The organism is Aedoeadaptatus acetigenes (genome assembly GCF_025566985.1).
GTDB lineage: Bacteria > Bacillota > Clostridia > Tissierellales > Peptoniphilaceae > Aedoeadaptatus > Aedoeadaptatus acetigenes.
The window spans coordinates 48,758-105,899 of the sequence record NZ_JAOQJD010000001.1; the positions used below are offsets into that span (position 1 = coordinate 48,758).

The 57,142-nt window shown below is 52.2% G+C and carries 59 protein-coding genes (1 of these 59 only partly in view); 4 read left to right on the forward strand and 55 right to left on the reverse strand.

Annotation, left to right across the window (positions count from 1 at the left end):
* Positions 1-197: 197 nt before the first annotated feature.
* The 35 genes from rplT to hflX form a co-directional block, all read right to left on the reverse strand.
* Positions 198-548 (reverse strand): 50S ribosomal protein L20, encoded by a 351-nt coding sequence (gene rplT / locus OCV31_RS00280; protein ID WP_108830775.1) that lies wholly within the window; start codon positions 546-548, stop codon positions 198-200.
* Between the two features lie 15 nt (positions 549-563).
* Positions 564-755 (reverse strand): 50S ribosomal protein L35, encoded by a 192-nt coding sequence (rpmI, locus tag OCV31_RS00285; RefSeq protein WP_108830776.1) that lies wholly within the window; start codon positions 753-755, stop codon positions 564-566.
* Positions 756-765: 10 nt separating this feature from the next.
* On the reverse strand, positions 766-1,347 hold the full coding sequence (gene infC, locus OCV31_RS00290) for a translation initiation factor IF-3 (protein ID WP_108830777.1): 582 nt from the start codon (positions 1,345-1,347) through the stop codon (positions 766-768).
* Between the two features lie 79 nt (positions 1,348-1,426).
* Positions 1,427-2,056, reverse strand: a complete 630-nt coding sequence (gene udk, locus OCV31_RS00295) for a uridine kinase (protein WP_148471500.1) — start codon at positions 2,054-2,056, stop codon at positions 1,427-1,429.
* Entirely contained in the window at positions 2,053-3,276 is a 1,224-nt protein-coding gene (locus OCV31_RS00300; RefSeq protein WP_148471502.1) for a peptidase U32 family protein, read from the reverse strand. The genes udk and OCV31_RS00300 overlap by 4 nt, the downstream gene beginning before the upstream one ends.
* Positions 3,269-3,913 (reverse strand): O-methyltransferase, encoded by a 645-nt coding sequence (locus OCV31_RS00305; RefSeq protein WP_148471504.1) that lies wholly within the window; start codon positions 3,911-3,913, stop codon positions 3,269-3,271. Before OCV31_RS00305 ends, OCV31_RS00300 begins: the two co-directional genes overlap by 8 nt.
* A gap of 26 nt (positions 3,914-3,939) precedes the next feature.
* On the reverse strand, positions 3,940-5,610 hold the full coding sequence (locus OCV31_RS00310; RefSeq protein WP_148471506.1) for a ribonuclease J: 1,671 nt from the start codon (positions 5,608-5,610) through the stop codon (positions 3,940-3,942).
* Positions 5,600-6,055 carry a Fur family transcriptional regulator gene (locus OCV31_RS00315; RefSeq protein WP_108830782.1) on the reverse strand — a complete coding sequence of 152 codons (456 nt, stop codon included), beginning with the start codon at positions 6,053-6,055 and terminating at the stop codon, positions 5,600-5,602. Before OCV31_RS00315 ends, OCV31_RS00310 begins: the two co-directional genes overlap by 11 nt.
* A 65-nt stretch (positions 6,056-6,120) precedes the next feature.
* Positions 6,121-6,537 (reverse strand): Holliday junction resolvase RuvX, encoded by a 417-nt coding sequence (gene ruvX, locus OCV31_RS00320; protein WP_108830783.1) that lies wholly within the window; start codon positions 6,535-6,537, stop codon positions 6,121-6,123.
* Position 6,538: 1 nt separating this feature from the next.
* The gene (locus OCV31_RS00325) at positions 6,539-7,480 is read right to left on the reverse strand and encodes an aldo/keto reductase (RefSeq protein WP_148471509.1); all 942 of its coding nucleotides are present in this window, start codon (positions 7,478-7,480) and stop codon (positions 6,539-6,541) included.
* Between the two features lie 44 nt (positions 7,481-7,524).
* Complete coding sequence (locus OCV31_RS00330) at positions 7,525-7,782, reverse strand: IreB family regulatory phosphoprotein (protein ID WP_148471511.1); 258 nt, start codon at positions 7,780-7,782, stop codon at positions 7,525-7,527.
* Positions 7,783-7,830: 48 nt separating this feature from the next.
* The gene (gene alaS / locus OCV31_RS00335; RefSeq protein WP_267303706.1) at positions 7,831-10,470 is read right to left on the reverse strand and encodes an alanine--tRNA ligase; all 2,640 of its coding nucleotides are present in this window, start codon (positions 10,468-10,470) and stop codon (positions 7,831-7,833) included.
* A gap of 122 nt (positions 10,471-10,592) precedes the next feature.
* Positions 10,593-11,831: an AI-2E family transporter gene (locus tag OCV31_RS00340; RefSeq protein WP_148471515.1), complete on the reverse strand. Its 1,239-nt coding sequence runs from the start codon at positions 11,829-11,831 to the stop codon at positions 10,593-10,595.
* Positions 11,832-11,834: 3 nt separating this feature from the next.
* Positions 11,835-12,233, reverse strand: a complete 399-nt coding sequence (locus OCV31_RS00345; RefSeq protein ID WP_148471517.1) for an RrF2 family transcriptional regulator — start codon at positions 12,231-12,233, stop codon at positions 11,835-11,837.
* Between the two features lie 68 nt (positions 12,234-12,301).
* A complete protein-coding gene (gene leuS / locus OCV31_RS00350; RefSeq protein ID WP_148471519.1) occupies positions 12,302-14,710 on the reverse strand; it encodes a leucine--tRNA ligase in 2,409 nt (802 codons plus the stop codon).
* A gap of 13 nt (positions 14,711-14,723) precedes the next feature.
* On the reverse strand, positions 14,724-16,112 hold the full coding sequence (asnS, locus tag OCV31_RS00355) for an asparagine--tRNA ligase (RefSeq protein ID WP_148471521.1): 1,389 nt from the start codon (positions 16,110-16,112) through the stop codon (positions 14,724-14,726).
* Positions 16,093-17,418, reverse strand: a complete 1,326-nt coding sequence (locus OCV31_RS00360) for a replication-associated recombination protein A (RefSeq protein ID WP_148471523.1) — start codon at positions 17,416-17,418, stop codon at positions 16,093-16,095. The genes asnS and OCV31_RS00360 overlap by 20 nt, the downstream gene beginning before the upstream one ends.
* Before the next feature lie 5 nt (positions 17,419-17,423).
* Entirely contained in the window at positions 17,424-17,885 is a 462-nt protein-coding gene (gene nrdR / locus OCV31_RS00365) for a transcriptional regulator NrdR (RefSeq protein WP_148471525.1), read from the reverse strand.
* A gap of 54 nt (positions 17,886-17,939) precedes the next feature.
* On the reverse strand, positions 17,940-19,031 hold the full coding sequence (ftsZ, locus tag OCV31_RS00370) for a cell division protein FtsZ (protein ID WP_148471527.1): 1,092 nt from the start codon (positions 19,029-19,031) through the stop codon (positions 17,940-17,942).
* 107 nt (positions 19,032-19,138) lie between these two features.
* Positions 19,139-20,077, reverse strand: a complete 939-nt coding sequence (locus OCV31_RS00375) for a cell division protein FtsQ/DivIB (RefSeq protein WP_148471529.1) — start codon at positions 20,075-20,077, stop codon at positions 19,139-19,141.
* A complete protein-coding gene (gene murG, locus OCV31_RS00380) occupies positions 20,074-21,171 on the reverse strand; it encodes an undecaprenyldiphospho-muramoylpentapeptide beta-N-acetylglucosaminyltransferase (protein WP_148471531.1) in 1,098 nt (365 codons plus the stop codon). Before murG ends, OCV31_RS00375 begins: the two co-directional genes overlap by 4 nt.
* Positions 21,168-22,265 carry an FtsW/RodA/SpoVE family cell cycle protein gene (locus OCV31_RS00385; protein WP_148471533.1) on the reverse strand — a complete coding sequence of 366 codons (1,098 nt, stop codon included), beginning with the start codon at positions 22,263-22,265 and terminating at the stop codon, positions 21,168-21,170. The genes murG and OCV31_RS00385 overlap by 4 nt, the downstream gene beginning before the upstream one ends.
* 7 nt (positions 22,266-22,272) lie before the next feature.
* Positions 22,273-23,583, reverse strand: coding sequence for a UDP-N-acetylmuramoyl-L-alanine--D-glutamate ligase (murD, locus tag OCV31_RS00390; protein ID WP_148471535.1), 1,311 nt, complete (start codon positions 23,581-23,583; stop codon positions 22,273-22,275).
* A 9-nt stretch (positions 23,584-23,592) separates the two neighbouring features.
* Entirely contained in the window at positions 23,593-24,552 is a 960-nt protein-coding gene (gene mraY, locus OCV31_RS00395) for a phospho-N-acetylmuramoyl-pentapeptide-transferase (protein WP_148471537.1), read from the reverse strand.
* 14 nt (positions 24,553-24,566) lie between these two features.
* The gene (locus OCV31_RS00400; RefSeq protein WP_148471539.1) at positions 24,567-26,777 is read right to left on the reverse strand and encodes a PASTA domain-containing penicillin-binding protein; all 2,211 of its coding nucleotides are present in this window, start codon (positions 26,775-26,777) and stop codon (positions 24,567-24,569) included.
* A 100-nt stretch (positions 26,778-26,877) separates the two neighbouring features.
* The gene (locus OCV31_RS00405) at positions 26,878-27,285 is read right to left on the reverse strand and encodes a hypothetical protein (protein ID WP_148471541.1); all 408 of its coding nucleotides are present in this window, start codon (positions 27,283-27,285) and stop codon (positions 26,878-26,880) included.
* Positions 27,286-27,298: 13 nt separating this feature from the next.
* Positions 27,299-28,231, reverse strand: a complete 933-nt coding sequence (gene rsmH, locus OCV31_RS00410) for a 16S rRNA (cytosine(1402)-N(4))-methyltransferase RsmH (RefSeq protein ID WP_148471543.1) — start codon at positions 28,229-28,231, stop codon at positions 27,299-27,301.
* Positions 28,232-28,239: 8 nt separating this feature from the next.
* Entirely contained in the window at positions 28,240-28,671 is a 432-nt protein-coding gene (mraZ, locus tag OCV31_RS00415; RefSeq protein ID WP_108830935.1) for a division/cell wall cluster transcriptional repressor MraZ, read from the reverse strand.
* 123 nt (positions 28,672-28,794) lie between these two features.
* Complete coding sequence (lgt, locus tag OCV31_RS00420; protein WP_148471545.1) at positions 28,795-29,574, reverse strand: prolipoprotein diacylglyceryl transferase; 780 nt, start codon at positions 29,572-29,574, stop codon at positions 28,795-28,797.
* Position 29,575: 1 nt separating this feature from the next.
* On the reverse strand, positions 29,576-30,217 hold the full coding sequence (gene deoC / locus OCV31_RS00425; protein WP_148471547.1) for a deoxyribose-phosphate aldolase: 642 nt from the start codon (positions 30,215-30,217) through the stop codon (positions 29,576-29,578).
* Positions 30,204-30,845: a TIGR01906 family membrane protein gene (locus OCV31_RS00430; RefSeq protein ID WP_148471549.1), complete on the reverse strand. Its 642-nt coding sequence runs from the start codon at positions 30,843-30,845 to the stop codon at positions 30,204-30,206. Before OCV31_RS00430 ends, deoC begins: the two co-directional genes overlap by 14 nt.
* Positions 30,842-31,585 carry a YebC/PmpR family DNA-binding transcriptional regulator gene (locus OCV31_RS00435; protein WP_148471551.1) on the reverse strand — a complete coding sequence of 248 codons (744 nt, stop codon included), beginning with the start codon at positions 31,583-31,585 and terminating at the stop codon, positions 30,842-30,844. Before OCV31_RS00435 ends, OCV31_RS00430 begins: the two co-directional genes overlap by 4 nt.
* Before the next feature lie 46 nt (positions 31,586-31,631).
* Positions 31,632-32,336, reverse strand: a complete 705-nt coding sequence (gene nadE, locus OCV31_RS00440) for an NAD(+) synthase (protein WP_267303707.1) — start codon at positions 32,334-32,336, stop codon at positions 31,632-31,634.
* On the reverse strand, positions 32,320-33,012 hold the full coding sequence (locus OCV31_RS00445) for a YigZ family protein (protein ID WP_148471555.1): 693 nt from the start codon (positions 33,010-33,012) through the stop codon (positions 32,320-32,322). Before OCV31_RS00445 ends, nadE begins: the two co-directional genes overlap by 17 nt.
* The gene (gene hflX, locus OCV31_RS00450) at positions 33,005-34,270 is read right to left on the reverse strand and encodes a GTPase HflX (protein WP_148471557.1); all 1,266 of its coding nucleotides are present in this window, start codon (positions 34,268-34,270) and stop codon (positions 33,005-33,007) included. Before hflX ends, OCV31_RS00445 begins: the two co-directional genes overlap by 8 nt.
* Before the next feature lie 94 nt (positions 34,271-34,364).
* Here hflX and OCV31_RS00455 point away from each other — a divergent pair, with 94 nt between their 5' ends.
* Positions 34,365-37,154, forward strand: a complete 2,790-nt coding sequence (locus OCV31_RS00455; RefSeq protein ID WP_267303708.1) for a transglycosylase domain-containing protein — start codon at positions 34,365-34,367, stop codon at positions 37,152-37,154.
* Between the two features lie 57 nt (positions 37,155-37,211).
* Positions 37,212-37,358: a hypothetical protein gene (locus tag OCV31_RS00460; protein WP_267303709.1), complete on the forward strand. Its 147-nt coding sequence runs from the start codon at positions 37,212-37,214 to the stop codon at positions 37,356-37,358.
* A 45-nt stretch (positions 37,359-37,403) separates the two neighbouring features.
* Here the strand turns inward: OCV31_RS00460 and OCV31_RS00465 are convergent, their stop codons facing one another.
* Positions 37,404-38,225 (reverse strand): bifunctional 5,10-methylenetetrahydrofolate dehydrogenase/5,10-methenyltetrahydrofolate cyclohydrolase, encoded by an 822-nt coding sequence (locus OCV31_RS00465; protein ID WP_148471561.1) that lies wholly within the window; start codon positions 38,223-38,225, stop codon positions 37,404-37,406.
* A 53-nt stretch (positions 38,226-38,278) separates the two neighbouring features.
* Positions 38,279-39,313, reverse strand: coding sequence for a C40 family peptidase (locus tag OCV31_RS00470; protein WP_267303710.1), 1,035 nt, complete (start codon positions 39,311-39,313; stop codon positions 38,279-38,281).
* 310 nt (positions 39,314-39,623) lie between these two features.
* Here OCV31_RS00470 and mgtE point away from each other — a divergent pair, with 310 nt between their 5' ends.
* Positions 39,624-40,982 (forward strand): magnesium transporter, encoded by a 1,359-nt coding sequence (gene mgtE / locus OCV31_RS00475; RefSeq protein ID WP_148471565.1) that lies wholly within the window; start codon positions 39,624-39,626, stop codon positions 40,980-40,982.
* 74 nt (positions 40,983-41,056) lie between these two features.
* On the opposite strand, the gene OCV31_RS00480 is transcribed toward mgtE, so the two are convergent.
* The 18 genes from OCV31_RS00480 to cbiB form a co-directional block, all read right to left on the reverse strand.
* Entirely contained in the window at positions 41,057-42,034 is a 978-nt protein-coding gene (locus OCV31_RS00480; RefSeq protein WP_267303711.1) for an S-layer homology domain-containing protein, read from the reverse strand.
* A 98-nt stretch (positions 42,035-42,132) separates the two neighbouring features.
* Positions 42,133-42,654 carry a histidine phosphatase family protein gene (locus tag OCV31_RS00485; RefSeq protein WP_148471569.1) on the reverse strand — a complete coding sequence of 174 codons (522 nt, stop codon included), beginning with the start codon at positions 42,652-42,654 and terminating at the stop codon, positions 42,133-42,135.
* Positions 42,651-43,379: an adenosylcobinamide-GDP ribazoletransferase gene (gene cobS / locus OCV31_RS00490; RefSeq protein ID WP_148471571.1), complete on the reverse strand. Its 729-nt coding sequence runs from the start codon at positions 43,377-43,379 to the stop codon at positions 42,651-42,653. Before cobS ends, OCV31_RS00485 begins: the two co-directional genes overlap by 4 nt.
* Positions 43,376-43,906, reverse strand: coding sequence for a bifunctional adenosylcobinamide kinase/adenosylcobinamide-phosphate guanylyltransferase (gene cobU, locus OCV31_RS00495; protein ID WP_148471573.1), 531 nt, complete (start codon positions 43,904-43,906; stop codon positions 43,376-43,378). The genes cobS and cobU overlap by 4 nt, the downstream gene beginning before the upstream one ends.
* Entirely contained in the window at positions 43,903-44,973 is a 1,071-nt protein-coding gene (gene cobT, locus OCV31_RS00500; protein ID WP_148471575.1) for a nicotinate-nucleotide--dimethylbenzimidazole phosphoribosyltransferase, read from the reverse strand. The genes cobU and cobT overlap by 4 nt, the downstream gene beginning before the upstream one ends.
* Entirely contained in the window at positions 44,963-45,223 is a 261-nt protein-coding gene (locus OCV31_RS00505) for a cysteine-rich small domain-containing protein (protein WP_108830817.1), read from the reverse strand. The genes cobT and OCV31_RS00505 overlap by 11 nt, the downstream gene beginning before the upstream one ends.
* On the reverse strand, positions 45,192-45,950 hold the full coding sequence (cobK, locus tag OCV31_RS00510; RefSeq protein ID WP_148471577.1) for a precorrin-6A reductase: 759 nt from the start codon (positions 45,948-45,950) through the stop codon (positions 45,192-45,194). Before cobK ends, OCV31_RS00505 begins: the two co-directional genes overlap by 32 nt.
* On the reverse strand, positions 45,947-46,675 hold the full coding sequence (gene cobJ, locus OCV31_RS00515) for a precorrin-3B C(17)-methyltransferase (RefSeq protein WP_148471579.1): 729 nt from the start codon (positions 46,673-46,675) through the stop codon (positions 45,947-45,949). Before cobJ ends, cobK begins: the two co-directional genes overlap by 4 nt.
* Positions 46,672-47,649 (reverse strand): cobalt-precorrin 5A hydrolase, encoded by a 978-nt coding sequence (locus OCV31_RS00520; protein WP_148471581.1) that lies wholly within the window; start codon positions 47,647-47,649, stop codon positions 46,672-46,674. Before OCV31_RS00520 ends, cobJ begins: the two co-directional genes overlap by 4 nt.
* Complete coding sequence (gene cobM / locus OCV31_RS00525; protein WP_148471584.1) at positions 47,646-48,398, reverse strand: precorrin-4 C(11)-methyltransferase; 753 nt, start codon at positions 48,396-48,398, stop codon at positions 47,646-47,648. The genes OCV31_RS00520 and cobM overlap by 4 nt, the downstream gene beginning before the upstream one ends.
* Positions 48,395-48,931 carry a precorrin-6Y C5,15-methyltransferase (decarboxylating) subunit CbiT gene (gene cbiT, locus OCV31_RS00530; protein ID WP_267303723.1) on the reverse strand — a complete coding sequence of 179 codons (537 nt, stop codon included), beginning with the start codon at positions 48,929-48,931 and terminating at the stop codon, positions 48,395-48,397. Before cbiT ends, cobM begins: the two co-directional genes overlap by 4 nt.
* Positions 48,924-49,523 carry a precorrin-6y C5,15-methyltransferase (decarboxylating) subunit CbiE gene (gene cbiE / locus OCV31_RS00535; RefSeq protein ID WP_148471588.1) on the reverse strand — a complete coding sequence of 200 codons (600 nt, stop codon included), beginning with the start codon at positions 49,521-49,523 and terminating at the stop codon, positions 48,924-48,926. The genes cbiT and cbiE overlap by 8 nt, the downstream gene beginning before the upstream one ends.
* 8 nt (positions 49,524-49,531) lie before the next feature.
* Complete coding sequence (gene cbiD / locus OCV31_RS00540; RefSeq protein ID WP_148471590.1) at positions 49,532-50,578, reverse strand: cobalt-precorrin-5B (C(1))-methyltransferase CbiD; 1,047 nt, start codon at positions 50,576-50,578, stop codon at positions 49,532-49,534.
* The gene (locus OCV31_RS00545; RefSeq protein ID WP_148471592.1) at positions 50,575-51,195 is read right to left on the reverse strand and encodes a precorrin-8X methylmutase; all 621 of its coding nucleotides are present in this window, start codon (positions 51,193-51,195) and stop codon (positions 50,575-50,577) included. The genes cbiD and OCV31_RS00545 overlap by 4 nt, the downstream gene beginning before the upstream one ends.
* A complete protein-coding gene (locus OCV31_RS00550; protein ID WP_267303712.1) occupies positions 51,188-52,240 on the reverse strand; it encodes a pyridoxal phosphate-dependent aminotransferase in 1,053 nt (350 codons plus the stop codon). The genes OCV31_RS00545 and OCV31_RS00550 overlap by 8 nt, the downstream gene beginning before the upstream one ends.
* Positions 52,186-52,887 (reverse strand): precorrin-2 C(20)-methyltransferase, encoded by a 702-nt coding sequence (locus OCV31_RS00555; RefSeq protein ID WP_148471596.1) that lies wholly within the window; start codon positions 52,885-52,887, stop codon positions 52,186-52,188. Before OCV31_RS00555 ends, OCV31_RS00550 begins: the two co-directional genes overlap by 55 nt.
* Positions 52,875-53,630: a sirohydrochlorin cobaltochelatase gene (locus OCV31_RS00560; RefSeq protein WP_148471598.1), complete on the reverse strand. Its 756-nt coding sequence runs from the start codon at positions 53,628-53,630 to the stop codon at positions 52,875-52,877. The genes OCV31_RS00555 and OCV31_RS00560 overlap by 13 nt, the downstream gene beginning before the upstream one ends.
* An 8-nt stretch (positions 53,631-53,638) precedes the next feature.
* The gene (gene cbiB, locus OCV31_RS00565; RefSeq protein ID WP_148471600.1) at positions 53,639-54,556 is read right to left on the reverse strand and encodes an adenosylcobinamide-phosphate synthase CbiB; all 918 of its coding nucleotides are present in this window, start codon (positions 54,554-54,556) and stop codon (positions 53,639-53,641) included.
* 143 nt (positions 54,557-54,699) lie between these two features.
* Between cbiB and OCV31_RS00570 the strand changes: the two genes are divergently transcribed.
* On the forward strand, positions 54,700-57,142 hold the 5' portion of the coding sequence (locus OCV31_RS00570) for a pyruvate carboxylase (protein ID WP_148471602.1). 998 nt of this gene lie beyond the right edge of the window; the window shows 2,443 of its 3,441 coding nt (coding positions 1-2,443); the start codon lies at positions 54,700-54,702; its stop codon lies off the right edge, out of view.

Genomic DNA, 57,142 nt, shown 5'->3' on the forward strand with positions numbered 1-57,142 from the left:
CCTGCCGATGTGTGATTCGCCGACGCTTGAGGAAGCATTAAAAGCAATGTTCCGATTGAAATTAAAACCAAAAAGGAAATTGCCAGGACAAAGGGCGGGTTATGGGAAATTTTTTTCTGAAGACGATTTGGTAATTTCACGCTCTGCTCCTAAAATAAAATACACCCCACAGGGAGTATCCCCATGGGGTGTAGCGCTTATTCTCCCTTAGCTACTTGAACGAGTTGTGCAAATGCATCCGGGTCGTGAATTGCCAATTCGGAAAGAACCTTGCGGTTAATGTCTACATTGGCCTTTTTTAATCCACTGATAAAGCGGCTGTAGCTCATGCCGTTCAAACGTGCGGCGGCATTGATTCTCGTAATCCAAAGTTTACGGAAATCTCTCTTCCTTTGCTTTCTGCCAGCAAAGGAATAGCTCATGGAGCGCATAACCGCTTGGTTTGCTACGCGGTATAATTTCGATTTTGCTCCGAAGTAGCCCTTTGCTTGTTTTAATACTTTTTTATGACGACGCTTTGCGTTGACGCCTCTTTTTACTCTAGCCATGTCTTACCTCCCCGATTACGGAATCATGTTGTCGATGCGGCGAGCATCGGACTTTGAAACCAACGATCCTTTACGCAGATTCCGCGTTCTCTTTGCTGTCTTTTTGCCCGTTAAGTGGCCTTTGTAAGCTTTGAATCTTCTTAATTTGCCGGTTCCCGTTCTGGTGAAACGCTTGGCGGAACCTCTATGCGTTTTCATTTTACCCATCGTATTCCTCCTACTTATTCTCCGATTTCGAGCGGAAAAACATAACCATGTTTCTGCCTTCCATCTTCGGTTTTTTGTCTACTTCCCCGTATTCCGAGACAAGTTCCGTAAATTCATCCAAGACTTCGCGGCCGATTTCGGTGTGACCCATTTCTCTTCCGCGGAAGCGGACGGCGACCTTTAAGCGGTTTCCGTCTTTCAAGAAATCCTTGGCTTTATTGGCCTTCGTGTTTAAATCATGGGTCTCGATTTTCGGCGTCAAGCGGAGCTCTTTTACCGTAATCGTCTTTTGTTTCTTCTTCGCTTCCTTTTCCTTCTTCATCATATCGTAGCGATACTTTCCGTAGTCAAGAACGCGACAGACCGGCGGCTTCGCCTTCGGCGCAATATTGACGAGATCCAATTTAAATTCGTCAGCAATAGCTCTTGCTTTTTCAATGGATACAATACCTAACTGTTCGCCTTCGGGATCAATTAAGCGCACTTCTTTCGCGCGAATTTCTCCATTGATTTGAATTTCTTTAATGACTAAACACCTCCATAGGCAACAAAAAAAGCGGGCACACAAAGACCCGCCATAAAACTGGAACATAACCTTAAAACGTAGTCGTAAGGTGAGAAGCGGACTTCTTCTTCATGCTCGAATAGTGTATCAAATCCCCGGGCGCGTGTCAAGCTTTTTCTATTTCGGCCAGGATATGATTCAGTTTCGTTTGAATTAAATCCACCGCCACTTTGTTGTGGCCCCCTTCCGGAACGATAATGTCGGCGTAGCGCTTCGACGGCTCTACAAATTGCAAATGGGCCGGCCGCACCGTGGCCATGTACTGATCGATGACCGAATCCAAGCTGCGTGCCCGCTCCTTCATGTCCCGCTTGATTCGGCGAAGGATGCGCACGTCGCTGTCCGTGTCCACGAAAATCTTCATGTCCAAGAGATCCAAGACCCGAGGCTCGGAGAAAAGCAAGATCCCTTCGATTAAGATGATGTCCTTAGGCTCCAGGCGGATCGTCTCTTTTTTGCGATTGTGCACGGAAAAATCGTACTCCGGCATATCCACGCTTTTGCCCGACTTTAAAGCCATGAGATGCTCGATAAACAGATCGTTGTCAAAGGCAAAGGGGTGGTCGTAATTGGTCTTCACCCGCTCTTCGGGAGACAAATGGCTTTGATCCTTGTAGTAATTGTCCTGACGAATCACCGTGCAGCGGGCGCCGCCGGTGTTTTTCAACAACTGCTCGGTGACGGTGCTCTTGCCGCTTCCCGATCCACCGCAAATGCCGATTAAGATTGGTTTCAATCCTGCACCTTCTTTCGAATCATATCCTTCGCTTCCACCGCTTGAGGCACGGTTGCGGTAAATACCTGCCGGGCTTTATTGGCCACCTCGATGGGCGCGCCTTCCTCATCCGCCATGTCGTCGATGGTCCATGTGAAGAAATCTTTCCCCGGTCCGAAGATTTCCACTTCGTCGCCGCGGAAAATTCGATTTCGCTGCTCGATGGTGGCTCGCTTCGTTTGGGGATCGTAGTCCAATACGACGCCGACGAAGTCGTAATCTTTGATGTAGGTCACGGAATCGCTGATGCCCTCGGGTCCCTTGGCTTCGGAATAGTAAAAGCCCGTGGTGAAGTCCCTGTGGGATACTTTTTTTATCTCTTCGAGCCAGCGGGGATCGTAGCGGTAGTTTTTCGGATCGGCGTAATAGGCGTCGATGGCCATGCGGTAGGCACGAATCACCGTGGCCAGGTAATAGGCACTTTTCACCCGTCCTTCGATCTTAAGGGACCGAATCCCCGCCTCAATTAATTCGTCGATGTGCTCGATCATGCAGAGGTCCTTAGAGTTTAAAATAAAACTTCCCTCTTCCGTGGATTCGACGGGGAAGTACTCGCCCGGGCGATTCTCTTCCACGAGATGGTACTTGTAGCGACAGGGCTGAGCGCAGTCCCCTTGATTGGCGTCGCGCCCCGTCATGTAATTGCTCATAAGGCAGCGGCCGCTGTAACTCATGCACATGGCGCCGTGAACGAAGGTTTCGATTTCTACGCCCTCTACGTCTTTTTCAATGGCGCGGATCTCGTCCAAGGTGAGTTCCCTGGCGAGCACCACCCGCTCGGCGCCCAAGTCCCGCCAAAAGCGCACGGTTTCGCTATTGGTCAAACTCCCCTGGGTGCTCATGTGAATGGGCAGTTTCGACGCCTTTTTCACCCGCATAAAGATGCCCGGATCGGCGACGATCACCGCGTCCACTCCCGCTTCTTCCAATTCGCAGAGGTAGTCGTCCAGCCCGTCGAAATCCTTGTCGTGGGGAATAATATTTAAGGTCACATGGACTTTTCTTCCCCGAGCATGGGCATATTCGACGCCTTCTTTAATTTTTTCAACGGAAAAGTTTTTCGACGCCTTTCTCAGGCCGAAGGCTTCTCCCCCTAAGTAGACCGCATCGGCTCCGTAGTCGATGGCGGTTTTTAATTTTTCCAAATCCCCTGCCGGTGCCAAAAGTTCTATCTTATCCATCCAATCTCCTTATTAACAACAATCCGTCGCCGACGGGCAACACCGTGGCCGATAAATTATCCGCACGGAGCACCCGGTACAAGAGGCGTTTCAGTCTTTTCACGATGGTGATTTTACGGCGCTTAAATAATTTCTTTGACGCGAGCATGCCGTGAAAGAGCACATTGTCCATGAGGATGACGCCTCCGGGGGCCAGTCGGCGCAAACTTTCTCTCAGATAGATCTCGTATTGCCCCTTGGCCGCATCGATAAATATAAAATCGTAGCTGCCCTCGTCCTTTTGAATAAATTCCGCGGCGTCTGCGACGACGAGGTGAATCCTGTCTTCCAAATGTTGATTTTGAAAATGGGTGCGGGCGTTAACGGCCCGGTCGGGATCCAGTTCCACCGTGGTAATTTCCGCATCGGGCAACGCCCGCGCCATCATGGAGGCGGAATAGCCCACCGCCGTCCCCAGTTCCAAAATGCTTTTCGCCCCCAGAAGCGGCAGAAAGAAATTCAAAAAATTTTCCACCTGCGCGTCGATAATGGGCACGCCCTCGGCTTCGGCGAAGGCGCGCAAATCCTTCAAATAACCGGCGGGCTCGGGAAAAAGCTGCGCCAAATAGTCTTCGATAAACGGTTCTGTTACATGCATGAGAAAAAAGCCGGTTAAACCGGCTATTATACATCCATAATGATGGGCAGGATCATGGGATTTCTTCGCGTCTTCTTGAAGATGAAGTTTCTTAAATCGTCGCGAATTTGCGATTTAATCGAAGACCAATCCTTGATGTTTTGACGCTTGCAATTTTCCACGGATTTCGTCACCATGTCACGCACTTCGTTCATCAAATCCGTGGATTCGCGAACGTAAACGAAGCCTCTGGAAATAATGTCCGGACCGGAAACCATTTGGCCGGTTTTTTTGTTCATGGCAATAATGGCGATGATCAAGCCGTCTTCGGCAAGGTGCTTTCTGTCCCGAAGCACGATGTTTCCCACATCGCCGATGCCCAAGCCGTCGATTAACACTTGTCCCGCTTCCACATCTTTTACGCGACGGGCCTCGGTCTTGGTCATTTCCAGGCAGTTGCCGTTGTCCATCATGAAAATATTGTTCTTGGGAACGCCCATCTTTTGCGCCACTTCCGCGTGTTTCAATAAGTGCTTAACTTCCCCGTGAATCGGGATAAAGAATTTGGGCTTTAAGAGATTCAAGAGAAGCTTGTGCTCTTCTTGATAGGCGTGGCCGGAAACGTGGATTTCCGATAAGGATTCGTAGATGACGCGGACGCCCTTGTCTAAAAGGCGATTGATGACCGTGTTCACCGCGCTTTCGTTTCCGGGAATCGGATGGGCGGAGAGAATAATCACGTCGTCTTTGGTGAGCTGAATGCGCTTGTGCTCGCCGGTGGAAATCCGGGTCATGGCGCTCATGGGCTCGCCTTGGCTCCCCGTGGTAATTAAAACCAATTGGCGGGGATTGTATTTGTTCATGTCCTTAATGTCCACGATGGTGTTGGGCTTTACTTTTAAATAGCCTAAATTTTCCGCAATGCCCATGACATTCAACATGCTTCGGCCGCTTAATACCACTTTCCGATTGTAGCGTTCCGCCGCCGTAATGATCTGTTGGATCCGGTACACATTGGAGGCGAAAGTGGCGATAATAATTCGGTTGTTGCGCATGAGGGCGAAGAGACGGTCGAAGGTGGCGCCGACCTTGCGCTCGCTCATGGAAAAGCCTTCCCGAAGCACATTGGTGGATTCGCTGAACAGGGCCAGGACGCCGCGGTTTCCGATTTCGGCCAAGCGATTTAAGTCGATGGGATCGCCGGATATCGGCGTAAAGTCCACTTTAAAGTCCCCGGAGTGAACCAACACACCCAGAGGCGTGGTAATGGCCAAAGCAGCCGCATCGGGAATGGAGTGGTTCACTTGCACCCATTCCACTTCAAAGAACTTGCCGATTTTTACCGGCTGCTTGTAGCTCACGTTCACCATTTTCGTGGAGCGCAGGAGGCGGTGTTCCTTTAATTTGTTTTCCAACAGGGCCAAGGTCAATTTGGTTCCGTACACGGGCACATTGATCTGTTTCAACACATAGGGCACGGCGCCGATATGGTCTTCGTGGCCGTGGGTAATGACGATGCCCTTGATTTTTTGCTTGTTCTTAATTAAATACTGAATGTCCGGGATGACGATGTCGATGCCCGGCATATCGTCTTCGGGAAAGGTCATGCCGCAATCGACGACGATAATCTCGTCCTTGTATTCGATGACGGTCATGTTCTTTCCCACTTCGCGCATCCCGCCTAAGGGAATGATGCGAAGCTTCTCTTTATACTTCATTGGCCTCTCCTTCTTTTTTGCGACTGCACTTGTCACAAATGCCGTAGAATTTTAAATTATGATCGGTAATGTGAAAGTGCACGGTTTTTTCTATTTCTTCTTCTAAATCGTCCAGTAAATCCACATTGACTTCCGTAATTTCGTGGCAGACATTACAGACCAAGTGGTGGTGCTTATGCTTTTCGTCTTCGAGGCGACGTTCGTAGCGCGTCGTGCCGTCTTCGAAGGTAAGTGCCGTTAAAAAGCCGATGGATTCCAAGAGGCTCACGGCGCGATAAACGGTGGCGATACCGATTTCGGGCATTTTCTTGCCGGCGTAATGAAACACTTCTTCTGTCGTCATGTGTTCGCCTTCTCTTTCGGCAAAAACTTCCATAACTACCTGACGCTGTTTGGTAAACTTATAGCCTTTTTCTTGCAAAAACTCTTTAAATGTATTGTCCATGGGATACCACCTATATTCGTTACTATCGCTGATCGCCTAAAACACGACAAATAAAGGCCCTTCGCCTAAAGAGGCAATTGATCCAAGTAGGTTTGAAGGATCAATACGGCCGCCAATTTGTCCACGTGTTTTTTTCTGTTTTCTCTTCGAACGCCACCTTGCATAAGTACCGCTTCGGCACTAGATGTGGTCAGTCGTTCGTCCACATAAATAATTTCCATGCCCAACGCCTCCTTCAAGTAGTCGGCGTAATTCATGGTCCTTTTCGCCTGAAAGCCCAAAGTGTTGTTCATGTTTTTCGGCAACCCGACGATCAGCTTTTCAACGTCGTACTTGTCGATCAGCGCCTTGAGCGCCGCTGCATCTTCCGCCTTCGATGCCCGAATAATCGTCGTCACCCCTTGGGCCGTGATGCCCAAAGGATCGGAGACGCTGACACCGATGGTCTTGTTTCCAATATCCAATCCTAACAATCGTTTCATTTTAAATCACTTTAATGCAAAATTCGGGGCAGACTGTGGCGCAGTAACCGCACAAAATGCACTTGTCGTTCACCACGGCACGGCCGTCTTCTACGTGAATGGCATCTTGTTTGCAGCGCCTTTCGCAACTGCCGCAACCGATACAGTAATCGCCGATAATCAGCTTCCGCTTCTTTTTCGATACATCCTCCAGGGCACGCTCGTTTTCTTCGCCACGCAAAAAAAGATCCGCGTTGTAGTCAATTTCTTCCTTGGACTGCATGCCGATTGCGGTCGAGTCGATGCAGTCGATGGATGAAATCCACTTTAAAGACGCTCTGTTTTCGGCGATTAAGTGGCCGCCGCCCAGGGCTTTCATGGAATAGATGCCGATGCCCTTTTTGTGTCTCTGTTCGATGGCATTGAGCATTTCCTCCGGCGTGCCGTCTTGAATCCCCACGCCTCGTCGATTGATGATGGGATGGATCACCTCGATCTCGGGGAAAAGAGCCGTGGCATTAACGCAACCGATAAAATGGGTGGAAATGCCGATGGCGCGAATGTATCCCGCCTCTTTTAATTCCACCAGGCGGTTCAATGCGCCCTTGTGCCCCTTTAGAGTCAGGAGGGATTCCTGTTCGTGCAACATGAAAATGTCGATGTAGTCCGTGTCCAATTCCTTCAGCGCTTTTTTTACGCTTGCATCGGCCGTCTTTTCGTCGTAGCAGTAGGCCTTGGATGTAATCACCCATTCCTCACGCCCGAGTTCTTTAATCGCCCCGTGAATGTAGGCGTAATTATCGTAGATTTCCGCCGTATCTATAAAGTTGATACCCTTTTCGTGGGCATAAACCAATAGTTCCGTGCCTTTTTTTAAGGGCAAATTCGCCTGAAATCTCGAAAATGTCAACGAGCCGTAGCACAGTGGCGACACTTCGATCCCCGTTTTTCCTAAAACTGCCATAAATCGCTCCTAAAAACAGAATAGAGATGAGCCCAAGCCCATCTCTAATCTTCCTTTAAATAGAATGTCAGTAACTCTGACAGAAGTTCGTCACGTTCAATGGATTGAATGATACTGCGCGCGTCTAAGTGGCTGGTTATATAGGTGGGATCTCCGGATAGTATATAGCCAATAATTTGATCGATCGGATCGTATCCCTTGTCTTCTAACGCATGAAAAACAGTGGTAATTCCCTTGCGGATTTTCTCGCTGTCGCCATTGGTTTTTTCGAAGATATGCGTTTCAAACTGATTATTGTCCATATAATCTCCTCCATAGGAGCATTATACCACAAATTCCACCGGCCGACATTAGTTTCCTATGGCATTTACAATATCTTTTACTCGGGCCATGGCCTCTTCCACTTTACCGGCATCTTTCGCACCGGCCGTAGCCATGTCCGGACGACCGCCACCGCCGCCGCCGGCAAATTTCGCTACTTCGCGCACGATGTCGCCGGCTTTAAAACCTTTTTCGATGAGGTTTTTCGGCGAAGCGCAGACGAAGTTGACTTTGCCGCCTGAAACAGTGGATAAGACGATCAGGGCATTTTCTTTGTCGCGAAGTTTTTCTGCCATGTTCCTGAGATCTTCCACGGCGACGTCGGTAAAGTGGCCGCGAATGACATGGATGCCCGCGATGGATTCCACATCGCCCACTTCTTCGGCCATTTTGCTCTTGGCCATATCGGCGTGGAGTTTCGACAGTTCTTTTTCCAGACCTTTTTCCTTATCCAGGTGTTGGACCAATTTGTCGATGATCACATCGTCGGTAACTTTTAAGAGACCGGCGATTTTTTTATTTACGCCCATGGAGCGGTTTAAAAGTTCATAGACCGCAGGCCCCGTCACGGTTTCTACGCGGCGCACGCCGGCGGAGATGCCGCTTTCCGACAGGATTTTAAACAGGCCGATTTGCGCCGTATTGTCCACATGGGTCCCGCCGCAAAGTTCTTTGGAGTAGTCTCCCATGGAGACGACGCGCACCTCGTCGCCGTATTTATCTTCAAATAAACCGACGGCGCCTGCATCTTTCGCTTCGTCGTAGGAAAGAATTTCCGTCTTCACGGGCATGGATTTGAAAATCGCTTCGTTGACCGCTTCTTCGACGGCGCGAAGATCCTCGTCTGATACGCCTTCGTAGTGGGTGAAGTCGAAGCGCATAAAGTCGGGACCCACATAGGAGCCCGCTTGATTGACGTGATCGCCTAATTGATCTTTCAGGGCCTTGTGGAGCAAGTGGGTGACGGAGTGGTTGCGGCGAATCTTTTCCCTTCGCTTTTTATCCACGACAGCGTCGACTTTTCCCGCAGCGGCGATGCCTTCTTCCACCGTGCCCACGGCATAGATGTGGCCGGTCTTCGTCTTTTGCGTATCTTCCACGCGGATTTTAAATCCGTCTGCTGTGATATATCCCGTGTCGCCGATTTGGCCGCCGCTTTCGCCGTAGAAAGGCGTCGGTGTCAAATAGAACAGGCCCTTTTCCCCGGCGCCTAATTGTTCTACTTCTTCGCCCTCAGCGAGAATATGCAGAAGCGTCGCTCCGGTGACTTCCGTGGTTTCGTAGCCGACGAATTCGATGGCTTCATCCACATCGTTCAACTCGAAGGAGGAGGCGCTGGACCAGCCGATTTCGTCGGAATCGTCCCGGGCTTCTCTGGCCCGTACTTTTTGGGCTTCCATTTCTTTTTCAAAGCCCGCTTCATCTAAAGTGAAGCCGGATTCGGCGAGAATTTCTTGGGTGAGGTCCACCGGGAAGCCGTAGGTGTCGTAAAGCTTAAAGGCTTCGGCGCCGGAAAGTTCCTTCTTGCCTTCTTTATTTAATTTTTCGATTTCTTCATCTAAGAGGCTCATGCCCGTTTCCAGGGTCTTCAGGAAGCGCTCTTCTTCGCGTTTAATGACGCGAGCGATGACCTCGCGATTGTCGTCCAGTTCCTTGTACTGCACTTTCCACGAATCGATGACGCTTTCTGAAAGTTTGTATAAAAACGCCCCTTCGATGCCAAGATTGCGCCCGTGTTTGGCGGCGCGACGGGTGAGGCGCCGTTCCACATAGCCGCGGCCTTCGTTGGAAGGCACGATGGAATCGGAAATCATAAAGGTAATGGCGCGAATGTGGTCGGTAATGACGCGGACGGACTCGTCTTTTTTCTTGTCCGTGCCGTATTCGTAATCGGCCATGGCGCAGATGTCTTCCAAAATCGCGTGAATGGCGTCGATTTCGAAGATATTATTGGCATCTTGAAGCACCGATGCGATCCGCTCCAGGCCCATGCCCGTATCGATATTGGGATTGGACAGTGGATGGTACTCCCCTTCTTCGTCTTTATCGAATTGGGTAAAGACCAAATTCCACACTTCGATGTAGCGGTCGCAATCGCAGCCGGGCTTGCAGTCCGGGTCGCCGCAACCGTGTTTTTCGCCGCGGTCGAAGTAGATCTCCGAGCAGGGGCCGGAGGGGCCGACGGCGAGTTCCCAGAAGTTGTCATCTTTTCCTAAGCGCACGATGCGCTCTTTCGGCAGGCCGATTTCTTCGTTCCAAATGGCGTAGGCTTCGTCGTCGTCTAAATAGACCGTAGCCCAAAGAAGGTTCGGATCGATTTCCAGGACGTCGGTTAAAAAGCCCCAAGCCCAATGAATGGCTTCGCGCTTAAAGTAGTCGCCGAAGGAAAAGTTGCCGAGCATTTCAAAGAACGTGGCGTGACGGTCGGTCTTTCCAACGTTTTCGATGTCGCCGGTGCGAATGCACTTTTGCGAGGTGCACACGCGGTGTGCGGGAGGTTCCGCTTCTCCTGTAAAGAATTTTTTCATCGGCGCCATGCCCGCACCGATAAGAAGCAGGGATTTGTCTCCCTGGGGTACTAAGGAAAAACTGGGCAGAGCCAAGTGTTCGTTTTGTTCAAAATAGTCCAAGAACGCCGAGCGTATCTCGTGTAATCCCAATGGTTTCATAATGCCTCCCGATATTTGTATAGTCTCTGTATAAAATTATAAAGTCGCATGGACCGAAAGTCAATTTTCTTGCACTGATTCGGCACTTGAGAAAAAGAAATAAGCGGCAGGTAAACCGCCGCTCATTGCACTTTTCTTAATTCTTCTTTTCTTCGCTTGCCGTCTCTTAACTTCATGGCGATGAAGTTTTTGATAATCACTAAAATGGAGAATATGGGCACGGACAGGATCATGCCGATGACGCCGAAGGTGCCGCCGCCGATAAAGATACACAAGAGCACGATGGCCGGGTGAAGGCCGGTGCGCTTGCCCAAAATTTTCGGGGCAAACAGATTGTTTTCCGCCCATTGCAGAAAGACGAAGAGCACCGACACCCACAGGGCCTTTGTCCAGGAATCCATAAAGGAGAAGAAAAAGGCGGGGACAAAGGCCAAAAAGGGGCCGATGTATGGAATGATGTCGGCGATCATGGTAATAAGGCCGATGGCCACGGCGAAGTTCACGCCTAAAATAAAGAGCATCAACATGGTCATGAGACCGACGATAAAGGCGAGGAGCAATTTCCCTTTCACAAATTCCATCATGGCCGAATTGATTTCGCCGGCCAAATAGAGGATGTCCGAACGGTAATTTGAGGGAATGGCCTTGTACATTTTTACCTTTATCCGGTTTTTATCCACGGTAAAGTAGTAGGTAAGAATCAAAACCAAAACAAAGGTGACCATGCGGCCCAAGGCGGCGTACATGCCGCTTGCCATAGAGCGCACCTGATCCAGCAGGTTGTTTTCCACGGCATTTAAATAGGATTCCACCTGTTTCTGTCCGCTGGACATAATCCGCTTCATATCCAGATTCGTCATCTTTTCGATCTGATCGGAAGCATCCAGTATGCGGGCGTTCAACTCGTTTAGCCACTGCGGCAGAGCCACAAAGAGGTTTCTCAGCTCTTCGATTGTTTTCGGAAGAACCACGACAAAGAGGAGAACCAACACGAGAATAAAACCCACGTAGACGATCAAGACGCCGAAGCGCCTCGGGATTCGTTTCGTCTCCAAATAGTTCACAAGCGGATTGATAATGTAGGCGAGGATCATGGAGATCACGAGGGCCGCCAGGGCCGTTCGTAAGACGGGAAATTTTGAAAACACGTAGCGCAGGGCGATCAGTGCCAAAATTCCCAAGAGGATGAAGCCGACGACTTTCAAGTCCACGTGAATGCGCCGACTCTTGTCGATGTACTGGTTTCCGATGTTTATGAGATAGTAAACGCTTAATGCGATGAGCAGAATAAGCAAGATGCCCCGGATGACCACGAGAAAATTCGGCGTCACCACATTAAAGAAGGAATCAAATTGATTCATAGGCTACCTCATATCCGCAAGGGACATGGAATTTAATACGCCGTCGACTTCGTCTTGAATGCGATCCAAAATAGATTTGGCCGAGCAGGCCACGCCTCGGTCGCAGTTGATTTCCTCATCGCTTGTGCAACAGGAAAAAGCCATTTCTCCTTCGAGGGCCGCGATGACGTCGCCGATGGCGATGTCTTCCGGCGGCGAGGCCAATACATAGCCCCCTTGGGCGCCGCGAATGCTTTCAACTAAGTTCCGTTTTTTCAAGCGTGAAAACAATTGTTCCAAATAGGCCACGCTAAGGCCTTCCGCCTCGGCGATGTAATTCACCGAAAGAGGGCCTTTGCCGTAATTTTCGGCTAAATGGTACATGGCCATGAGGCCGTAACGACCTCTGGTCGATAACTTCATGTCTTCACCTCCTTAATTCCGAGTTGTTTTCTATGAATAAGATACCCTATTCACTTCGTCCTGTCAAACTACTTGACAACAACATTCAAAATCTTGCCCGGAACATAGATTTCCTTTACTACGGTTTTGCCTTCCGTTTGTTTGGCGAAGTTTTCGTCATTGTGCATGGCTTCGAAGGCTTCTTCTTTCGTTGCCTCTCTGGGTAAGGTGATTTTATAGCGCACTTTGCCGTTGAATTGAACGGGCACTTCGATGACATCTTCGATGGTTTTTTCTTCGTCGAAGGTGGGCCAGCTTTGTTCGCACAGGTAGCCGCCCAGTTTGCACATATCCCAAAGCTCTTCCGTAATGTGAGGTGCCACGGGATTTAAGAGAATGAGGAAGGTTTTAAATTCCGCCGTATTGACGCCGACCTTTTGGAAGAGATTCACGGCGCTCATCAATTGGGCGATGGCCGTGTTGGCTTTTAAGTGTTCGTAGTCGTAGCCGACTTTTTGAATGGTTTGATGCATAAAGACTTCCGTCTCTTTTCTATATGCATCTCCCGGTTGAACATTTTCCGCCAGGTTCCATACCCTTTCCAGGAAGCGGCGGCAGCCTTTGACGCCATTGTCGGACCAGGGCACGGATTTTTCGAAGTCGCCGATAAACATTTCATAGGTTCTCAACGTATCGGCACCGTAGAGGTTGACGATGTCGTCGGGATTGATGACATTGCCGCGGCTCTTACTCATTTTGCCGCCGTCTTCGCCTAAGATCATGCCGTGACTCGTCCGCTTTTGATAGGGCTCTTCCGTATTGACGACGCCGATGTCGTAGAGGAATTTATGCCAGAAGCGGGAGTAGAGCAGGTGAAGGGTGGTGTGTTCCATGCCGCCGTTATACCAATCCACGGGCATAAAGTATTCCAGAGCGTCTTTTCCTGCCAAGGCCTCGTCGTTATTGGGATCGGTGTAGCGCAGGTAGTACCAGCTGCTCCCGGCCCAGTTTGGCATGGTATCCGTTTCGCGCATGGCGGGCTTGCCGCATTTCGGGCAAGTGGTGTGGACCCACTCTTCGACAGCCGCTAAGGGCGATTGGCCGTTGTCAGTGGGCTCGTAATTTTCCACTTCGGGCAGTTCCAAAGGCAGCTCTTCTTCGGGGATCGGCACCCATCCGCAGTCGTCGCAGTGAACGAGGGGGATCGGTTCGCCCCAGTAACGTTGTCTCGAGAAGACCCAGTCGCGCAATTTATAATTGGTTTGGCGATTGCCCAGGCCTTTTTCCGTAATCCACTCGATCATTTTTTGAATGGCATCTTCCACTTCCATGCCGTCGAGGAAGTCGGAATTGATCATGTGGCCCGCATGAATGTCCACATAGGCCGCTTCTTCCACATTTCCGCCGTCGATAACGGGGACGATGGGCAGGTCGAATTTCTTTGCAAATTCCCAGTCGCGCTCATCGTGGGCGGGCACGGACATAATGGCGCCGGTGCCGTAGGTCATTAAGACGTAATCGGAAATCCAAATGGGAATCTCCTTGCCGTTGGCCGGATTCAGGCCCCAAAGGCCTTCAAGTGCCACGCCGGTTTTTTCTTTGGAAAGCTCCGTACGCTCGAAATCCGATTTCTTTTCCACTTCCGCAATGTAGGCGTCCACTTCGTCGATGTTTTTAATCATGTCGCGGTGGTCTTTTACAATGGGATGTTCCGGTGCAACGACCATGTAGGTGGCGCCGAACAAGGTATCGGGGCGGGTGGTAAATACGTTCAGTACCGTGTCCGTATCTTTCACTTCAAAATGAATTTCCGCACCGACGCTCTTGCCGATCCAGTTCCGTTGTTGGATCTTTACGGGTTCGATGAAGTCGACGTGATCTAATCCTTCCAAAAGGCGATCGGCATAGGCGGTAATCTTTAACATCCATTGGCTAATGCGTCTGTGCTTTACTTCCGCCCCACAGCGTTCGCATTTGCCGCCGACGACTTCTTCGTTGGCCAGACCTATTTTACAGGAGGGGCACCAGTTGACGGGCATTTCTTCCTTGTAAGCGAGGCCGCGTTTAAAGAGTTGCAGGAAGATCCATTGGGTCCAGCGGTAGTATTTCGGATCGGTGGTGTTGATTTCTCGCGACCAATCGAAGCTGAAGCCCAGGCTCTTTAATTGCTTTTTAAAATTGGCGATGTTTTTTTCCGTGACGACACGGGGATGAATTTTATTTTTAATGGCGTAGTTTTCCGTAGGCAAACCGAAGGCGTCCCAGCCCATGGTGAAAATGACGTTTTCGCCTTCGTAGCGGCGCTTTCTGGCTACAATGTCCAGGGCCGTATAGGGGCGCGGGTGGCCGACGTGAAGCCCTTGTCCCGAGGGATAGGGAAACTCGACTAAGGGATAAAACTTTTTCTTTCCGGGTTCGACGACGGCCTTATAGGTCTCGTGTTCGTCCCAAAAATCTTGCCATTTCTTCTCGATGACTTTCGGATCATAATTTTTCATCGTAAACGCCTTTCTAAAACTCTGCATTGCCGACGGTCCGCGGGAAGGGAATCACGTCGCGGATGTTTTTCATGCCGGTAATGTACATAACGGCTCGCTCAAATCCCAACCCATAGCCGGAGTGAACTACGCTGCCGTAACGGCGAAGGTCCATGTACCAGCTGTAGCTTTCTTCGTCTAAACCGAAATCCTTTAATTTTTCGACGAGTACATCCATCCTCTCTTCCCGTTGGCTGCCGCCGATAATTTCGCCGATGCCGGGCACCAAGAGGTCCATGGCGGCGACGGTCTTTTTGTCTTCGTTTTCGCGCATGTAGAAAGCCTTGATTTCTTTCGGGTAGTCCACGATAAAGACAGGTTTTTTGTAGACTTCTTCCGTAATGTAGCGTTCGTGTTCCGTTTGCAGGTCGATGCCCCAGCTCACCGGGTACTTAAATTCGTGGCCGCTCTTTTCCAAGATATCGATGGCTTCCGTGTAGGTGATCCGCACGAATTCCGAGTTCACGACGTTTTGCAGGCGGTCGATGAGGCCCTTGTCGATAAAGGAATTGAAAAATTCCATTTCTTGGGGCGCGTGTTCGAAGACGTAGCGAATAATGTACTTAAGCATGTCTTCCGCAACGTTCATATTGTCTTCCAGATCGGCGAAGGCCATTTCCGGCTCGATCATCCAAAATTCCGCCGCGTGGCGTTGAGTGTTGGAGTTTTCGGCGCGGAAGGTGGGGCCGAAGGTGTAGATGTTTCTGAAGGCCGTGGCGAAGGCTTCCCCTTGCAACTGACCGCTGACGGTAAGATTCGTGTGCTTGCCGAAGAAGTCTTGACTGAAGTCCACCTTGCCGTCGTCGCCTTTCGGGGGATTGTTCAGATCCAAGGTGGTAACTTGGAACATTTCTCCCGCCCCTTCGGCGTCACTGGCCGTAATGATCGGGGTGTGAACGTAGACGAAGCGGCGTTTTTGGAAGAACTCGTGGACGGCAAAGGCAATTAAGCTGCGCACGCGGAACACCGCTTGGAAGGTATTGGTGCGGGGACGCAGGTGGGCCTTGGTCCTGAGGTATTCAAAAGTATGGCGCTTCTTTTGCAGAGGATAGTCGCTTTCGGCCAAGTGTTCCGGCGTAATTTTTTTCGCGTGAATTTCGATGGGTTGTTTCGCCCCCGGACTTTCCACCAATTCCCCTTCCACGCGAATGGAGCTGTAAATGGGGTACTTGGCGATTTCCTTAAAGTTTTCGATATCCGATTCATAAACCACTTGAATGCCGGCGAAGCCGCTGCCGTCGGACAGTTGGATAAAGCCGAAATTCTTCGAATCTCTGGAGGTCTTTACCCAACCTTCCAACACCAAATCTTGGCCTAAGTAGTCTTTATAATTTTCTAACACTTCACGAATTTCCACTGGTATCCTCCTGTTTGATCTCTCTTAAATACGCGGCGAGCTTCTTTTCGTAGCCCCTGTCCGTCGGTCGATAGTAAGTTTTTTCGTTCATATCCAAGGGCAGGTACCGCTGGGGCACATAACCCGATGGGTAGTCGTGGGGGTAGCGATAGCCCTCGTGCGCGTCCATTGGCTGATGCTGATCTCGTAAGTAAGGCGGGATCACGGAGCCCACGCCTTTTTTTACATCGCTCATGGCTTCCCCGATGGCGAGGTAGCTCCGATTGCTCTTCGGCGCCGAGGCCAAATAGGCCGCCGTCTGGGCCAAGGGGATTCGCCCCTCGGGCATACCGATGATTCGAAGGGCCTCGAAACAAGCCACAGCCAAGTTTAGTGCGTGGGGATCCGCATTGGAAATATCTTCCGATGCGGAAATAATCATGCGCCGGGCGATGTACTCCGGCTCTTCGCCTCGATCCAGCATCTTCGCCATGTAATAAATGGCTGCGTCGGGATCCGAGCCGCGAATGGATTTTATAAAGGCGGAAATCGTATCGTAGTGATTGTTTCCGTCCCGGTCATAGGCCTGATTGTTCGTCATGGACGCGTCGGCCAAATCCTGCGTCGTAATTAAAATGCGTCCGTCTGCATCTTGAGGCGTGCTTAAAACCACGATCTCTAAAAGATTCAGGGCGTATCTTCCGTCGCCGTGACTCAAGTCGATGAGCCGCTCCATGGCGCCTGCCTCGAAGATTACGTCGTCTTTGCCGTAGCCTTTCTCCTCGTCATGTAAGGCACGCATCAAAAGCTCTCTTATCGCCTCGTCGTCCAAGGGATAGAGCTGCACCACCTGCAGTCTGGAAAGCAAGGCGCCGTTCACGTAAAAATAGGGATTTTCCGTGGTGGCCCCCATTAAAATGATCTTGCCCTTTTCCACATAAGGAAGCAATACGTCTTGTTGGGATTTATTAAAGCGGTGGATTTCATCTAAAAATAAAATCGTCTCCCGGCCCTGTGCGCCCAGGCGGTCTTCCGCCTCTTCCAGCACCTTCCTGAGCTCCTTTACATTGCTCGTAACGGCACTTAGGGGCACGAAGGCCCGATGGGAATCCTTTGCCATAATCTCGGCCAAGGTGGTCTTTCCGATGCCCGGCGGCCCGTAAAAAAGAAGGGAGGGCATAAAGCCCGATGCCATGAGCCGGTGAATGTATTTTCCCGGGCCGATGACGTGTTTTTGGCCCACGTAATCCTCAAGGGTTTCGGGGCGCATGCGCTGGGCGAGGGGCGCGCTTTTTTCCAAATGATTTTCCGCTTGAAATGAAAACAAATCCATAACAATCAGTCCGTCTTCTTTTTGCGTAGCTCTTCCAGCTCCGCCATAAAGCTGTCGATATCCTGGAAGCGGCGATACACGGAGGCGAAGCGGACGTAGGCCACCTCGTCTAAATCCTTCAGGCGATCCAAAATCATTTCGCCGATCTCTTCCGAGGAGATCTGCTTCACCATTTTCGCTTCGAGGGTCATTTCAATATCGTCCACGGCCTTTTCCATGGCTTCCAGGGAAACGGGCCGCTTTTCGCATGATTTAATCAGCCCTTTTAATATTTTATTTCGGTCGAAGACTTCGATGCCCCCGCTTTTTTTCTTTACGGTCATGGGCACCACTTCCACCTGTTCGTAGGTCGTGAATCGCCTGCCGCAGGCCATGCATTGGCGCCTGCGCCGAATGGATGCGCCTTCTTCCGTGGGGCGAGAGTCGACGACTTTCGATTCTTGATGTTGACAATAGGGACAGCGCATGATTCACCTCCTAAACGAGAAAAGACGTATCCTGAAGGATACGTCAAAAATCTCTTATCTCATTCTGCGAAGAAAATCCGGGATATTTAACTCATCATCCTTATTTTTCTTGGCGGATCCTGTTTTTTCTTCTTTTTTATCGTCGCCTGATCCGACAAAGTTCTTGCCTGTTTTTTTCGGTTGATCGTCTCGGTCGTCGCCGAACTCCGTAGCGATAACCGTGATCTTTACTTGGTCCTTTAAGGATTCGTCGATGCCGGCGCCGAAAATAATGTTGGCTTCTTCGTCGACGGTGGAGCGAATCAAGTCGGCGGCTTCGTTCATTTCAAACATACCCAGGTCGTTGCCTGCCGTAATATTTAAGAGAACGGATTTTGCGCCTTCGATGGACGTTTCCAAGAGCGGGCTTTCCACAGCGTTTCTTGCCGCTTCCGTGGCGCGATCGTCGCCGGAGGCGTAGCCGATGCCCATGTGTGCGATGCCCTTGTCGTGCATAACGGTCTTCACGTCGGCGAAGTCTAAGTTAATGACATTGGGAACGCTGATTAATTCGGAAATCCCTTGGATTCCTTGTTTTAAAATCTCGTCCGCCATTTGGAAAGCTTGGGAGAAGGTGGTCTTCTTATCGGAAATACTGAAGAGGCGGTCGTTGGGAATAATAACCAAGGTGTCGACCTTGCCTTTTAAGGCATCGATCCCTTTTTCCGCTTGTTTCATACGGCGAGCGCCTTCAAAGGAGAAGGGACGTGTAACGACACCGACGGTTAATGCGCCGAGGTCTCTGGCTACATCGGCGATAATCGGCGCCGCACCGGTACCGGTACCGCCGCCCATGCCTGCCGTAATAAAGACCATATCCGCGCCTTGTAGGGCTTCTCTGATTTCATCGAGGCTTTCTTCGGCGGATTGTTCGCCGATTTCGGGATTGGCTCCGGCGCCTAATCCCTTGGTTACCTTTTCGCCGATTTGAATTTTCGTTTCGGCCAGGGAATTTTTAAGGGCTTGGCGATCCGTGTTGACGGCAACAAATTCGACGCCCTTAACCCCTGCATTGATCATGCGGTTGACGGCATTGTTTCCGCCGCCGCCGATGCCGGCTACTTTTATTTTTGCAAATTCTTCGTGATCCATATCAAAATCCAACATATTACTCCTCCTAGTCGCGCACAATGGCCCTTTTAGATCATATCAATTGATTCTATTTTATAGACAAATAGCGAACAAGTCAAGATACCTTAACAGCTCCATCGACCTTAATCAGCGGTATTTGAGGCCTCTTGCGTCTCCGTCTTCTTCTCCTTCGTCTCGGCACTGTCCTCTGTGGTTTTTTTCATTTTTCCGGTCTCGTTTGTCTTCTCACTCTTCTTTTCATTGTCCTTTGAAGCTTCCATACCGTTTTCGTTTTCATCGGACGCTTCGTCGTCTAAGGACGAGGGCTTCACGGCCACCGGATGATCCCCTTGATCCAAGTAGATCTCCCGATAGGCTTCGTTTTTCGCCTTCATCTCCTTGCGGATCTCTTCCAGTTGCTTCGTCTTGTATTCCCCGTCGTCGAAACTGGAAATATGCACCAGGGTTCCGTCGGAAAAGGCCACGCGCATGCCACGATCCAAAATGGACACGGTGTGGATGTCTTTTTTTATTTCCGAAGCGAACAGGGTCTTGATCATATGAATCTTTTTGTCGTTGCCCGTACTTTTAAACGCCACCTGACCCGGGCGCACGCCGTCGGTCACCACGCCAGTGATCTTAGGCAGATTGGGATCGTAGGAGCGGGTGATTTCCAGGGCGCGGAAGTCTTCGTTGACGAGGATGTAGCCCTCGCCGCTGTAAAGCTGAGCGAAGGGGATTTCTTCGTCGATGGCGATGGAAAGGGTGTGGGGAAAGCTGAGGCCGATTCGCGCTTCTTTTACATAGGGCATTTGCTCCAGGCGATTTTTCAGCCGGGATTTGTTCATGCGAAAATAGCTTTTTCCCATGGACTCCCTGGCGATTTTCACCACGGTATTTTTGCTCACGGCCTTGGTTCCCGAGACCTCCACATCTTTCATGGCCGTGAGATTGTTAAAGGCGAAGAGGCCGCCTCCCAAGACCATGGCCACAATCAAAAGAAAGGCGATGCGCCGGTTTCGGTATTTTTTTTGAAGCTTTTTTTTGCGACGCGGCCGCTTTTTCGTATTTTCGGGCTTCATGGCGTCACAAGTCCTAAAATCGCCTCGGCAATGGTGTCGGTGCCTTTGGTGTTTACCATTTGATAGGCCTTGGCGCCCATTTCCCGCCGCTTATCTTCGTCGTCCAAAAGGGCTTCGATGGCCAAAAAAAGCACGTGGCCCGTCAGTTCATCTTCCTCGATGACCTCGGCGGCGTCTTGTTCTTTGTAGCTCATGGCGTTATGAAACTGGTGATTTCCCGCCGTGTAGGCTTTAGGAATTAATATGGACGGCAGGTGCATGGCGCTTATCTCTGCCAAAGTCATGGCGGATGAAGAAGCGACCACCAAATCGGCTACGGCCAGGTACTCGGGGATTTGGTGGGAATAATCCAATAGGGTGTAGGATTCCGTATCCACCACGGGCATGCGACGGATAAAGTCGTCGTAATGTTCTTTTCCCGTAATGTGTACCAGATGGAAGTTTAGATGCTCGTGTTTTTTCATAATTTCGAGGACGGCTTCGTTGGTGGATTCCTGCCCTCCGCTGCCGCCGAAGGAGAGCACCAAGGGCTTGTCCGAATTGTATCCCACAGCTTCTCTTCCGGTCTCTTCGTCGATTTTTTCGAAGGAGGCGCGAATGGGATTGCCCGTAAAGATCTTTTTCGTATGTTCGGGGAAATATTTTTCCGCTTCTTTAAAGCTGTATGCGATTAAATCCACGCGCTTGCCGAGAAGGCGATTGGTTTTTCCCGGGTAGGCGTTTTGTTCCTGAATCGCCGTCTTAATGCCCATGTTCTGTGCCTTCAGCACGATGGGGGCGCAGACGTAGCCTCCCGTGCCCACCACTACGTCGGGACGGAAGTCTCTTAAAATCTTTCCTGCATCCCGAAGGCCGTGGAGCAATTCCACCATGGTCATAATGGATTCTTTATTGATTTTCTTTCTGGGCAGGCCTTGAATGTGCACCGGCGCGAAGGGAATATCGTATTTAGCCGCCAGCTCTTCTTCCATGCTGTCTTTTTTCCCCACGTACAGAAATTCGATGCTTTCGTCTTTCTTTTCCATGGCTTCTTTTATGGCGAGGGCCGGATAAATGTGACCGCCGGTTCCGCCGCCGGACAAGATAACTTTCACTTTGATTCTCCTTTTCTCGATAATCTAAGAAGGATGCCGCTCATGCCCATGACGAATATAAGGGCCGTGCCCCCGAATGAAATAAAGGGCAGGGTAATCCCTGTAACGGGCAAAATCCCCACGGCGACGCCCATATTGAAAAAGGCCTGAAAGCCGATGGAGAGAAAAATCCCCGTGGCGATGAGTTTTTCGTAGAGGCTGTTTTGTTTTAAGGCCGTCAAAAATCCCCGCTGAATAAACAAGGCGAAGAGGGCGATGACTACCGTGGTGCCGATAAATCCGAATTCCTCGCCGATGACGGCAAAGATAAAGTCGTTATACGCTTCCGGCAGGCGATCGAAAACTTCGTGGGATCGAAAATACCCGATGCCCGTCACCGATCCCGTGCCGATGGCGTAAAGGGAATGGGCAAGCTGCCAGTCCGTATTGCCGATGTCGTCGAATGGATTGATAAAGGATGTGAGCCGTTTCATGCGGTATGCCACGCGAAAGACGAAGACGTACATAAAGGCGATGCCCATGGTCAGTATGCTTACAAACTCGGTGAAGTTCATGCCGGAGATGAAGAACATCCCCAAAAGGCTGATGGCGATGACCATGGCCGATGAAAAGTCTTCGTTCATGACGATACCCACAGAGAGCCCGATGACGATCACAATGGGAAGAAAACCGCCTTTTTTCTTTTTCCCCCGATGGATGACGCAGAGGTTCGCCGTGTAAAAAATCGATGCGTATTTTAAAATATCCGCCGGCATAAACTGAATTTTCGTCCCGGGAATGGCGAGCCAGCGAGTGGCGCCGTTGACATTCACGCCCAGACGGGTGTAAAGGGCGGCACAAAGCACCATGCTCAATGCCCACATGGGAAAGGCCAGGCGCTGAAATACCTTTAGAGGGAGTACATAGCCGACTCCCGCCGCCACGACGCCGATGAGAAGAAAAATTATGTGGCGCTCCAAGAAATGGGTGCCCTTTCCGTATTCGGCGAGGCCTGCGGTAAAGGAGGAGGACGCCACCATAAAGACGCCGATGATCAAAAGCAGGACGATGGCGATAAGTAGGGGCGGATCAGCGTATTTTCGGATTCGTTCCATGAATTAATCAGCTCCATCTCTCCCTTACGATCTGTTTAAATTCGTCGCCTCGCACTTCGTAGTTGGGGAATTGATCCCAAGAGGCGCATGCCGGGGAAAGCAACACAGCTTCTCCCGCCACGGCGCGATCCATGGCCGCTTCCGCGGCTTCTTTCATGGTTTCGAATTCCTTCACTTCTTTTACGCCGGCTTCCAAGGCTTCTTCTTTGATAATCGCCTTCGTCGCGCCGTACACATAGAGGCAGGCGATGGCTTGTGCGTGTTTTTCAAAAAGAGATTTAAAATCACTACCCTTGTCGAAGCCGCCGGCCAGCAAGTGAATGGGCTTCGATAAGCTTGCCAGGGCCACGTCCGTGGAATCGGGATTGGTTCCCTTGGAGTCGTTGTAGTAGTCCACGCCGTTAAAGGTGTCCACGAATTCCATGCGGTGGCTGACGCCCCGGTAATTCATCAGGGTGTTTTTAATGGATGCCACGTCCACACCGAGGACATAGGCGCAAAGGGCCGCCTCCAGGGCGTTTCTGACATTGTGATCCCCCACGAGGAGCATGTCGCTGCGATTCATGAGAAAGACTTTTTCCCCTTTGTAGGACAGATACAGGGCGTCTTGATCCTTGTAGGCGCCGTCTTGTTGAACGGGGGTGGTGCTTACCACCAGGGCATGATCCGCTTCTTCGCCGATCATGGCCAAGTAGGGATCGTCGATGTTTAAGATAAGTACGTCCTCATCCCTTTGATTGGCAAAGACCTTTTCCTTGCTCTTTCTGTAAGCTTCCACGGATTTATGGTGATCCAAATGATCTTCCGTCACATTGGTTAAAATCGCCACTTTCGGCCGAAATTCCAAGGTGGTTTCCAGCTGAAAACTGGAACATTCGATAACTAAGTAATCGTCTTTTTTGGCCCGCTTCGCCAAAGGCAAGACGCCGACGCCGATGTTGCCGCCCACATAGGCGACTTTTCCGCCGTCGATTAAGAGATGGTATAAGAGATCCGTGGTGGTGGTTTTTCCGTTGGTGCCCGTAATGGCGATGAAGTTTTCGCAGTCGCTCAGAAGGTAGGCCACCTCGATATCGGAAATAATCGGTACGTCTTTTTCCGCCAGCTCCGGCAAGAGGCCGCTATCCAGTGGAATCCCGGGGCTCTTTACGACAAAATCCACGTCTTCGCCATCGTAAAAGGGCAATTCTTCTTCGATCAAATCCACGCGGCTTTTGTTGTCGTCGTAGACGTAAAGGGAGTTGTCCTCCTTTAAGGCATCGATGGCGCTTAACCCTGTGGTACCTAATCCGTAAATCAATATTTTCTTATTTTTCATGACACGCTCCTAAAAAATCAAGAAGTAACTTATGATGCAGAGGATCAGTTCTACTGCCGCAAACATGGCGACGATTTGTACTTCCCTCATCCCCTTCTGCTCGAAATGGTGATGAATGGGGCTCATAAGAAAAATTCGCTTTCCCCTCGTTTTAAAGGAGATGACTTGCAAAATAACGGACAGGGTTTCGATGAAGTAGATGCCGCCGCAAATGGGAAGGAGCAGGGGCAGATTCAACAGAATGGCGATGGCCACCACGGCGCCGCCCAAGGCCAAGGAGCCCGTATCGCCCATAAAAACCTTGGCCGGGTATTTGTTGTAAAACAAAAATCCCAAGAGGCCGCCGGCCAACGTCATGCAAAAGAGCGCAATGGATGAGCGACCCATTTTTGCGCTCACCACGGCGAAAAACAAAAGAACGATCGTCGTCACCGTCGAGGACAGGCCGTCCAAGCCGTCGGTTAAGTTCACGGAGTTGACCGTGCCCACGACGACGAAAATAATAAAGGGAATAAAGAACATGCCGAAATCCACCGGCCGCATGGTGCCCGGCAAGAGCACGGCGGTGGTGAGATTATCGGAACGAAGAATGAGAAAGTACAGGAGGACGGCGATGAAGATTTGGGCCAAAAGCTTTTGCAGCGCCGTAAAGCCCAGGTTCCTCTTGTTTACTACTTTCAGGTAGTCGTCGACAAAGCCCACAAGGCCGAAGCCCAAGGTGGAAATGAAAAGGATGGCCACTTCGTAGGTCATGTTTTTCGTAAGAAGCGTCCCGATGAGGGCCGCCGTGAGAAAAATCACGCCGCCGATGGTGGGCGTTCCCGCCTTGGACAGGTGGCTTTGGGGTCCGTCTTCGCGAATTTCTTGTCCTGCGTGTAATCTTTTTAACATGGGAATGAATACTTTCCCGCCGATCATGGCGAGGATCCATCCCACCGCCAGGCTGATCAGTCCTGTGCCTATACTCATGCTTGCCTACTCCTTTAATTGTTACCGGCCTTGTTTCGGGCCTTGTTTGTCTTTTCTTTCGCCTCTCGACGATTGTTTCCGTCGGCATTGTTATCGGATGGTTTGTCCCTGACATCGGCTTCAAATCGAATGTGGATTTTTGCGCCTTTCGGCAAGATGTCGCCGGCCAAAGGCTCTTGGCTCACCACCGTGCCTTCCCCTTCCAAAACGTAATCCAGCTTGGAGGATTCAAGAATCTTTTCCACTTCCTGCTTCGTCTTTCCCCTGAAATTGGGAACGGTGCGCTCTCTTCCGTCGTTGGGGTCGATCTTTAAATCGACGATGGTGTTTTCATCCACTTCCGTCCCCGCTTCCGGGGCTTGTTGAATGACCATGCCGAAATCGCCGACATTTTCCGAGGCCATGTTGAATTTAAGACCCGCGTCGGTCAACACCTTCCCTGCATCTTCTAAGAGCAGGTTCTTCACATCGGGGACGATGACTTTCTTTACCTTTTTCGATTGGTCGCTTCCCGTCGGCGGAACGTCCCCTTCCTGAAGGGCCGCCGCCATAATTTCCGAAGCGATGGGCGCCGCCACGGTGCCGCCGAAGTAATCCCCTTCCGGTTCTTCGACGATGACGAGCACTGTGTATTTGGGGTCTTCGATAGGAGCCACGGATACAAAGGAGCTGATGTATTTATCCTTTTCGTAGCCGCCGGTGTCCGATACCTTCCCCGCGGTTCCCGTCTTGCCGCCGACGTGGTAGCGATTCACCGCGCCCATGGTGCCCGTGCCGTGATCCACCACGTGGGTCAGTAGGGTGCGCATGGTTTCGCTGGTGGTTTCGCTGATAACCTGGCGACGGACGGTGCGCCCCTGTTTCACCAAAACATTGCCGCTTACGTCTTGAATCTCATCCACCACATAGGGCTTCAGAAGGTAGCCGCCGTTGGCCACGGCCGAGACCGCCGTCACCATTTGGATCGGCGTTACGGCGATGCCGTGGCCGTAACTCATGGTTGCCAGGCGGGCTTCGTTAATTTCTTTTATATTCGTCGGGACGATGCCTTTTTGTTCCGCAGGCAGGTCGATCCCCGTCTCTTCGCCGAAGCCGAAGGCCTGAATGTACTTAAACAGCCCTTCTTTCGAAAGCTCTCTGGCAATGTTCACAAAGGTTACATTGCAGGATTCGGAAAAGGCCTTATCCATGGTAATGTCTCCGTGGGGATTGGGAAGGGATGTACAGGTGATGGTGACGCCGGGAATGTCGCGGACGTAGCCGGTGCAGTAGTAGTGCTTTTTCGGATTGGTGGTGTCTTCTTCCAGCGCCGCCGCAGCCGTAATGGTTTTAAAGGTAGAACCGGGCTCGTAGGTGTCGCTCACGGAAAAATTTCGCCAGTTGTCGAACAGAATCTTCGACCGCTGCTCGTCTTTTAAATCCTTCCACACGGCCTTCTGCTCTTTCGTCGTCGGCCTGCTCGGGTGGTTTAAGTCGTAGTCGTCGGTGGAAGCCATGGCGCGAATGGCGCCGGTCTGCGTCTCCTGCACAATGGCCGTCATGCGGTGGGCGTGCTTTTTTTCCTGGTGACTGTCCAAGACATCTTCCACTTTTCGCTGAAGGGATTCGGAAATCGTCAGCTTTAAATTGGCGCCGGCGTTAATGGGCACTTGACTGTCCTTTTTCTTGCCGAAGGTCGGCGCGAGACGAAGCGCGTCGTCGTAATATTTTTCGATGCCGTAGCGGCCGTCTCCTTCTTTTCCCGCAAAGCCGATGACCAAGGAAGCCAAATCGTTGTTGGGATAGGTGCGAGCCTCGAAATCTTCCACGACGAGGCCGGGTATATCCGAATCCTTCAGTCGCAGGGCCACAGAGCGTTCCACATTGTTTTTCAGCAGGACATAGCCGCTTTTTTCCATGCGCTCGTCGAACTTCGCCTCGGTCATGTCCAGGGTCTTCAGGGCGAGGCGCCGAAGCTTTTCCCGCTCCTTCTGACTGTCCTTCGCGCCGGCCAAGATATTCGTGTCGATGTAGATGTCGGATTTGCTGATGTTTCCCACCAATTTGTTTCCGTCGGCATCAAAAATTAAGCCCCGCTCGGGACGCTTGACGCTTTTCGTCGTCAGTGCCAGGGCCTCGCGGGTCAGATTGTCGGCGTCGACGATTTGTAAATAGCCTACGCGCACCCACAAAATAAAAAAGAGCAAGCAGAGAAATACATATAGAAACGCCACTTTTCTGTCCATCTTTCGGAGATGGTTTAAAAGAAATCGACGATCTCTTTTTCTCTTCCTCACTCTTTTCGTTTGTTTACTTTTCTGCTCCCCCACAAGAGCCTCCCACTGTTTATTTGAAAATATGCAAAACCGAGATCACCGGGTTCAGGTAGACGTTCTCGTTTACGTCGTTTTCCTCGTTGCGTACTTTCACGTCGATGTATTTTACCTGATCGTTGTCGGGATAGACCATCCCCAGCTGAAATTTCGCTTTTTTCATGATCTCGTCTGAATTTTTTATTTCATCTAAGTCGGCATTCATGTCCCTGTAAGTTTTGTCCATATCGACCAACGCCTTGTTTTGTGCCTCGATAGCTGCATTTAACAGGGCGATCTGCGTATGGGCCCTCAGTTGCAGACAGGCGGTGATGCCCACCATGCACAAAAGAATCCCGAAAAGGGCAGAACGGGACATCCACTTCCGCTTCGGACCTTTCGCGGGCCTCAGGCGGGGACGTTTCTTTTCGACTCGTTTCATTATAACACTCCCCCTAAATTTTTTCAGCTATACGCAGCTTCGCCGAATGGGCCCGATGATTTCGTTTGAGTTCTTCATTCGATGCCGTGACGGGCTTTCTCGTTACGATTTCGATCTCACGCTTCTTTCCGCAGGTGCAAATGGGTTGCCTCGGCGGACAGATGCAATCTTTATATAAATATTGAAAACTGTTTTTCACGATTCTGTCTTCCAGGGAATGGAAGGTGATGATTCCCAGCCGTCCGCCGGGCTTTAGGAGGCGGACCATCTCAGGAATCGACGATTCCAACACGTCCAGCTCCCGATTTACGGCGATGCGCAGGGCTTGAAACGTTTTCTTCGCCGGATGGCCACCCTCTTGCCGCACTTTTTTCGGGATGGCTTTTTTTATAACCGTCACCAATTGGAAGGTGGTGGCGATGGGCGCTTCCTTGCGCTCTTTCACGATAAATTGCGCGATGCGATCGGCCCAGCGCTCTTCCCCGTAGCTTTTGATGATTTTCGCCAGATCCTTTTCGCTGTACGTGTTCACGATGTCGTAGGCGCGCAAAGACATGGTCCTGTCCATGCGCATGTCCAGCGGGCCGTCGAAGCGATAGCTGAACCCCCGCTCCGCCGAGTCGAATTGATGGGAACTGACGCCGATGTCCAGGAGAATCCCGTCCACTTCCTCGATATGTAACGCTTTTAAAATAGCCGGCATGTCGACGAAATTGCCCTTCACCAATTGAAAGTTTTCGCCGATGCTTTCCAAATGCTTTCTCGCCGCGGCGAGGGCAGCATCGTCTTGATCGATGCCCACAAGCAGGCCGCTATCCAATCGCTTTAAAATTTCGCCGCTGTGCCCGGCGCCCCCTAAGGTGCCGTCCACGTAGGTGCCGTCGGGTCGTATCTTTAATCCCTCGATAACCTCGTTCATTAGAACGGGCTCGTGTTTAAATTCCATGGTCCCTCCTAAATTCCGAGATCGGACAGTTGTTGGGCGATGTTGTCGTAGGACAGGGACTCGTCTTCCGTGTAGTCGTTCCACAAGCTGTCGGACCAAATTTCCATGCGGGTGCCAACGCCGATAATAACCGCGCTTCCGTCGAGTTTCGCGTAGTCCGTGAGATTCTGGGGAATGCGCACGCGGCCCTGTTTGTCCAGTTCGCCGTCACATGCCCCGGAGAAGAAGTAGCGCACGAAGGCGCGGGCGTCTTTATGAGTGAGGGGCAGGGTCTTTAACTTCTCTTCCATGCGGCGCCATTCGTCCATGGGGAATAAAAAGATGCACTGATCCAAGCCCTTGGTCATGACGTAGCCGTCACGGATGCCGTCGCGAAATTTCGCCGGCAAGACCAAGCGCCCTTTTGTGTCGATGGTATGTTTTACTTCACCGAAGAACATAGTGCCCCCACTTAAACCCTTTTCTACCACTCTCTCCCACTTAATTATATTTTACACCATTTAATTGGGTATTCAAGCGCAAAATAAAAAAACCACCCAAAAAAGGTGGTTTCTCCGATGAATTTATTTATTTGTCGCTGCCTTCTCTTCCTTCAGGGCATAATCGCCCGTTTTAATTCGCTTGGACTGCACAATTAACAAGAGGATGCCCAAGAAAATGCCGATGATGCTTACCACTTGCGCCGTGCGAAGCGGGCCGATGTAGAGGCTGTCCGTGCGGAGGCCTTCGATAAAGAAGCGGCCGATGCCGTAGAGAATCATGTACGCGCCGGCCAGCTCGCCGGGGAAGCGACGTTTCTTCGAAAGACAGAAGTAGAGAAAGAGAAAAATCCCCACATCTAAAATGGATTCGTAAAGAAAGGTAGGATGGACCATTTGCCCGCCCACATTAATTGCCCAGGGAACGGTGGTGACGCCGCCGTGGGCTTCGCCGTTCATAAAGTTCCCCCAACGGCCGATGCCCTGTGCCAAGACGACGCCGGGGGCCAACATGTCCATGAGCTCGAAAAAGCTGATTTTTTTCGCGAGGCAGTAAATAAATATGGCCAGGGAACCTCCGAGGAGGCCACCGTGTATGGCCAAGCCGCCGTTTCGTATGGCGAGCACCTCGGACAGGTGGGCGCTGTAATACTCCCATTCAAAAAAGACGTAATAAGCCCTGGCGCCGATAATGCCTAAGGGCAAGGCGAAAATGCTCACGTCCACCACCGCCTCTTTGGGCACGCGGGGATTTCGCTCGATGAGCTTTTCCGCAAAAAAGATGGCGAGCAGAGCGCCACAGGCGATAAAGATGCCGTACCAGCGCACCTCTAAACCGAAGAGGGTAAATGCTACGGGATTCACTTTATTCTCCTACGATGGCGATGGACTTCGACGCGCCGATTCGGCTCGCACCGGCGGCGATCATGGCTTCGGCGGTTTCTCTGTCCCGAATGCCGCCGCTGGCTTTCACGCCCATGGCATCGCCCACGGCTTCACGCATGAGCTTTACATCTTCTGTCGTGGCGCCGGCCGTAGAAAAGCCCGTGGAGGTCTTCACGAAATCCATGCCCGCCTCTTTGGCCAAGGCGCAGGCCTTCTTCTTTTCTTCATCGGTGAGAAGGCAAGTTTCCAAAATGACTTTGACCACGGCATCTTTCGCCGCTTCCCTTACGGCCTTCATGTCTTCGAGAACCAAATCATATTCGCCGCTTTTTAATGCGCCGATATTCAGTACCATATCCACTTCGTCGGCGCCGTTTTCCACGGCTTCCTTCGCTTCGAATGCCTTTACTGTTTTCGTATTGGCCCCCAAGGGAAAGCCGATGACCGTGCACACCTTCACCTCGGAATCCGCCAATCGCTCAGCCGCGAGAGTGACCCAGCAGGGCTCCAAACAGACGGAGGCGAAGTCATAGGCCTTGGCTTCATCGATGACTTTAATGACTTCGTCTTTCGTCGCATCGGGATTTAAGATGGTGTGGTCGATGGTTTTATTTAATCTCATGTTTACTTCCTTTCAAAAAGGCAAAGGAGGCCACGATCAGAAGCCCCACTGCCATAATCAGGCCGATTTGTTTGACCATGCCGAAGAAAAAAGCCTCCGGAAGCATTTTGATCATCAGATCCGTGGCCGGATCCATTAGCCAGAGCTTGTTGGAGAAAAAGAGGGTGTGGAAGGTGTACCAGGCCTCGGTGAAATTCATGGCGATGCCGCCGCCTAATATAAGAAATGTGGCGACCAACGCGAGGGCAGCCCGCCCGATGCTTCTCAATCCTTCTTTCACGCCGAATTTTTTCGCCAAGGCAAAAAAGCCGGTGGTGGCCACAACTGTCGCTGCAACACAGAGTCTGCGCATGAGGTGAAACAGAGCGTATACGTCCGCCATGTGATCCACTTCATTCTCGTTGAAATGCGGGGTCAACACCCGAGGATCGCCCTGCTTTAAATAAACGCGCAGCGCCGCGGAGATTCTGTCCAATTCCTTCAAGGACTTTCCCGTCTCCGCCGGAATTTTATTTTCAATCATTTGGCGGTGGTAATAGGCCTCGTTTCCACTGACCGAGTCCGTGGCCGTGCCGAACAACAGAAAAGTGAAGCTCACAGCCACGAGCGTAGCTAAAATCCACCTCATTCGTCGTCTTCGTCGTCGTTTTCCCAATTGTGAATGACTTCCTGTACGTCGTCATTTTCTTCCAATTGGTCGATGAGTTTCGCCATTTTCTTGCGGTCTTCCGGATCCTCTAAAACCGTGGTGGTTTGAGGCAGGTAGGTGATTTCGGAGATGACGAATTCGTAGCCCGCCTCTTCCAAATTCTTCCGCACGGTTTGGTAATCTTCCGGCGAGGTAATAATTTCGATGCCCCCGTCTTCTGTGCGAATGTCTTCGGCGCCTGCTTCGATGGCATCCATTTCCACGACTTCCGGATCCATGCCCTCTTTAATTTCGATCCCCAATTGGCCCTTGCGGTCGAAGAGGAAGGAGACGGAGCCGTCGGTTCCCAAATTGCCGCCGTGTTTATCGAAAGCGTGGCGCACATCCGGTGCCGTACGGTTGCGATTGTCCGTCAAGCATTGCACCATGACGGCGATGCCCGAGGGACCGTAGCCTTCGTAGGTAATGGATTCGTAGTTGCCGTCGTCGCCTTCGCCGGCGGCTTTTTTAATGGCCCGTTCGATGTTGTCGTTGGGCATGTTTTCCGCTTTGGCGCTGTCGATGGCCGCCTTCAGGGCGGGATTGTAATCGGGATCGTCGCCCCCTTCTTTTACAGCTACGGCGATTTTTCTCGCCATTTTCGTAAAGATCTTGCCGCGCTTGGCGTCGGCCTTTCCTTTTTTATTTTTAATGTTGTGCCATTTCGAATGTCCTGACATAGTTACCTCCTTTGTTTATAACGGTTAATTATAACACGCGCGCCCCTTATCTTTCAAATTTCGGCGGCAATGCCCGTTTGTGGGCACTGGTTTTGTGGCGCCGGGCAATGGCCTCTTTGTGCTCGCCCTCGTTGTGTCCCCGCACGGCGGCGTCCAGTTCGGCGTAGGTAAAGCCCATGTCGTCTTCGTCGGTTTGGCCGGCATAGAGGCCCGCCGTGGGTTTTTTCTCGATGACTTCCTTGGGCAGGCCCAATGTTTTGGCCAGTTCCACCACTTCCGATTTCACGAAATCCACAATGGGCATGAGGTCGCAAGCGGAGTCGCCGTATTTTGTAAAGTAGCCGATGTAGTATTCGCTGGCATTGGAGCAGCCGCAGACCAAATAGTTTCTGTCTTGGGCGTAATAATACAGGGTCGTCGTGCGCAGGCGCGGCTTCACATTGGCTCTCGCCATGGCAACATCGCTTTCAAAGGATGCGTCTACGAGGGCGTGAAAGGTCTTCGTCAAATCCACTTTTTCCACATTAAGATCCAGGCTTTCAGCCACGAGACGGGCGTCTTTTTCGTCTTGGGGATTGGAGTCGATGGGCATAATAATGCCCAAGGCGTTGTCGCCGAAGGCGCGCTTGGCGATCCCGGCCACCACGGCGGAGTCGATGCCCCCGCTTAATCCGAAGACCACGCCGTCGGCATGGGCGGCCGCTACGGTTTCTCTCATCCATTGAACTACTGCATCAATCTCTTGCTTCATTCTTGCCTCCATAAAGTATTTGGTCGTAGGCCACATCGTCTACGAGCATCTTTTTTTCGTAGACCGGCCGCTCAGTTTCTTTTTCTTCTATTATAACAACTTCGCCTGAGGTGGCGTCTTGTAAATAAGATTCAAAGGCTTCTTTTCCCGATTTATACACCGTCGTCGTCACTTGTACTTGATCGCTGAAGGCGCAATTCAAGACGGGATAGCCACGCTCCCGCATGTAATTTTCGATGGCGCCGTGGGCCGTGTAGGCGTAGGAGAAGGTGATGTCCACGGCTTCGTGCATTTCCACGATCTTCGCATCGACTAAAGCCTCCGATGCCGCCGAGGAATAGGCGCGGATCAAGCCGCCGGCTCCGAGCAGGGTGCCGCCGAAGTAGCGGGTCACGACGCAGACCACATTTCTCAGCTCGTTGCGCTTCAGCACTTCCAGTATGGGCGGCCCCGCCGTCTTTTGGGGTTCGCCGTCGTCGTCGTATTTTTGAATCAGCCCCTCTTCGCCGATAATGTAGGCGGTGCAATTGTGGGTGGCGTCTTTTTCCATTTCACGAATGGCACGGATAAATGCCTCCGCCGCCTCTTTCGTCGCGGCATAGGCCACGCGACCGATGAATTCGGATTTCTTTTCGATTAGTCGGCTCTCGCCCCTTCGATAGACGGTTTTATACATAGCGCCTCCTTATATAGGGTTTCATTCGGTCGTAGACCCGCTTCGGCAAGGTGGCCGTCATGGTGACGCCGTCGGCATCGTAGTCCAGGCGCTCCACCGGGTAATTGGCTTTTACGGCCTCCACACGATCCATTTCATTGAAGGAAAATTTTAAATCCACCTTTACGTAAAGGTCTTCCACTTTCCTTTGCACGGCGTCGTAAAAGTAATCGAAATCCCTGTCGTGCTTGCAGGATCCGTAGATCACCGTCTCTTCCGCCGGCATAAAGGGCAGTTTCTTGCCCTCCATTAAATCCTTTTTATTGACGAAGAGAAGGCTAGGCACGTCGGCGGCACCGAGGTCATTTAAGAGCTTCCTGGTCGTCTCGTAGCGAAGGGCCGCATCCTCCGCCGAACCGTCGATGACGTGGACGATGAGATCCGATTCCTTCAATTCTTCCAAGGTGGTGTGAAAGGCCTCCACCAAGGTCGTGGGCAGGTTGGAAATAAAACCCACGGTGTCCGTCACGTAGACCACCAAGCCGTCGGGCAGACGAATGCGCCGGGTGTCGGGATCCAGGGAGGCAAAGGGCATGTCTTCCACATAAACCTCCCGTCCTTTTGCATTGGATTCTTTCAAGAGCCGATTCATCACCGAGGACTTTCCCGCATTGGTGTAGCCCACCAGGGCAATGGCCGGTACTTGGGAACTTATGCGATTTTTTCGTCCCGTGTCGCGAATCTTTCGCGCCTGTTTCAGCTTCTTTTTTACCCGCTGAATGTCTCCTGCGATGCGCCGGCGGTCGATTTCCAGCTTCTGTTCCCCGGGGCCCCTGGTGCCGATGCCGCCACCTAAGCGGGAATAGTTTTTCTTGCCGATTAAGTGGCTCTTGCCGTATTCCAGCTGAGCCAAATAGACCTGGAGCTTGCCCACATCGGTTTTCGCACGGGAAGCGAAGATGTCCAATATAAGGGCCGTGCGGTCGAGAACGTCCACTTCCAGCACCTTTTCAATTTCACGCATTTGAACGCCGGAGAGGGTTTGGTCAAATATGACCAAATCCACGTCCTCCGCCCGGACGAAATCCTTCAGCTCCTCGAGCTTGCCCTTGCCCATTAAGGTCGCCGGATTGTAAGCGCGCACCTTCTGTTCGATGGATGCCACCACGCGGCCGCCGGCCACTTTCACCAGGGCGTTTAATTCTTTTAAACTTTCCTCGTAGTAAGTTTCGGACTCGTCGTAAACCGACGCCGTCACCACTTTTTCTCTTTCTTCCATGTTGCCTCCTGCCTAAGCTTCTTTTTAAATATACACAACCTTCCACTTCTACGCAACAATGGGCCATGATATAATGGCAAAAAAGGGGGTTTCCATGGGGATTAAACATACACTTCGCCGCAAAAAAACATGGCAAATGCTTCTCGCGGCCATATTATTTCTTCTCGTTCTTTTGGGGGGCATCGTGGCCATATGGATCGTGTCCATACTGAAGGACTTGCCGCCGGTTGATTTCGACGACTTAACCACGTCCATTCCGCAGACATCCTACATACTCGATGCCGAGGGCAATCCCATCGACGAGGTGGATCCTTCCGTCTTCAGCGAAAACATCTCTGTCGATCAGGTGCCGGATCACGTGAAGGAGGCCTTTCTCGCCGTGGAGGACCGGAGTTTTTACAAACACCACGGCCTGGATTTTCGCCAATTGGGCGCGAGCATCCTGACCAATGCAAAAAGCGGCGCCATCGAACGGGGCGGTTCCACCATCACCCAGCAATTGGTAAAAAACGTCTACTTAAGCAGCGAGCAGTCCTTGGATCGAAAGATCAAGGAGGCCTACCTAACCTTGGGCATGGAAGAAAAATTAGGAAAAGATGCAATTTTGGAGGCCTATCTGAACCGAGTGGATTTGGGCTTGGGCAGCCAGGGCATCGAGGCGGCGAGCAATGCCTATTTCTCCAAACACGCCAAAGACCTGACCGTGGAAGAAGGGGCTCTTTTGGCGGGCATCGTAAAATCCCCCGCCTCCTACCAACCGATTAAGCGGATTCCCACGGAAGAAAACGACGGCGCCAACGTCATCGCCACGCAAACCATCGGCGATCGCTCCTACGATTTAATTGAAAACCCCCGGGCCGAAGAGCGAAAAAAAGTGGTGCTCCGCGCCATGAACCAAGCCGGCTACATCACGGCGGAGGAGGCAAAGAGCTACGCGCAAATTCCCATTTCCTTTATGCCGAAAGAAAATCCCCCCTCGCCCTACTCTTCCTACGTGGCCGACGTGATTTCCGACGAGGCCGTCGCCATTCTTGCGAAGATCAGCCACATGGACAAACAGGCCGCGGAAAAACAGGTCCGCGAAGGAGGGCTCACCATCCACTCCACCATCGTGGGGGATTTCCAGAAAAAAATGGACGCCCTCTACGATACTTATCCCGCCCTCATTGCCCGCGGAAAAAACAAGGGCGCGAACTTCGTGGACTTCAACACCGACGGAAATGACCGCATGATCGACGAGGAAGGCCACGTGCTCTACTACCCCTACGAGGCCCTCTTCGACGAGAAGGGCAATATGCATCTTCCCGCCGGCGCCTTCACGAAAACCGACGGCGGATTGGAAATCGACGGAGAATACTTTACTGAATCAAACGGCAATCTTCTTTTGAAAAACCTCTATTACTTAGACGAAAACGGCAACCTCCGCACCGTGGCCGGCGCCGGAACCTTGTTTCAGGCGGGCGATTTGAAAAATCCTTCCACCCTTCTCCTTCAGGGCGAACTCTACGAGGCCTATAAAGACGCCATCGAAATCACGGAAGAGGAACTCGTCCTTCCCGCCGATCTGTTCCTTCTGCCGGAAAAAGGCAGCCTGCAACCGCAATCGGCGGCGATCATCGCCGACAATACCACCGGCGCCATCGTGGCCCTCGCCGGAGGCAACGACTTAAAAGATCCCGCCCGTCTCCGCTACAATCACCTGACGAGCAAGCGACAACCGGGCACCGCCATCGTGCCTTTAACCACCTACCTCGCCGCCTTAAGCGAAGGCGACACCCTGGCCACCTCCTACGACGACACGCCCATGCACGTCGACGGAATCATATGGCCCAATGCCGATTCCTTCTACGGCTACGACGTCCTGGCAGACGGCGCCGCCAATACCCGCTTGGCCATCAGCGGAAAGATTCTGGAACGCTACGGCTTCGATCCCGTATTGAAAAATCTGAACCGCCTCGGTCTCTATAAGGGAGAGCGGCAAGACGACGCCGTAAAGACGCCCAAGGAAAATGCCAAGCGCCACGACATGACCTACGACGCCATGGCGGCGGGAAATTTCGTGGACGGCATGAATCTTATGGCTCTAACAAACAGCTACGCCCGCATCGCATCGCCGAGCGTATCCGACAATTACACCGTACAAAAGATTACCGACCGCAAAGGACGCGTCCTTTACGAACACGGAAAGACCGCGGCAAAGGACATCCATCGAGAAGACGCCCTCCTTCGCTACGCCCTGGGCCGTTCGCCCCTGGCCGAAAATCTTCGAGCATCGGGCTACGACGCCTTTGCCGTTTCCGGCACAAACAAGTACCGCGCAGATTACTTCGCCCTGGGCGCCACGCCTCGATACACCTACGGCCTGTGGATGGGCAACGACCTTCAAAAAATCGCCTTGGCCGGAGATCGCTCCCTTACGGAAAGCCTGTACGCTTCCCTCGTGGCCATCCTGGGCGACGGAACGCCTTGGGAGCTTCCGGCGGATTTCGAAATGCACGAAGTGAGCGACAAGACCGGCCTCTTGGCCACAACCTACGCCCGAAGAGCCCGCTCCACGGTGACTCTGCCTTTCTTGCCCAACACGGCGCCGACAAAGGAAACGCAAAACTACACGCGAAAACTCATCTGCTCCGTCTCCGGTCAATTGGCCTCCACCTACTGCCCCTATGAAACCATTACCTACGGCTACTACTTCGTGCGGCCCAAGGGCTACGATCCGAAAGCATTCGACGGCATCCTGCCCAAGGACTACTACACCCTGCCCTCGAACTATTGCCAAGTACACACCAAGGAATGGTACGATCAGGAAACACAAAAGGCCAATGAAGACGAACAGGATCAGGACAACGATAACGACCAAAACAGGGATACCCATCGCCGATAAGGCTCCCTTGCGTAAACGCCCCTCCCTTCGGGTATGTACTCATATAAGGAGGCGGTTATGAAACTATCGAAAATCGTGAAATTTGCAGCCATGTCCAAAGGTGCCAAGGCAGGCGCCAAGGCCATGCGGAAAAAGCCCGTGCGCAAAGCCACGGCAAGCTTTATAAAAAGCTACGCCCTGTGGAAGTTTATTCGCAAAAAATAAAATCAGCCCTCGCCGATGAAGCGAGGGCTTTTTCATGGAAAAAATCTAGTCGAGAAACATATTGTCCAGCAAAAGTAAATTCGTAAGGCTTCCCACGCCGCCGGGCACGGAAGTCACCAAATGCGCCTTGTCCACGACCGCGTCGAAGTCCACGTCGCCGGTTAATTTTCCGCTCTCGTCGAAGGCGATGCCGCAGTCGATAATGCACTGATCGTCGCTCACAAAATCCGCCGTCACCCAGCGGGACTGCCCCGTGCCGTAAACCACCACGTCGTAATCTTTCGCCAAGCCGGGAATGTCTTTCGTGCGGGAATGGCCCAGGGTTACCGTGGCGTTTTTATCTAAAAGCATCATGGCCAGAGGCTTGCCGATGACCATGGAGCGGTTAATAATCAACACCCGTTTGCCTTCTAAATCCCCCATGGCCTCTGCAATCATAAGGGCGCTTTTCGCCGTGGCGGGCATGATCTTTCCCTGCCCCGTGAAAATTTTCCACTGATTCAGGGGACTCAAACAGTCGATGTCCTTTTCCGATTGAATGGCGCTGTCAATGGCTTCGACATCGAAATGCTTGGGCAGAGGATGGAAAATCAAGATCCCGCCGATGCCCTCGTCCCGATTGCCGCGATTCACTTCCGATAAAATCTCGCTTTCCCCCGCCGTGTCGGCGAAAGCAGTGACCTTCACGTCGATGCCCACTTTTTCCGCCGATTTCTTAATGGAATTTTCGTAGCTTATGTCCGCCTTTTTGTCTCCGACGCGAAGGATTAAGAGCTTGTATCCGATCCCTCTTTCCTTGGCGACGGCGACTTTTTCCGTCAAGTCGCCGAGAAGCTGCTCCCGCAGCGGGCTTACGTCAAATTTCATTTTTCCCTCCTATTAAAAAAGAGCGGCGAACCGCTCTTCGTGTTTCTGCTTCATTATAACACGCGCGTTGCGTTCACAAAACGGGAGTTATAATACTTTTCAGATAATTTATTTTGTTTTACCCGACCACTGCCGCTGTTGGCGTGGATGAAGGTATCGTCGCCGATGTAGATGCCGACGTGGCTGACGCCCTTGCCCGTGGTGTTAAAGAAAATCAAATCGCCCGGTTGTAATTGGGAGCGATCCACTTGAGCGCCCACTTGGGATTGTGCGGAAGAGGTTCTGGGAAGGGAAATCCCCAATTCGTTGACGTAGATGGCGTACACGAGGCCGGAGCAGTCGTAACCGCCGTCGCCGGTGGCGCCCCATACGTAGGGAGAACCCATTTTGCTGAATGCCGAGTCGATGACCTGTTGTGCCTTCGCGCCGTCTACTTTCGGTGCAATGGCCACGGGTTCGGCGATCTTTTTGACCGGCGCTTGCTTTTGAATGACTGCACGTTGCACGGCCTTCACACCGCCTTCACCGAAGTCCAGGTAGTTGGGATCGATTTGGAAATCCTTGCCTTCTTCATCGAGAATGATGAAGAGGCCGTCTTTGTAGCTCACTACATTAACCGATTGGTTTTTAGCCAATTGGTAAACGCCGTTGGCATTTTCAAGTTTTAAATTTTGTTTCACCTTGGCCGGGGTCATGTGAGGCCCTTCGATGGGTTCGATAAATTTGTTTTCAACGGATCCGAAAAGGCCGTCTTCTGTATTTACCGCTACCGTGTTCGGGTAGTGCTTCACCGTTTGAAGGGTTTCGCCGATAAAGAGGTTGCGGACGACCTTGCCGTCTTTTTTCAAGATGGCGTTTTTCTTTACCGTGTAATATTGAGGTTTGCTTTCGGTAACCAAGATCTTTTCCTTGGGAACGGTGACCTTGGCATTGCCCTTTTGGACTATGTAGCCGCGATCGTTGGAATCGACGATATTTGCTTGTTCTTCCACGGCGAATTTCAATTCGCTGCCGCTATACAATGTGGTGTTATGATCCTGCACGAAAACGCCGGTATCTCTAAGGCCTACGATCGAAATGATTGCCAACGCAGTCGTTCCGACGGCAAGCTTGAACTTGTGACTCATGTGGTAACAACACTCCTTATAAAATACTTCGCTTTGAAAGGGCCCGAAGGCGGGCGATTCCATTCGAAATTAGATTTTTCTTAATGATCTTTTGAAATTATAACACAGTTGGTTACAGAATGTAATAATTTGAGACGTCATTTATGTTACTTCTCTGTTACAGTTCTATGACTTTTTATTTCTTTTTTAACAACCTTCTCTTTCACCAAATGTGACTTCGTAGGTCCTTCAATGGTATACTGTTTATGTACCATCCGGGAGGTGACAGACTATGGAATATGAGTCCGATTACAATTTGTTAAAAGAAAAGATCGACGCCTGCATCACAGAGGGCAGTGTACAAAACGCCAAGAATATCTTCGATTCCTACCACTCCGTCGATATCGACGAAGTGTTGGAGGATTTGGATTCGGCGGATCTTCAGTACTTCCTCTTTATGTTGGATCCGGAAGAGATCGCCAATCTCATCGAAAATGCCGAAGAAGAGCTTCAGGTTATGATGGCCGGTTTCTATTCGACGAAAGAGCTCATCGACATTTTCAGCTACATGACCAATGCGGATGTCGCCGATTTATTGGGGCTTTTGCCCACGATTAAACGAAAAGACATTCTCAACTATATGAAGAAAAGCGAATCGAATATTCTCAAGATGATCTTGTCCTATGACGACGACAGCGCCGCCGGGATTATGACCACGGAGTTTATTTCCCTGAAACAATCCCTTACCGTGCGCGAAGCTCTTTTAAAGATCAAGGAGATCGCCCCTACGACGGAAATTATCGAATCCATTTTCATTACGGATAATTTGCACCGCCTTCAGGGCATCGTCGATTTGCGGGAGATCCTCGTGGCGCCGGGCTTTAAACCTTTGGCCGATCTCGTGGAGACCCACCCCTTTTTCGTCTATGCGGATCAGGATCAGGAAGAAGCGTCGAATTTAATTTATAAATACGACTTAAAGTATTTGCCCGTCGTCAATAAAAACGAGGCCATCCTCGGCGTCATTACCTCAGACGACATTATCGACGTTATGGAAGAAGAACATAACGAAGACATCTTGGCCATCGGTGGGGTTTCCAAAGACGAAGAATTCGACTCCAATTTCTTCCACTCCGTAAAAAGCCGCCTGCCTTGGCTCGTCATCAATCTGTTTACGGCCTTTATGGCATCGGCGGTGGTCAGCATGTTTGAAGACACCATCAGCCAAGTGGTGGCCCTCGCCGCCGCCATGCCCATCGTCACGGGGATGGGAGGAAACGCCGGCAATCAAGCCCTCTCCATCGTCTTGACCAGTTTGGCCCGCGACGAAATCAGTTTGGAAGAAGACCTGCCCCTGGTTTTAAAAGAGATCGGCCTGGGGATTTTTGACGGCGCCGTCATCGGCTTTTTCGCCGGCGTCGTCTTGTATTTGAAGTACCAAAATGTGTATTTAGGCCTGATTATCTTCGCCGCCATGATTTTAAACATGGTCATCGCCGGCATCGTCGGCTTCCTTTTGCCCCTCTTGTTCGACAAGTTGAAAATCGATCCGGCCATTTCGTCGCCGATTTTTCTCACAACATTCACCGACGTGTGCGGCTTTTTTATCTTCCTGGGCCTGGCTTCCACCCTCCTGCCCAAATTGCTTTAATTTCTTATTATTCAAAAAACATGCAAAAACCGAAGGCTTTCGCTGCCTTCGGTTTTCTCATTCTATGAACTCGGTTACTTTTCGATAAAGGAATAGATCCGCTGCGCCAGGACCACGGCCTGTTCTCTCGAGGCATGGGTCTTGGGCTTAAATTCGTTGTTCTTGTAGCCCTCCATTAGTCCCAAAGACTGAAGCTCGTAGACGGATTCCCGGGCGTAGGGGCTGATCTTTGCGTGATCGGCGAAGGGCGCACCCATCGTCTTGTCCCCTTCCACTTCCACGCTGTTTAAGAAGCGGGTCAAAATGGTGGCCATTTGCTCCCGGGTGATCTTCGATTTGGGGGCGAATTTATCCTTGCCCACGCCGTTGACCAATCCAAGGCGCGATGCGATGACCACGGATTCGTTTTTCGTGTCCTTATAGGGGCTCTTTCCCGCCACTAAATGGACGTGCTCCGCTTTTTCGTAGAGGCGCACGATGACTTCCGTAAATTCTTCCCGCGTAATTTCCGTCTTCATATCGGCCTTAACCGAGGGCGGGATCAATCCGTTCTTCCCGGCATCGCTCAATTCCTCCATGGACCATGCACTGGAATTGTTAAAGACCGGGCGATAGCCTACGGAAACCGCATTGGTGTAGGCGCTTTCGCCCTCACCGATGTAGCGGACGCGGAAGCTGTAAAGCTTACTTTCGATGGCGGGATTCGCCAAATTCGAAAACTTCGCGCCGTCAAGCTTCATTTCCACGCGGTCTTTTTCATTTAAAGTAAGCTCACCTTTAAAACTCTGCCCGTTTTTCGAAGACCAGGGGCCGAGATTGACTTTGCTGTCGATTTCGTAGGCTACGGTCTTTCCCGATTCCAATTGTTTCTTCACACCTTCGGGATTGCTCCAAGTAATGGTGAAGGCGTCGTAGCTTCCCCCTTCTCCCTGAGCCAATGCCACCGCCAAGTTTCGCGGACTTTCGTAACTTTGAGCGAAGACCCCCGATGCGGGAAGCAGAATTCCCAGACATAAAAAAAGTGCCAATAGGCGTTTCAATGTGTATTTCAATGGTAACATCCTTTCCTTGCTTTTAAGCTTCTAAAACTATAGCAAAAGGACGGGACCGATTGAAGCGTTCCACAGGTTTTGTAACGGAATTGTCACTTTTATTTGATCTTGATGATTTGAAAATTTTCCAGCTTGTAGTCGAAAAAAGCATGCACGTCGCCTTTTACGGCCGATAGCACCAGGCGCATAAAGCCGTCGTGGCTGATGTAGAGGGTGTCGTCTTTTGCGATCTGCAAAAAAGCCTGCGCCCGTTTGTAGGCCCCGCGAAGGCTTTCCCCTTGCGGCGGACCGTAATTAAAGGGATCGTCGATCCAGGGCTCAAGGGCCTCGCCGTACCGGTCGTAGGCGTGGTGAAATGTACGGCCTTCCAAGACGCCCAGATTCACTTCACGAATCAGGGGCTCTTCCGCCACAGGCCCACGGTCCCACAGGATGGCCGCCGTCTCCTTCGCCCTGAGATAGGGGCTCGTCACCACGGATGTTACGGAAAGGGCGGCGACTTCATCTTTTAATTTCAGCGCCACAGAGGGATCCACGGGAAGCAAGGGCTCGGTCGGCGTGGCGTAGTATTTCTTTTCGTTGGCCGCGGTTTTTCCGTGGCGCATCATGTAAATACTCATGAGAAAAATACTCCGAATAATATCAGCATGAAAAGTTCGCCCGTCTCCACGATGGCGCCGTAAACATCGCCGGTGAGGCCGCCGATTTTTCTTACGGACAGGCGGGATAAGAGCACGCCCCAAAGGCAGGCGGCCACGGGAAAGAAGAGAAAAGACTTGCCTCGGGCAAAGAGGATGATCAGAGCGAGAAGCAGCCACTGAAGGTAGTAGCTGTTTTTTGACGCACCCCGTTTAAAGAAGTTTCCCATGGACGAGGAGCTTGCAGAAGGGAAATAGTGGATCGCCGTCAATACGCCCATGCGCACCGATGCGAAGAAGATTCCCATTTCAATGGGTTGAATGGCGACGGATGCAAGCACGGAAAATTTTCCGAGCACGATCAAAACCAGGGCCAGAACGGCGAAGACACCGATGGTGGAATCGTGCATAATTTCCACGACGCGATCCCTCTCCCGATTGGACAAAAAGCCGTCGGTCGTGTCCATAAGCCCGTCCATGTGAAGGCCGCCGTTTAAAAGGTACCAGGTGAGGATGCCTGAAAAGGCGCCGAAAAGGGGCCCGATATCGTAGAAAAAATTGTTTACGAAACCGACGATGGCGCCCATGACGAAGGCGATCCAGGGAAACCAGAAGAGGCTCTTCCCCGCTTCTTTTTCGTTAAATTCCGTATCGACTTGAATGGGCAGGCGTGTCAAAAATTGGATGGCTAAAAGGAAACTGTTCATTTGATTTTCACCGGAATCCCCGAAATACAAGCGTAAACCTCATCGGCCGCTTGTGCCAACCTTTGATTGATTCGCCCCTGCATGTCCCGGAAGGCGCGGGAGACGGGATGCATGGGCACGATGCCGCTTCCCACTTCGTTGGTGACGATGAACAGATCGCAATCTTTTCGCCTCGCCGCGGCGATTAAATCGCTGAGCTCCTCCATGCAGAGACCTTCGATCTTCTCCTCGTCCACGTCTTCTCCTTCCGCGGAATATTTCCACAGGTAATTAGATAACATGACCGTGACGCAGTCCAGAAGCGCGGCGTCTTCTTCATGGATCGCTTCCGCTAAGTCGTAATCCCGCTCCACGGTGCGCCAGGACGCGGGCCTACGTTTTTTGTGAGCTTCGATGCGGCGAATCATTTCGGCATCATCTGCGGCCTGAGCCGTGGCGATATAGACGACATTTTCGTGCTGTCCTGCCCGTAATTCGGCGTAGGCGCTTTTTCCGCTCCTGGCGCCGCCGGTAATTAATGTAATCATAGGGACTCCTTTTCTATATTCACCAACAACCCCGGATCGATGGCATTGTCTTCCATGGATCCCATGTTTTTCATGGCGTAAATCGCCCCCTCCATCAGTTGGAAGAAGAGAGGACAGCCGCTTCCCTCGCCCAACCGCATGGAAAGATCCAGGGGCGGTTCCATGCCCATGTGCCGGTTCACGAGGGCCGACGCCTTCTCCGCGCTCTTGTGGGAGAGAAAAATATAGTCTCTCGCCTCGGGCGCCATTTGAATGGCCGCAAGAGCCGCCACACCGGTGACGAAACCGTCCACCACCGCCGCCGTCTTTTCTTCCGCGCAGGCCAGGAATGCCCCGACAAGGCCGGCCAGGTCCAATCCGCCCACTTGGGCGATTTTGTGGATCACGTCTCCGTCTCCGGCCCGCGCCACGGCTTTTTTCACCACAGCCACTTTTTTCGCAAGCTGCGCTTCCGTAATGCCGGCGCCGTAGCCCACGCAATCTTCGGCGGACTCGCCGGTTAAGGCGCAGAGAAGGGCCGCCGAGGTGGTGGTGTTTCCGATGCCCAACTCCCCGGTGCCGATCATGGAGGCGCCTTTTTTTATGGCCGCCTTTGTTATATCCATGCCACGCTTTATGGCTTCGATGGCCTCATCTCGGCTCATGGCGGGCTCCTCGGCGATATTTCCCGTTCCCTTGCGAAGAGATGCGTCGATTATCTTGGCCTCCCGCGCCACATCCTCATTCATGCCCATGTCCACGATAAAAAGTTCCGAATCCGCCCGGCGGCTCAGGGCGGCGACGCCGGTTTCTCCTCGGGCCATGGCATTGGCGAGCATTTGCGTAAAGACCGGCGGCGAGGAGCTCACATCTTCCGCCACCACGCCGTTATCGGCGCAAAAGACGACGATGGCTGTTTTCTCCACGGAGGGAACGACACGACGCTGAATCCCCGCCAGGCGAATGGTCATGGCTTCCAAGGCGCCTAAGGAGCCTGTGGGATGGGTGCGATTGTCCCAGTGGGCCTTGGCCTTTTTCATGAACGCTTTATCCGCCGCTTCGACGGATCCCACAAGTTTATCCTTCATTGGCTTCTTTCCTTTTACTTATTTCCTCACGAAGGCGATCGTTAATGTAGTCGTAGCCCTTGGGCCTGTGAGGAATCGTACAATTCGAACAATCCTTTACGCCGCCGACATAGGAAAAATTTCCGCCGCATCCCTCGTCTAAAAGATAGAGAGGGCAGTAACAGAACATGCAGTTAAAATCCCCTTCCATGGCGTGGCAGGGGAAGTATTTACACGCCTTATTGGTGTAAAAGCGATAAGAGAATTCCATTGGTTATCCTTTCTACGACGGCCTTGGTCTCGGAGAAATTCAGCCCCTCTTCTCCTTCCGTGCGAATCACCAGGCTCGTCATGCCCAATCGGCGGGCGGCTTCGATTTTTTCGTGAAAGCCGGAGCCTGCGCCGCTGTTTTTCGTCACCAGAAAGTCGGCTTTTGCGTGTTTAAACAGGGCCAGGTTCATGTCCAAGTCAAAGGGCCCGAGCATGGCCACCATGTCTTCCATGGCCACGCCGGCATCCCGCAAGATGTCGATGCTCTTCGACGAGGGAATGATCCGGTAGATGTGGCGGCTCTCTCCCTTCACCGACTCGAAGAGATCGCAGTGTTTCGACCCCGTGGTAAAGAAAAAGGTGCCCGTCTTCCCTTTCATGTACTCGGCGCAGGAAGCGTAATCGTCGAAGACCACGTCCCCAGCCGCATCCTCCATGGGCCGCTTAAAGCGGTAGTAGTCGATGCCCGCTTCATCCGCCGCCGCCTTCGCCTCTTTGGAGACGATCTTCGCGAAGGGATGGCTCATGTCCACGACGGCGACGATATTTTTCTCGCGAATAAAATCCACCATGGCGTCTCGATCCATGGGCCCTACGTGGACGTCCGCGTCCTCGGGCAGGCGATCACGCCCTTCTTTCCCGGCGACGCTGACGACAATGGCTCTGTAGTCCACGCTTTTGATGATGCGCACGGATTCCGAGGTGCCGCCGATGATCCAAAGCTTCATAATTTGTAGCCCCTGGGTGTGATCATGACGCCGTTTTTTACATAAGTCTCCTTATTTCCCACGATGACCATGGTATTCATGTCGCAGAAGCTGTCGTCCAGATCGCCGATGGTGGTGAGGATTTTTTCTTCACCGACGCGCCGGGCGTGTTTTACCATGGCCACAGGTCTGGAGTCTTCGTATCCCTCTTCTTTTAAAACTCCCATGGCCGCCTTTAAATAATCGGGGCGCCCCTTGGATCGGGGATTGTAAAAGCAGATGACGAAATCCCCCTGTGCGGCGAGGCGAATGCGCTTTTGAATCAGATCCAGCGGCGTCATTAGATCGGAGAGACTGATGGTGACCATATCGTGCATGATCGGCGCGCCGACACGGGAGGCGGCGGCAAAATTGGCGCTGATGCCGGGAATGATTTCGATGTCGATGTCTTTGTCGGCCGCCAGTTCCAATAGGGGCCCGGCCATGCCGTAGAGGCCCGCATCGCCGGTGGAGACCATGGCCGTGGTCTTTCCCTCTTCCGCCGAAGCCAGAGCCATTTTGCAGCGCTCGATTTCCGACTTCATGCCCGTGGTGTAAATTTCTTTTCCCGATGTGTAGTTTTTAATGTAGTTTAAGTAAGGCTTGTAGCCCACGATCACTTCCGAGGTCTCCAAGGCCCGGATCATGCCCAGGGTGAAATCCTCTTCGCCGCCCGGGCCGATTCCGATAATGTATAATTTCTTCATCTTTTTTCCTTTGTTATGCTCAGGGTGAAACCTTCTTCGCAGATTTTTTCCGCGATCATGATTTCGCCGCCCATGTAGGCCGCCGTGCAGGAGACGCTGGAGACGCCGACGGTGGCTCTCACAAAGTCGCTTCCTTCGCAGCGTTTTTCGTTTCTCGATAATTCCTCCGCGCTGTAAATTTTCATGGGAATACGGAAATGCTTGGCCGCGTAAACGATGGCGGGCTCCTCTTTTTTTATGTCGATGGTGTGGATGGCGGCGAGAGCCATGGGATGGATGGCGTAGGTTTTTAGCGTCTTTTTTATTAAAGCCAACAATGCCTCCGGATCCGTGTCCTTTTTCGAACCGATGCCCAAGTGGATCCGTCGCGGCACAAGTTGAAGGCCGGTTTTAATTTCGACGTCTTTTGTCGTAACTACGACGCCGTCTTTTGCATCCGCCGCCTCAATGGATGGTACCCGTTTGATATGAGGATAATCCGGCAATGCATCTTCTTCGGAATACCAGGGGATCTCCCGCCCCGCCACCATGGCGCCGGCAACCTCTTTCATGGCCGCCATATCCTCGAAGGCGTAATTTTCTCTCTGCGCAAAGACGTCAATGGCTTCGAAGCCCAAGCTGTCCGACGCCGTGGTAAGCACCGCTTCGGCGCCCATTGCCTTCGCAAGTTCCTCGGCGTAGGCATTAGCGCCGCCTAAATGGCCGCTTAAGAGGGGAATCACGTAGCGGCCCACCGGATCGATGACCACCACGGCGGGATCCTTTCGCTTGTCCGCCACAAAAGGCGCCATGTAGCGTACGGCGATGCCCGCGGCGCCGATAAAGACGATGCGATCGTAGCCGGTAAAAATATGGCCAAAGTCCTCTTTCTTTATCGGCCGCTGAAAGTCTTTGCCGTAACAATCTTCTTGAGAAAAATACTTCTTCGCCAGGGCCGCGCCCTGAGGCGAAAAACACAATACAGCCGTCTTCACTTCGTGCCCTTTCTGTATTCCGTGGAAAAGTGTTTGTCGTAGAGCTTGCTCTTTTCGTAATCCGTATCGAGAAAATCTCCGACGAGGATTTGGGCGTGTTTGTAAATGTCCCGCCCTTCCATGTCCTTTACGATGTCTTTCAATGTGGAGCGCACGACGATTTCATCGGCCCAGGTAGCCTTGTAGACCACGGCCATGGGCGTGTCGTCGGAATAGCCCTTTTTTAAATCCTCCACCAGGTCCTCCAATTGGCCGGCGGATAAAAAGATGGCCATGGATGCGCCGTGGGCCGCCAGTTTGTCGATGGACTCGCCCTCCGGCACCGGGGTGCGCCCGGCCCGGCGGGTGAGAATCACCGTTTGGCTCACGCCCGGAAGGGTAAATTCCCGCTTTAAGATTGATGCCGCCGCGGAAAAGGAACTCACCCCGGGGATAACTTCGTAATCGATGCCCCACTGATCCAGAGCATCCATTTGCTCCTGTATTGCCCCGTAAAGGGAGGGATCGCCGGTGTGGAGGCGCACCAGATTTTTGCCCGCCTCGTGACTCTTTTTCATGACGTCCAACACTTCATCCAAATGCATGGTGGCGCTGTTGTAAATCTCGGCGCCTTCTTTCGCGCACTCCATGTGGCGGGCGTCCACCAAGCTGCCGGCGTAAATAATCACGTCGGCTTCTTCCAAGAACCGCCTGCCCTTTACCGTAATTAAATCCACATCCCCCGGACCGGCGCCGACAAATGAAATCATCTTTTTCTCCCCTTTAACATAAACACGCCGTTATCCGCGCGCAACAGACCCAGTCGATCTTCCCTCGATACGGCCACATACTTCAGGCTAAAATCGTAGCCTTCTTTCTTCAAAAAAACCTTCATTGATTCGGCGTTGCTCATGGTAATGAAATTGCCGGCTATGATGCCGCCTTCATTTAGATGCTCGTGGGCATAATATAAAATGGCTTCCAACTCGCCCCTGCTGCCGCCGATAAAAATGCGGTCGTAGTTTTCATCTTTTAAACAATCCGGCGCCTTTCCCCGGATCACGTCGATTTTCACACCGAAGGCTTCGGCGTTTTTCTCGATTAAATCCACGGCCTCATCCTTCACTTCCGCAACAATGACCTCGCAGCCCAAAGCCGCCGCCGCCACGGATATGGAGCCCGTGCCCGCGCCGATGTCGAGAAAGGAAAGGCCCGGGACAATTTCCATGCCAGCCATGGTTAAAATCCGCACGTCTTCTTTGGTCATGGGCACGTCGCCGCGAATAAAATCGGAATCATTCATCCAGTTCAAGTTCAATCACCGCCAATGCTAAATCTTCGTCTATGAAAATTTCCTCGCCGATGGGCGCGGTCACAATTTTTTCGTTCTCGTAGGAAAGATAGCTCGCGCCGTGGATCACGCCCTTCGCCCCTTTTGCCGCCAAGGCCTTCGACAGATCACTCGCCGTAAAATGTTTGTCCAAAAGCACACAGCTTAAGGGCTCCTGTAAAAGCAGATCGATCTCCGGTTCGCGGCCGTGAAAAGAGAATGCCCGCATCGTCTGCCAAGGAAGGCACAAGGCCGCAGCCGCACATTGCACGCTGCTTAAGCCGGGAATCACCTTGTCTACCTGAATGCCCTTTGCGCGAAAGGTCCCTGCCAGTCCGAAAAACAGGGGATCGCCACTCACGACCACCGCCACGTTTAAGGCGGGATCCATATTTTCCTCCACCTCGCTCAAACGCTTTATCGCCACGATGTCCTTTCGAATGGGCGTTAGCTTTTCCGCCAGGCGCGAAAAGGCCACGACGCGATCCGCTTCTTGAATGGCCGCCACAGCTTCGTAGGTCATTTTCTTTAAATCGCCGGGGCCGGCGCCGACTATGGTAATCATCGCTCCTCCTACATGGTGTAAATCATTGCGCGAATTTTTATGTCCTCGGTTTTTAAGTACAATGGCACCCGCTTTTCGATGCCGCGCTCCATGGCCTCCATAATGTTTTTATAGCCCAGAGCCGCGGCTTTTTTTATGGCCTGATCGGCGGTCTTTTCCTCCTCCACCGCATCCATTTCCGCCACACCGGCCCCCGCCTTGGCCATGTAATAGGCGATGGCTTCCATGCGCCCGTCGGCGACTGCCGAGTGGGTTTGGTAGATGCCGATAGAAACCTTGGCCATTTTTCCCACATGGCCCATTAAGGTAATTTCACGAAAACCCAAATCCCGCGCGAGACACAGGGCGTCGCCGAAGTAATTGGACACCTTTACGACAGGCACATGCAGGCCCAGGGCCCCCGCCCGCTCTTCGCCGTAATTGCCCGGCGTTAAAATCACCGCATCGGCGCCGGATTTTCTCAGCTTCTTCAGTTCCAAATCGATGGTGGCCACATAGGCGCTTTTGCTCATGGGCACCACGAGGCCGGAGGTCCCCAAAATGGACAGGCCGCCGACGATGCCCAACCGTGGATTAAAGGTCTTCTTCGCCAATTCTTCCCCTTCGGGAATGTCGATTTTTATGGCGATGCCTTTATCCATATGCTCCTTCAGCAATTTTTCGATCTCCCGACGGGGCACGGGATTCACGGCGAGCTCCCCGGCCTTTCCCATAAGCCCGTCTTCGGTAAAGGTGCCGACGCCGACACCTCTCTCCCAAACCACATCGCCCGTGTCGGTCTTTGTTATGGTGACGAAGATTTCCATGCCGTTTGTAATGTCGGGATCGTCGCCGCTGTCTTTGATGACGCTGTAAGTGGCCGCACTCTCGCTCCGCATCTGCTCGTAGACGTCGATGGAAAGCACGTCCCCCGCCGGCACTTTTACCTCGACAAGATGGATCGTCTCCCTCTTCTCCAGAGCCTCGATAGCCGCCTTCGCCGCCGCCACGACGCAGGTTCCGGTGGTGAAGCCCAATCGCATGTGCTTACCGTCGACGACGGTGGTCCTCTTCATCGATTAAAGTCCTCGTAAAGAATGGCGTTAAAGACGGAGGCCGCCACATTGCTGCCGCCCTTGGTGCCCACGGTGCGAATGTAAGGCACGGGGTATTCGGCCACCTTTTCCTTGGACTCCGCCGCGCCGACAAAGCCCACGGGAACGGCGATAATAAATTTCGGATGCGCCTTCTTCTCCTCCACAAGTTCCAAGAGGCGGAAGAGGGCCGTGGGGGCGTTGCCGATTATAAATCCCTCGCAGCCCATGGATACGGCTTCTTCCATGGCTACGATGGAGCGAGTGGTCTTTCGTTCGGCGGCGATCTTTGCCACTTCATCGTCGGAGATTAGGGTGACGAGTTCCACTCCCGATGCCGCCAGGGCTTTTTTGTTGATCCCCGCCCGCACCATATTCGTGTCCGTATACACCTTGCCGCCCTTTTTTACCACGGCCCGGGCCGCCGCCATAAAACCGTCGTGAATGTCGATAATGTGGCGGTATTCCACGTCGCCGGTGGTGTGGATCATGCGGCGCACTACGGGCAGCTCCTCGGCCTTAAATTCCACATCGTCTAAGTATTTGTCGATGATGTCCATGGAGGTATTTTCAATGGCCATGGGCTTTTTTTCATACATGGGACCGGCTCCTTTCAAATTGTGTCCACAGTTCTCGAAACCGCGCGTTTTCTTTTTCGCCGCGAACGGCCATGCGAAAGTAATAGCCTTTTAAGGGCGCTTCCGAAAAGGTTCTGAGCAAAATGCCTCCCCTTAAAAAGAAATCGAAACAGGCCTCCACATCACCGCTTTTAAGGCGTACCAAAAGAAAATTCGCTTCCCCTGCAAGGGCCTCGGCGATTTCCGATTCTTCGAAGAGGGCCATAAGCTTCGCACGCTCCGCCGCGATAAATTTGCGGGACTTCGCCATGTACTCGTCGCAATCCTTTAAGCGCAGGCCGCAGGCTTCCGCCACGGCATTTACCGTCCAAGGCAACTGCCGCGCTAAAAAGCGGTCCCGAATGCCGTCGTTCATCACCGCCCAGCCCAGGCGCAATCCGGGAAGGGCGTGGCTCTTTGTGGCGGCTCGTACGGTGATCTGTTTCCGGCAAGAAAGCCCCGCCTTCTGCCCTTCTTCCCCGCCCTTTACGAAGGGAAGAAAGGTCTCATCGGCGAGGAAATACCCGCCGCGGGCGACGACCCCTTCATAAATTTCCGCCACCTCATCGCCGGAGAGGGTATAGCCCGTGGGATTATGGGGATTGGTAATGATCGTGAGGGCCCCATCCGGCATGTGGGCGATAAAATCATCCACATCCAGCCGAAAGGGATGGACCATGGGGTAGGTGGTGATTTCTCTTCCCAGATCCTTCGCAATACTTTCGTATTCGCCGAAGGCCGGTATGGGCAGATAGATTTTTTCGAAGAGAGAAATGCAGATGGCGATGATTTCCATGGCGCCGTTTCCCACGACGAGGCGATTTGCCGCCACGCCCATCCAATCGCCTAAAGCCCGCCGCAGATCCCGGTAAAAGCGATCCGGATAGCGTTCGGCGCCTTCGAGCCCCCGGGCCATGGCTTCCTTTAAAACTTCAGGTGCGCCCAGAGGATTGATATTGGCGCTAAAATCTGCTAAAGGATGCGCACTCTTCCCCTCGTATGTTTTTGTATCGCCGCCATGTTCCAAGGCCGTCTCCTTCCAATAATCAAGCTCATGTACTGCTTCCGCCCGGCGAAGCGCGCGGAATCCGCCGATGCCACCCAGCGCTCCGTTTCAATTTCCTCGAGATAAAGCAGGTGATACCCCGCCGCCTGCAAACGGGCGGCGCTCTCCTCGGCTCGGGTGGTCTTTAGAAGGGCGATGGTATCCACCGCTGGAATGGCCTCGTCTAAATGATCCGTCAAAAGAAAGGATTCGCCCTTTTTCGTCAGGCTTTCCACCACGCCGTTGATCCCCGCGAGAAAAGCGGGGATGCCCGGCACCAATTCTGTTTCGAAATCCGTCGCATCCCCGGCCGCCAGCACTTCGATTAAGGTGGCGTAAATGGTGCCGTCGCCTAAGGTCAAGAGGCAAGTCAGCTCCCCCGCCTTCGTCGCCTCGTCGATGGCATCAAAGGCTTTTTTGTAGTGGGCGGTCGTGACTTCGGTCATTGGGAAATCGAGAAAGATCACCTTCTCGTCATCCACAAACTCTTTCACCCCATCGTAAGCCCGAGATTTTCCCCTATTTATGGGAATAAAAATGTGATCCGCTTCCTGTAAATAACGCAGAGCGCGAAGTGTTAAAAGATCCGCCGCGCCGGGGCCCACGCCGATGCCCACTAATTTTCGCATGGCTTTTTCTCCAAATGGGCGTGAAGTTTCTCCACATAAATGGCCCGCACGAAATCCCAACTGCCCATGCCGCCGGCCACCGGCGTAACGGAAATCCCCGCGACTTCGAAGCGGTTCTTTACGGAATCGTCGTCGCCGAAAATATCGTTTTTCGCGTGATCCCCGGCGAGAAGAAGGAGAGGCGCCAGTTGAATGTCTTTGTATCCCATTTCCTTCATAAAAGAAAGAGGCAGCCGGTCGTCGACGGATCCTTCGATGGTAGAGACCCGGTGGGGCAGATTTTTTTCCTCAAACAATCGGTTTAATTCGTCGTAATCTTTGTCCGCCGCGGTGGGGCTACCGTGGCCCACAAACACCGTGGGCGCCTCGAACCTGTGGCCCACGTCATCGACAAAGCGCAGCAAATCTTTTTCGTCGTGAAAGAGGGCTTCCCCCACCTTCACGCCACGGCTTTTTAACCGCGCAAGCTTGTCGTATTCAACGCCCTCGATTATGTGAAGGGGCTGAATAAAAATCTCTTCCGCATCGACTCCCTCATTTAAAAAACTTTCCACGGCCTCCACTTCGTTTTCGTAGCGAATGCCCGTCTTTTTTTCGTAGCGGTCGATGACCATGCGGGAAGTAAAGGCCACGCGCACGGGCACCTCGACCAACGCTTTTAAGTCCCGAACCACGGGATCCAAATCCCGGCGAAGGGCGTCTTCGTGGGTGGAGCCGAAGGTGGCGATAATCAATGCTTTCATAATCTCTCCTAAATCAAAAAATAAATTGCGGCGTAAATAAGCAGGTACAAGATCGTGCTGCGCCACATGAGTTTCGTGGCACCGTCGATGGCATCGGGCCCTACGGGATTGATGGCTCGGCCGATGGTGGGCTTATACACATATTCGCCGAAATAGTCGTGGCCGCCGCCGAGCTCGATTCCCAATGCACCTGCCGCCGCTGCCTCGCACCAGCCTGCATTGGGGCTTAAATGAGCGCCGTGAAATTCTTTTACCGTAAGAAGTGCGCGCCTCATAAGGGAGGCGGAGCCCGCCGAAAAACACATGAGAAGGGCCGTGAGGCGAGCGGGAATTAAATTTGCCAAATCGTCCAGCTTCGCCGCCCCGTAGCCCGCCAACCGATAGGTTTCGTTGCGATAGCCCACCATGGAATCCATGGTGTTCACCATTTTATAGGCCATGGCGCCGGCGGGACCGAAGAGCGCGGCGTAAAACAAGGGCGCGACAATGCCGTCGGATGTGTTTTCCGCCACGGTCTCCACAGTGGCCTTCACGATCGCCTCTTCATCTAAAGGCGCCGTGTCCCTTCCCACGATTCGAGACAGCTGCTTTCTTCCCTTTTCCACGGACAGGGCCAAGGCCTTTTTCACGCCGTGGGCTTCCTTGTGCAAAGTCTTTGCCGCCAATGCCGTGTAGAGAAGGTAGACGGACAGGACGGTTTTCGCGGGCCCGCTGAATAAACTCAAAAGCCCGCGAATCAAAAGATACATCGCCGCCGTATTCACCAGGGCACAGGCGATGCCCAGGGGCTTCTTCCACCCATCCCGCGCCTTTAAAATCAGTTTGTATTCTGCTGCGATGATCTTTCCCATGCCTACCACGGGATGAGGCAGCCAATCCGGGTCGGCAAAGAGAAAATCCAAGACAAATGCGATCACAAGTTCCATGGTCCGTCCTTTCTGTTTTCAGTTTATCATGGCCGCCCATGCGAAACAATAGAACGGAAAGAAGTCCCGTAAAAACCTGTTTCTTCATGGATTTCCCTTGACTAAAGCGGTATAATAGAGCCATTAATTACAAGGAGGTCATTATGGAGAAAAGAAAATTTAAGCGCATTCTCGTCGCCAACCGCGGCGAAATCGCCATCCGTATTTTCCGAGCTTGTCGTGAACTCGGCATACGGTCCGTTGCTATATATTCAAAAGAAGACAGCCTTTCCCTGTTCCGAACAAAGGCCGACGAATCCTACGAAATCGGCAAGGGCAAAAATCCCGTGGATGCCTATTTGGATATTGACGAAATCATTCATCTCGCCAAAAACAAAGGCGTGGACGCCATTCACCCGGGCTACGGCTTTTTGGCTGAAAACCCCGACTTCGCCCAAAAGTGTGAAGAAGCGGGCATCGCCTTTATCGGCCCGAGAGCGGAAACCATGCGTCAATTAGGGGACAAGATTTCCTCGAAAATCATCGCCAGAGAAGCCGGCGTACAAACCATTCCCGGCGTGGACGATGCCATTCATTCCGACGAAGAGGCATTGAAATTTGCCGAAGAAGCGGGCTATCCCGTCATGATTAAGGCGGCAGCCGGCGGCGGCGGTCGCGGCATGCGCGTGGTCAACAGCAAGGAAGAGCTTTTGGATCAATTCCACTCCGCCAAGAGCGAAGCGAAAAAAGCCTTCGGCAACGACTCCATGTTTATCGAAAAATACCTGGACCGCCCGAAACACATCGAAGTCCAAGTTTTAGGCGACGTCTACGGCAATGTGGTTCACCTCTTTGAACGGGACTGCTCCATTCAACGGCGCCACCAAAAGGTCATCGAATTTACGCCGGCCTTCTCCATTCCCGATCAACTGCGCCAAGACATTTGCAACGACGCATTGAAGATCACGAAAAATTTGGGCTACCGCTCCGCCGGTACCGTGGAATTTCTCGTGGACAGCGCCGGCAACCACTACTTCATCGAGGTCAATCCCCGTATTCAAGTAGAACACACGGTTACCGAAATGGTGACGGGCATCGACATTATTCAAGCCCAAATCCAAATCGCACAAGGCTACGCCCTTTCCGATGCGCCCATCGACATTCCGTCCCAAGAAAGCATCGAACGCCGCGGCTTCTCCATCCAGTGCCGCGTCACCACCGAAGACCCGCTGAACAACTTTGCACCGGACACGGGACAAATTACCTTGTACCGCTCCTCCTCCGGCTTCGGCGTGCGCTTAGACGGCGGCAACGGCTTCCAAGGCGCCGTCATCAGCCCCTACTACGATTCCCTCCTGGTAAAGGTCATTACCCAAGGCCGCACCTGGGAAGACACGGTCAATAAATCCATTCGTTCCCTGCGGGAATTGAAAGTCGGCGGCGTAAAAACCAATCTCGGCTTCTTGCTCAATGTATTGAATACGAAGGAATTTAAAGAAGGCACCTGCGACACGGGCTTTATCGCCGAACACCCTGAGCTCTTCGACATTAACACGTCCACGGACAAAGAGCTCCGCGTCATGGAACACATCGGAAACATCGTGGTCAACGAAAATTCCGATGCGAAAAAAACCTTCGACGTGCCGGTGGTTCCCCCCTTCAAGGAAGAAAGCTACAAAGGCTCCAAGCAAATCTTCGACGAATTAGGCGCCAAGAAGCTTTCCCAATGGATTTTGGATCAAGACCGCCTACTCTTAACGGACACCACCATGCGAGACGCCCACCAATCCTTAATGGCGACCCGTATGCGCACCATCGACCTTTTGAAGGTCGCCAAGTCCATGAACTACAACATCAAAGAAATCTTCAGTATGGAAATGTGGGGCGGGGCTACCTTCGACGTCGCCTATCGTTTCCTCCACGAAGATCCCTGGGAACGGCTGGATCTCTTGAGAGCTGCCATGCCCAATCTCTTAATGCAAATGTTGGTTCGCGGCAACAACACCGTGGGCTACAAAAACTATCCGGACAATGTGGTCAAGAAATTCATTAAAGAATCGGCGGAAGGCGGCATCGACCTGTTCCGCATTTTCGACTCCCTGAACTGGATCGAAGGCATGCGCCTGGCCATTGAAGAAACCATCGCCAACGGCAAAATCGCCGAAGGTACCATGTGCTACACCGGCGATATCTTAGACGAAAGCCGCGACAAGTACACCCTGGAATACTACGTCAATCTCGCAAAACAACTGGAAGATGTGGGCTGCCACATTATCGGCATTAAGGACATGAGCGGCCTCTTGAAGCCCTACGCCGCCGGCAAATTGGTCCGCGCGCTGAAAAACGAAGTGTCCATCCCCATCCATCTCCACACCCACGACACCACCGGAAACGGCGTCGCCACCGTCTTAATGGCGGCTGAAGCCGGCGTAGACATCGCCGATACGGCCATTAACTCCATGAGCGGGCTCACCTCGCAACCGGCCCTGAACTCCGTCGTGGCCGCACTGGAAAACACCTCCAGAAGCACGGGCATCGACCTGGATGCCATCGACCGCATTTCCGCCTACTGGGCTGCGGTTCGTCCCGTTTACGAACAATTCGAGT

Coding starts and splice junctions, on each gene's coding strand:
- cbiE (WP_148471588.1), bottom strand. CDS start 49,523: ATGATTACCATAGTCGGCGCCGGCCCCGGCGATTTAAAGAAAATGACC.
- OCV31_RS00455 (WP_267303708.1), top strand. CDS start 34,365: ATGGGGATTAAACATACACTTCGCCGCAAAAAAACATGGCAAATGCTT.
- hflX (WP_148471557.1), bottom strand. CDS start 34,270: ATGGAAGAAAGAGAAAAAGTGGTGACGGCGTCGGTTTACGACGAGTCC.
- OCV31_RS00435 (WP_148471551.1), bottom strand. CDS start 31,585: ATGTCAGGACATTCGAAATGGCACAACATTAAAAATAAAAAAGGAAAG.
- OCV31_RS00375 (WP_148471529.1), bottom strand. CDS start 20,077: ATGAAGCCCGAAAATACGAAAAAGCGGCCGCGTCGCAAAAAAAAGCTT.
- OCV31_RS00315 (WP_108830782.1), bottom strand. CDS start 6,055: ATGGACAATACATTTAAAGAGTTTTTGCAAGAAAAAGGCTATAAGTTT.
- leuS (WP_148471519.1), bottom strand. CDS start 14,710: ATGAAAAATTATGATCCGAAAGTCATCGAGAAGAAATGGCAAGATTTT.
- cobK (WP_148471577.1), bottom strand. CDS start 45,950: ATGAAGCTTTGGATCATCGGCGGCACCTCGGAATCCGTGCGCATCATC.
- deoC (WP_148471547.1), bottom strand. CDS start 30,217: ATGAGATTAAATAAAACCATCGACCACACCATCTTAAATCCCGATGCG.
- OCV31_RS00545 (WP_148471592.1), bottom strand. CDS start 51,195: ATGTATGAAAAAAAGCCCATGGCCATTGAAAATACCTCCATGGACATC.
- OCV31_RS00465 (WP_148471561.1), bottom strand. CDS start 38,225: ATGAAATTTGACGTAAGCCCGCTGCGGGAGCAGCTTCTCGGCGACTTG.
- OCV31_RS00505 (WP_108830817.1), bottom strand. CDS start 45,223: ATGGAATTCTCTTATCGCTTTTACACCAATAAGGCGTGTAAATACTTC.
- cobM (WP_148471584.1), bottom strand. CDS start 48,398: ATGATTTCATTTGTCGGCGCCGGTCCGGGGGATGTGGATTTAATTACG.
- cbiT (WP_267303723.1), bottom strand. CDS start 48,931: ATGAATGATTCCGATTTTATTCGCGGCGACGTGCCCATGACCAAAGAA.
- rplT (WP_108830775.1), bottom strand. CDS start 548: ATGGCTAGAGTAAAAAGAGGCGTCAACGCAAAGCGTCGTCATAAAAAA.
- mraY (WP_148471537.1), bottom strand. CDS start 24,552: ATGAGTATAGGCACAGGACTGATCAGCCTGGCGGTGGGATGGATCCTC.
- infC (WP_108830777.1), bottom strand. CDS start 1,347: ATGTTCCAGTTTTATGGCGGGTCTTTGTGTGCCCGCTTTTTTTGTTGC.
- alaS (WP_267303706.1), bottom strand. CDS start 10,470: ATGAAACCATTGGGATTACACGAGATACGCTCGGCGTTCTTGGACTAT.
- cobS (WP_148471571.1), bottom strand. CDS start 43,379: ATGAACAGTTTCCTTTTAGCCATCCAATTTTTGACACGCCTGCCCATT.
- OCV31_RS00310 (WP_148471506.1), bottom strand. CDS start 5,610: ATGAAGTATAAAGAGAAGCTTCGCATCATTCCCTTAGGCGGGATGCGC.
- OCV31_RS00300 (WP_148471502.1), bottom strand. CDS start 3,276: ATGGATAAGATAGAACTTTTGGCACCGGCAGGGGATTTGGAAAAATTA.
- OCV31_RS00360 (WP_148471523.1), bottom strand. CDS start 17,418: ATGGATTTGTTTTCATTTCAAGCGGAAAATCATTTGGAAAAAAGCGCG.
- cobT (WP_148471575.1), bottom strand. CDS start 44,973: ATGAAGGATAAACTTGTGGGATCCGTCGAAGCGGCGGATAAAGCGTTC.
- rsmH (WP_148471543.1), bottom strand. CDS start 28,231: ATGGAATTTAAACACGAGCCCGTTCTAATGAACGAGGTTATCGAGGGA.
- ruvX (WP_108830783.1), bottom strand. CDS start 6,537: ATGAAACGATTGTTAGGATTGGATATTGGAAACAAGACCATCGGTGTC.
- mraZ (WP_108830935.1), bottom strand. CDS start 28,671: ATGTTCTTCGGTGAAGTAAAACATACCATCGACACAAAAGGGCGCTTG.
- OCV31_RS00460 (WP_267303709.1), top strand. CDS start 37,212: ATGAAACTATCGAAAATCGTGAAATTTGCAGCCATGTCCAAAGGTGCC.
- OCV31_RS00555 (WP_148471596.1), bottom strand. CDS start 52,887: ATGCGAAAATTAGTGGGCATCGGCGTGGGCCCCGGCGCGGCGGATCTT.
- OCV31_RS00560 (WP_148471598.1), bottom strand. CDS start 53,630: ATGAAAGCATTGATTATCGCCACCTTCGGCTCCACCCACGAAGACGCC.
- OCV31_RS00305 (WP_148471504.1), bottom strand. CDS start 3,913: ATGCATGTAACAGAACCGTTTATCGAAGACTATTTGGCGCAGCTTTTT.
- OCV31_RS00445 (WP_148471555.1), bottom strand. CDS start 33,012: ATGTATAAAACCGTCTATCGAAGGGGCGAGAGCCGACTAATCGAAAAG.
- mgtE (WP_148471565.1), top strand. CDS start 39,624: ATGGAATATGAGTCCGATTACAATTTGTTAAAAGAAAAGATCGACGCC.
- OCV31_RS00325 (WP_148471509.1), bottom strand. CDS start 7,480: ATGGCAGTTTTAGGAAAAACGGGGATCGAAGTGTCGCCACTGTGCTAC.
- OCV31_RS00400 (WP_148471539.1), bottom strand. CDS start 26,777: ATGGACAGAAAAGTGGCGTTTCTATATGTATTTCTCTGCTTGCTCTTT.
- murD (WP_148471535.1), bottom strand. CDS start 23,583: ATGAAAAATAAGAAAATATTGATTTACGGATTAGGTACCACAGGGTTA.
- nadE (WP_267303707.1), bottom strand. CDS start 32,336: ATGAAGCAAGAGATTGATGCAGTAGTTCAATGGATGAGAGAAACCGTA.
- cobU (WP_148471573.1), bottom strand. CDS start 43,906: ATGATTACATTAATTACCGGCGGCGCCAGGAGCGGAAAAAGCGCCTAC.
- OCV31_RS00430 (WP_148471549.1), bottom strand. CDS start 30,845: ATGAGGTGGATTTTAGCTACGCTCGTGGCTGTGAGCTTCACTTTTCTG.
- ftsZ (WP_148471527.1), bottom strand. CDS start 19,031: ATGTTGGATTTTGATATGGATCACGAAGAATTTGCAAAAATAAAAGTA.
- OCV31_RS00485 (WP_148471569.1), bottom strand. CDS start 42,654: ATGAGTATTTACATGATGCGCCACGGAAAAACCGCGGCCAACGAAAAG.
- rpmI (WP_108830776.1), bottom strand. CDS start 755: ATGGGTAAAATGAAAACGCATAGAGGTTCCGCCAAGCGTTTCACCAGA.
- cbiD (WP_148471590.1), bottom strand. CDS start 50,578: ATGAAGAGGACCACCGTCGTCGACGGTAAGCACATGCGATTGGGCTTC.
- nrdR (WP_148471525.1), bottom strand. CDS start 17,885: ATGCGCTGTCCCTATTGTCAACATCAAGAATCGAAAGTCGTCGACTCT.
- OCV31_RS00345 (WP_148471517.1), bottom strand. CDS start 12,233: ATGAAGTTATCGACCAGAGGTCGTTACGGCCTCATGGCCATGTACCAT.
- OCV31_RS00340 (WP_148471515.1), bottom strand. CDS start 11,831: ATGAATCAATTTGATTCCTTCTTTAATGTGGTGACGCCGAATTTTCTC.
- OCV31_RS00330 (WP_148471511.1), bottom strand. CDS start 7,782: ATGGACAATAATCAGTTTGAAACGCATATCTTCGAAAAAACCAATGGC.
- cbiB (WP_148471600.1), bottom strand. CDS start 54,556: ATGGAACTTGTGATCGCATTTGTCTTGGATTTTCTCTTTGCCGACCCG.
- OCV31_RS00405 (WP_148471541.1), bottom strand. CDS start 27,285: ATGAAACGAGTCGAAAAGAAACGTCCCCGCCTGAGGCCCGCGAAAGGT.
- cobJ (WP_148471579.1), bottom strand. CDS start 46,675: ATGAAGAAATTATACATTATCGGAATCGGCCCGGGCGGCGAAGAGGAT.
- OCV31_RS00385 (WP_148471533.1), bottom strand. CDS start 22,265: ATGGAACGAATCCGAAAATACGCTGATCCGCCCCTACTTATCGCCATC.